Consider the following 54,928-nt stretch of genomic DNA (forward strand, 5'->3'; position numbering starts at 1 on the left):
ACATGGGCGCGGCCCAGACCCGGTTGGGGAACGTGACGCCACGCAGGGTCAGCGGCGCGAAGAGTCGGCTCATGCCGCCAGCAACATCCGCGACCGCGATTCCCGTTCCAGCTATGACGTACGCAACATCGTCAGGCCGGCACGGCGCGATCGACCACGACCTCGTAGACCAGGTCGGTGGTGATGGAGCCGACCAGCGCGAGGTCCGAGGTGATGCGGGCCAGGTCCGGCATGTCGGCGGCGAGGACCTCCACGACGTAGCACGCCTCGCCGGTCACCCGCACGCACCGCACGATCTGCGGCTCGCGGGCCAGGACCGCGGCCACCTTGTCATACAGCGCGCCGTGGACCTTCATCCGCACGACCGCCCGCAGCGGCAGCCCGCACGCGACCGGGTCGACGCGGGCGGCGTAGCCGGTGATGACGCCGCGCTCCTCGAGGCTGCGCAGCCGGGCCCGCGTGGCGGACACGCCGAGATGGATCGCGGCGGCGAGGGTGGTCAGCGACGCGCGCGCGTCCTGCTGCACCGCCGCGAGCAGCTGCCGGTCCACCTCGTCCAGCGTGGGTGCGGTCATCGCGGCAGGCTACCGCAGTTTTTGCGGCCGCCTGCCCGCGATACCGCACGAACGGACTACACCGCGGCGGCCGCCGGTCGTAGCGTCGTGGTTGTGGATAAAACCGAGATCCAGTTCGTCTACGTCGACGTCTTCGCCTCCACGCCGCTCACCGGGGCGCCGCTGACCCTCGTCACCGACGCGGACGGCGTCACCGACGAGCAGATGCGCGCCGTGGCCCGCGAGTTCAACCAGTCCGAGACGACGTTCGTGCAGCGGGCAACGGTGACGCCCGCGACCCGGCGGCTGCGCTCGTTCACCCCGACGGGGCAGGAGGTGTACGGCGCCGGCCACAACGCGCTCGGTGCCTGGCTGTGGCTCGCCTCCTCCGGCGAACTCGAGCTGGACGGCGACGAGACCACGTTCACTTCTCACATCGGCAACGAGGTCCTGCCGGTCCACGTGCGCCGCACGGACGGCCGCGACATCGTCGTCACGATGGACCAGACACCGCCCGTCTTCGGCGACGTGGTCACCGACCGGGCCGAGCTCGCCGCCGCGCTCGGCCTGCGTGAGGACGACCTGGTCGCCGACCGCCCGGCCCAGGTGGTGGACACCGGCGCCGGGCACCTGCTCGTGCCGGTCCGCGACCGCGCCGCCGTCGACCGGGCCGCACCGGACGCGGCACGGCTCACCGCCGCGCTGAAGGCCGTCGGCGGCGAGGGCTGCTACCTGTACACCGGCGACACCGTGGACGACAGCGCGACGGCCTACGCACGGTTCTTCAACCCGGCGATGGGCATCGCGGAGGACCCGGCGACGGGCACGGCGGCCGGTCCCCTCGGCGCGCTGCTGGTCGCCGGCGGCGTCGTCGAGCCGGCGGCGACGGGTGAGGCGACCGTGATCGTCGAGCAGGGGCAGTCGATGGGCCGGCCGAGCCGGATCACCGTGACGGTGGCCGGATCGCGGGTACAGGTGAGCGGCTCGGGCCTGGTCGTGGCCCGCGGCACCATGACCCTGCCACAGACCCTGCCGGAGGTGTCCCGATGACCGCGGATGAGGAGCGGCTGCTGCGCCGCGCGATCGAGCTCGCCGCCAACGCCCGCGCCGCCGGCGAGGCGCCGTTCGGGTCGCTGCTCGCCGACGCCGGCGGCCGGATCCTCGCCGAGGAGCACAACACGGTGCTGTCCGACGGCGACATCAGCGCCCACCCGGAGCTCAAGCTCGCCCGCTGGGCGGCCCGGCACCTGCCCGCCGACGTGGCGGCCGGGGTGACGATGTACACCAGCTGCCAGCCGTGCGGGATGTGCACCGGCGCCATCGAGCGCTCCGGTCTCGGCCGGGTCGTCTACGCGCTGTCCGGGGAGCAGCTCGGCGCGCTCAAGCCCGGCGGCGGGTTCACGCCCGTGCCGCAGGAAGGGCCGCTGCTGTACGCCGAGGCCCGCGCCGCCGTGGACGGCTACTACACCTGACGGCGGCTGCCGGGACGCCGCCGTGGACGGGTGCTACACCTGACGGCGGCGGCCGGGGCGCCACCAGTTGGCCGGGCCGAGCAGGGACATGACGGCGGGCAGCAGAAGGCCGCGCACGACGGTGACGTCCAGCAGCACGGCCACGGTCATGCCGACGCCGATCTCCTTCACGGCGATCAGGTCGCCCAGGGCGAAGCCGAGGAAGACGATGCCGATCGCGAGGGCGGCGGTGGTGATGACGGGGCCGGTGGCGGTGATCCCCGCGAGGACGGCGCGGTCGTTGGCGGCGCGGTCGCCAGCGATGCCACCGCTGGTGCGCTGGTCCCATTCCTCCTTGATCCGGGCGAGCAGGAACACCTCGTAGTCCATCGACAACCCGAAGATGAACACGAACAGCAGCAGCGGCGTGGTGAGGTCCACGGCCCCCCACGGCTGGAAACCCAGCAGTGCCGAGCCCCAGCCCCACTGGAAGACCGCGACGAGGACCCCGAGCGTGGCCAGCAGCGTCAGGACGTTCATGCACAGGGCCTTCACCGGCACGACGATCGAGCCGGTCAACGCGAACAGCAGGATCGCGGTCGCGACGACGATGACGGCGATCGCGATCGGCAGCCGGGACGCCGTGGACTCCCTCGCGTCGATCAGCTCCGCGGCGGGCCCGGCGACCAGGACCTGCACCGGCGTGTCCAGCGACCGCAGCTGCCGCACCAGGCGCTGGGCCGGTTCGCCGCCGGCCGGTCCGGCCGGGCGCAGGTCCACGACGGTGACGTCGGCCGGCAGGCCGGAGCGCAGGTCGAGCTCGGCCTCGCCGGTGAGTGCGCGGAGCCGGTCGAGCAGGGGCAGCACCGACGGGTCGCCGGCGTTCGCCGCGATCAGCACGGTGACCGGCTGCGTCGTCCACTTGGCGAAGTCGCGTTCGACGGCCTCGTACGCCAGCCGCTCCTCGCTGCCGGTGGGCAGCGACCGGGCGTCGGAGTTGGCGAGGGTGACCTGCAGCAGCGGCAGGCTCAGCACGATCAGGCCGGCGGTCACCGCCAGGGCCACCAGCGCCGGGCGGCGCTGCGCGAACCCGGCCAGCCGAGCCAGCAGGCCCGGCGGGCGCGGCGCGGACCGGGTCTGTGGTGTCCGGGCCTGCTTCGCCCGTGCTCGCGGCGCCGGGATCCGCTGGTGTGCGACCGCGATCAGCGCCGGTACCAGCGTCAGACCGGCGACCGTGGCGAGACAGACGACCAGTGCGCCGCCCAGCGCCATCGCCGCGAGGAGCGGTTCGGCGAACGCGAACAGCCCCGCGAGCGCCGCGCCGACGGCGAGCCCGGAGACCAGCACGGCCCGCCCGGCCGTCGCGACGGTGCGGGCGAGGAGGTCCGGCACCGCCGCCTTGCGGTCCGCGGCGCGTTCCTCGCGGAAGCGGGTGAGGATCAGCAGGCTGTAGTCGACCGCGAGACCGAGGCCGAGCAGGGTGACAATGTTGACCGCGTACTCGCTGACCGGCACCGCCGCCGCGAGCCCGGTCAGCGCCAGCAGCGTGGCGGCGACCGTCGCGAGCGCGGTGAGCAGGGGCAGGCTGCCGGCGATCAGCCCGCCGAGGATGACGGCCAGGGCGCCGCAGAGGATCACCAGCGCGACGGTCTCGCCGACGGCGGCGTCCTTGACGGCCTGCTCGGCGAAGGTGCGCTCGGCGAGGAGCTCCCCGCCGACGAGGACCTTCGGCGCGTCGATGCGGTGCAGCGCGGCGGCGACCCGGTCGGCGACCGCGAGGGCCTCGTCGTCGCTGAGCTCGGGTCGCAGCTCGACGGTGACGAGCGAGCTGCGGTTGTCCGCCGAGACCTGCCCGGATCCCGCGGTGTAGGCGTCGGTGACCTTGGCGACGCCGGGGATCGCGCGGATCTCGAACATGATCCGGGTGGCGTTGTCGACCAGTGCGGTCGCGTTGAAGTCCTGCCCGGAGATGACGGCCACCACCCGCTCGCCTTCCGGGGCGAGCCGGTCGATGCGCGCCTGCGCGACCGCGGACTCCGCGTCGGGGCGCAGGCTGTCCACCGACTGGGTCCGGTCGTAGACGGAGCCTCCGAACACCGCGCCGGCGAGGGCGATCACGACCCAGCCGGCGAGGACCAGCATCCGGTGGTTGGCGGTCCACCGGCCGAGCAGTGCAAGCACCGCATCCTCCTCGGGCCGCCGCCGAGCTGGCCGCTGCCGACGCCATCCAACATCCACATCGACGATCCCGCAACGCTCTACACTGTATGGCGTGACTGATGCCTTTCCTGCCATGAACGAGACCACGGTGCCGTTGCTGCCGTGCACCGCGCCGGAGGAGACCCTGGCTTTCTGGCGGACCCTCGGATTCACCGTCACGTATGAGCAGAAGAAGCCGTACCTGTACCTGGCGCTGCGGTGGAGCGGCTTCGAGCTGCACTACTCCCACACCTCCGTCGGCGTCGACCCGGCGCAGGAGGCCACCGGCGCCTGCCTGGTCCTGGTCGACGCGGTCGCGCCCTACCACGCGGCGTTCGTCGCGGCGATGCGCGCCGCGCACGGCAAGGTCCTGGTCAAGGGGCTGCCGCGGATCTCCCGGTTCCGGCCCGGCGCCTCCCGGTTCACCGTCATGGACCCCTCCGGCAACTCCATCATCTTCATCCAGCGCGACGAGCCGGCCGAGGTGGAGTACGGCGGCTCCAAGCAGCTGCAGGGGCTCGCCAAGGTCCTGGACAACGCGCGGATCCTGCGCGAGTTCAAGAACGACGACAAGGCCGCCTTCCGGGCGCTGAACTCCGGCCTGCGCCGCCACGGCGACGGCGCGCCGCCGGTGGAGCAGGCGACCGCCCTTGCCGCGCTGATCGAGCTGTCGACGGCCCTCGACGAGCCGGACCTGGTTGCGCAGTGGGGGGAGCGGCTGCGACAGCTCACCCTCACCGAGGAGGAGCGCCGCCGGGTCGAGGCGGCCGTCGCCGACCCGACCATGATCGCGCCGTGGCTCCCCGCTACGCCAGGCGGTCGATGACCAGCTCGTGGATCGCGTCGAGCAGCTCGACCTCGCGGTCGGAGTGCGCGGTCACGGTGACGGCGGCACGCAGCTGGGGGCAGATGACGGCGTACTGCCCGTAGCGGCCGTCCATTCGGTACATGGGGGACCGGTCGAGCCAGACGCCGAGGCCATAGCCGTAGGTGAACCGCTCGCCCTCGGTGATGGCGCTGGTGTCCGCCGGGTCCACGGTCAGCCGTTGCAGGTATGCCACCGGGAGGAGCTGGCGGCCGTCCCACTCGCCGTCCTGCAGCAGCAGCTGTGCGAAGCGGGCGAGCTCGTGGGTACGCAGGAAAAGGTCGCTGCCCGCGAGCGGGAACCCGAGCGGGCAGGTGTGCCACGCCGGGTTGTGCAGGTCCAGCGGCGCGAACAGCCGGGGCAGCAGGTAGGCGCGCAGGTCCGCGCCGGTGGTCCGGGCGATGGCCCGGCCGATCGCATACGGGCCGGAGTCGGTGTAGGCGAAGTGGGTCGCGGGTGCGGCGGCCAGCGGCGCGGCGACGATCTCGTGGAGCAGGTCGGCGGCGTCGATGCGCTGGTCGGTGTACCACTCGTGGCTGGTGCCGCTGGTCATCGTCACCAGCTGGCGCAGCGTCACCGCCTCGAACCCGTCGGCCGCCACGGACCGCAGCTCGGGGAAGTGGTCGAGGAACCGGTCCTCCAGGGTGAGCCGGCCCTCCGCCTCCGCGAGCCCGAGCGCGACCGACGTGAACGTCTTGGAGACCGAATACAGGTTGACCCGGTCGTCGGAGCGGACCCGCCGCTCGAGCGGCGGGCTGTCCTCGCGGTGCAGGTGGATCCCGTAAACGCCCAGGCCGCGCTCGCGATCCGCGCGGATGAAGTCGTCAAGCAGCTCGTCGCCCACCGTCGGATACTACAAAGTTCCCGTAACTCATTGTAAGTCGATGGGTTTAGTAGACAATTTCGCCGCGGGGATCTACCGTTCCTGACATCGCGGAGGTGAGCGGATGAGCTTCTACGAGGTCGGCATCGTCGGTGCCGGGGTGCACGGCGCCAGCGCCGCCTACCACCTGGCCCGCCGGGGCGTGCCGACCGTCGTGTTCGAGCGGGGCGAGCGGGCCGGCGGCCCGACCGGGCAGGCCAGCGGGGTGGTCCGGTCCTACTACACCAACCGGTTCCTGGTCGGGGTCGCCCGCGACAGCACCGCGATCCTCGCCGACTTCGACGCCCGCGTCGGCGGCCGCAGCGGCTACGTGCGGACCGGCGGCCTGTACCTGCACGGCGCCGGCGACGTCGCGGACGTGCACGCCACCGCCGCCGGACTCGCCGCCGCCGGGATCGGCCACACCGTCCTGAGCCCGGACGACCTGGCGGCCCGGTTCACCTACCTGAACCTCGACGGGACCGCCGTCGGCGTGTGGGAGGACCAGGCCGGATACGCCGACCCGCACGGCACGGCGCTCGGGTATGCGACCCGTGCGGTCGAGCACGGCGCCGTGGTGCTGGAACACACCCCGGTCCGGGAGATCACCGAGGGCGCCCACGCGGTGCGGGTCGTCACCGGCGACGGCACCCGGCACGAGGTGGGCCGGCTGCTGGTCGCCGCGGGACCGTGGACCGGCCCGCTGCTGGCGCAGGTCGGCGTCACCCTGCCGCTGACCGCCGAACGGCACGTCGTGGCCGGGCTCGTGCACGCGCCGGCCGACGTGCCGCGGGCCGTGCCGTACGTCCTCATCGACATCCAGCACGGCTACTACTCCCGGCCTGCCGGCGCCGAACGCTTCCTGCTCGGCCCCCTGGCCCCAACCGCGGCGACCGACCCGGACGACTACGCCACCGGCATCACCGCCGACGAGGTCGACTGGCTCGCCGCCCGTGCCGCGCACCGGGCCCCGATCCGCGGCCACGCAACAGCGGCGCGCAGCTGGGCGTCGCTGTACGACGTCAGCCCCGACTGGCAGCCCGTCACCGGGCAGGTCGGTCCGCGGGTGTACGTCGACGCCGGGACGAGCGGCCACGGCTTCAAGCTCGCCCCCGTCTGGGGCGACCACGTGGCCCGGCTGCTCATCGGCGACCCCGACCCGGGGCTCGCCCAGTTCTCTCCCGCCCGGTTCGCCGCCGGTTCGGTGTTGACCGGCGGCTACGGCGCCGCCCGAATCCTGGGCTGAGACGATGACACAGGTCGACGTGGTGGTGATCGGCGGCGGGGCGATGGGCTCCGCCGCGGCCTGGCAGCTCGCCCGCCGCGGCGCGCAGGTCGTGCTGCTGGAGCAGTACGAGGCCGGCCACACCAACGGCGCGTCGCACGGCGCGTCCCGCATCTTCCGGCTGTCCTACCCCGACACCGTCCACGTCGGACTCGCCCGGGAGGCGCGGCGACTGTGGCGGGAACTCGAGGACGAGACCGGCACGCAGCTGCTGACCGTCACCGGCGGGGTCGACCACGGCGACCACCCGGACCTGCAGATCCTCGCCGACGGGCTGGCCGCCGCCGGGGTGCCGCACAGCTGGCTCAGCCCGGCGGAAGCGGCCGAACGGTGGCCCGGCATCCGGTTCGACACCCGCGCGCTGTTCCACCCCGACAGCGGCCGCCTGCACGCCGACCGGTCCGTGGAGGCCCTGCAGGCGGCGGCCGCGAAGTCGGGTGCGGTCGTGCGGCACTCGACGCCGGTGACGTCGATCGAGGTCCTCGGCGAGGACGCGGTGCTCGTGCACACCGGCGACGGCAGCTACCGGGCCCGCCGGGTCGTGGCCGCCGTCAACGCCTGGGCGGCCAAGCTGGTCGGCGGCCTCGCGCCGCTGCCGCCGCTGCGGGTCACCCAGGAGCAGCCCGCGCACTTCGGCGCCCGCGCGGCTGAGGACGGCTGGCCGAGCTTCGGGCACCGGTTCGCCGACGGGACGGCGGCGGCCGGCGCGTTCTACGGCGGCATCTACGGCCTGGCCACGCCGGGGGAAGGCATCAAGGTCGGCTTCCACGGCGTCGGACCCGAGGTCGACCCCGACCACCGCGACTTCACGCCCGAACCCGCACAGCTGGCCGCGCTGCGCGAATACGCCCGCCGCTGGCTGCCCGGCGTCGACGCCGACGTGTTCACGCCGATCAGCTGCACCTACACCACCACACCGGACGCCACGTTCGTCCTGGACCGGCACGGCCCGGTCGTCGTGGCCACCGGCTTCTCCGGCCACGGCTTCAAGTTCGTGCCCGCGATCGGCCGCGTCCTGGCCGACCTCGCCACCGACGGCCCCCGCCCGGATCCGCGCTTCGCCTTCGCCCGGCGAGCCTTCTGAGAGGAAACCCATGAGTGCAACGCCCTTGGCCGTCCTGGACCTCGTTCCACGCAGCAGCGGCACCGGTACCGGCGACGCCGTCCGCAACGCCATCGACCTGGCGCGGCAGGCCGAGCGGTTCGGCTACCAGCGGTACTGGTTCGCCGAGCACCATCTGAACCCCGGCGTGCTCGGCGTCTCCCCGGCCGTGTCCATCGCCCTGGTCGCGGGCGCCACCAGCACCATCCGGCTCGGCTCCGCCGGCGTCCAGCTCGGGCACCGCCAGGCCCTCGCCACGGTCGAGGAGTTCGGCCTGCTCGACGCCGTGTACCCGGGCCGCCTGGACCTCGGCCTGGGCCGGTCGATCGGGCGGCAGAAACCCGCCGTGGACGCCGCCAACCAGCCGACGGCCGCGGCGTTCTCGGCGTACGTGGCCAACCGCGGCGGCGGCGAGCACACCGTCGAGCAGCGCGCCGGCAACGGGCTGCTGCTGCCCAAGCAGTACGACTTCAGCCGGCTCCTGGCCACCTCGGCCACGAAGGTCGCCACGCTGCTCTCCCTGCTGCAGCAGCCCGGCGCGTACACCCCCGACTACGACACCCAGGTCAGCGACATCCTCGCCTTCCTCGCCGGCACGTACGTGTCACCCGACGGCGTCGAGGTCCACACGTACCCGGGTGAGGGCGCCGCCGTGCAGGTCTGGATCCTCGGCGCGTCCGGCGGCTCCAGCGCGACCGTCGCCGGGGAGAAGGGACTCAGGTTCGCCGCCAGTTACCACCACAGCCCGAGCACCGTCATCGACGCGGTCGACGCGTACCGGGCCGCGTTCAAGCCGTCCGAGGACCTGGCCGCGCCGTACATCTCGGTGTCCGCGGACGTGGTCGTCGGCGACACCGACGAGCAGGCGGCCGAGCTCGCCGCCGGCTACGGCCTGTGGGTGCGCAGCATCCGCGCGGGCTCCGGCGCGATCCCGTTCCCCACCCCGCAGGAGGCGGCCGCGCACGAGTGGACCGCCGAGGACCGCGACCTCGTCCGGGACCGCATCGACACGCAGCTGGTCGGGTCGCCGCAGACGGTCGCGGACAAGCTCGAACAGCTGCGGGACGCGACCGGCGCACATGAGCTGGCCGTCACCACCATCACCCACGACCACGCCGACCGGGTGCGCTCCTACCAGCTGCTGGCACAGGAATGGACCCGCCGCGGCCACTGGACCCCGGGTCGTGCGGAAAATCAGCAGGTCTGATCGTGGCCGGCGCGTAGCCTGGGCGCGTCGAGATGGTGCGGGTTGAGGTGGTGAGCAGGTGTCACGGAGAGATCCAGCTGAGAAGAAGATGCTGAGCTACACCCGCGATCGACGTAACGACTACGGCGAGAACGACAAGAGCTCCCGCAAGAACATCCGGCGCAACAAGCGCACACCCAACCGCTCCGACCGGCACCGCGAGCGTCAGGTACTTGCCGCGGCCACCGGTCCTGTCGTGGCCGTCGAGGTCGCTGAGCGGGCGGAGCTCAGGTTGCTCGCCAAGAAGTCCATGTGGATGACGAAGCGGTGGAGAAAGTGGCGGGACGCTCCGCTGGCTGAGACCGTGGAGTACAAGCTGCGCCGCCGGGCCCGCACCGGCATGGTGGACCCGGCTGTGGTCGAGGCCCGCATCGAGCGCATCCACCGGCGCCTCCCGTAGGGGGCGCGTGCACGCGAGGTCAACGCACCCAGAAGTCGTCCGGGAGCGCCTCGATGTCCGAGGCGGACTGTTCGATGTAGCCCGCGACCGGCAGCAGCGCGATCGCGGCCCCGTCCCCGGCCTCAGCCATCGCACGCATGACGGCGACCTGCCGCCGGGCGCGCTGCACGACCGCGGCGCCGAAGCTGTGGCGGTCGCCGTCGTAGCCGTACGCGTCGAGCAGGAGATGCAGGCGGCGGGACCGGTCCGTGCTGTCGTGGAAGCCCAGCCCTGCCGCCACGCCCGGCGAGCACAGCGGCACCCACCACAGCGCCGCGAGCGCCAGATCGAACTCCCGTGTCGACGGGCCGGCGGTGTCCCAGTCGAAGAAACCGACCAGCCGGTCGCCGTCCAGGACAGCCGCGTTGTACGGCGCGGCGTCCTGGTGACCGATGACCAGACCGGGCTCCATCATCCGCCCTGTCCCAGCGAACCACCGCTCATCCGCCGGTGGCACGAAGTCGGCCGTCACGTCGTGGACGCGTCGCAGCCACTGGCCGACCTGGCTGAGCATGACGTCGGTGAACGCCCACGCCGGCCACGGGAACCGGCCGCCGGCCGTCTCCCCGGGCAGGTACGTGAGCATCTCGCGACCCTGGTCGTCGAAGCCGAGCGCCCTGGGCGCGCCGTCGAAGCCGGCATGCTCCAGGTGCCGCAGCAGCGCGTGCACCGTCGGCGTCCACGGCGAGGCCTGCTTGTGCACGACATCGCCGATCCGCACGGCACCGACGGTGTTGCCGCCCGACAGGGTCTCCTCGCTCATGAGTGGTGTATAGCCGCCGCCGAGTGATGACGACACTCGATTTCCGTAGTCGCTGGCGCCAATCCGACACACGAGCGCCGCTCAGCCGACCGGCGGGCCGGGACGCTTGACAGGAGTCCGCGTGGTGCCGTGATGATGGCGGCGTGAAAGCCGTGATCATCACCGTTGTGCTCGTCGTCATCGCCGTGGTCGTCGCCGTGGTCGTCGCCGTGGTCGTCGGCCGGCTGTTGCGGCGGCGGCGCGCGAAGGCCGGTGGGGCCACCGGAGCCGTCGGAGCCATTCGGGGCGAGCTGGTGGTTACGGGCGTGCGGGAGCAGTGGCGTACCGGCGACGCCAACGACGACAAACGCAACCGGGAGTACGACGTGCGGCTGACGGTCGACGCCACCATCGCCGGGCCGGGGCTCGACGGCGACCGGCGCCGTTACGACGTCACGCTCGTCAACCGGGACGCGCCCAAGGTGGTGCCGGGTGCCCGCTTCGCGTGTGACGTGCTGCCGGCCGATCCGCCAGTGGTCCGGGTGTACGTGCGGCCCGGCGCCCCAGCCGAACGCTTCGAGAACGCCCGCCCGGTCACCGCCTGAGCGCCGTGATTCGCTGCCCCTTCGGCGGGGTGGCGCCGTCACGCGGGGCGGGTCGCCTTGCCGTCCAGCCACAGCATGTCGCTGTCGTCGCGGTGGGTGCCGCCGGTGCCGACGTGCTTGCCCGGGATCGTCGGGCCGTGCTTGATGACGTGCACGAGGGCCATGGCGTGGCCGCGGCCGAGGTCGAAGTCCGCCTTCAACCAGTCGACGATCGCGCCGGCCTTGACCGCCGGACCGTCGAGGCCGCGCTCGGTGGCGAGGGCGAGCAACTCCCGCGGGGTCTTGCCGGTCTTGGTCTCGATGTTGTCGAGGTACGCCTGGAACGACATGTCCGATCCTCCCGTCTCCGGCACGCTCACCGTGCCGCTCACTGACGCGTCGAACGGCTGAGCCGCGCTTCGACAGCAGGGCCGAAGATTTTTTCAGGGAAGCGGGTCGCCCTGCCGGACCAGGCCGCTCTGGTACGCCAACACCACCAGCTGTGCACGGTCACGCACGTTGAGTTTCGTCATCGCGCGGTTGACATGGGTCTTCGCCGTGAGGGGCGACACATACAGCCGCTCGGCGATGTCGTCGTTGGACAAGCCGTGCGCGACGAGGACGAGGATCTCGCGTTCCCGCTCGGTCAGCAGGTCCAACGCCGGCAGAACCCCCTCGGCGCCGGGCCGCAGGCTGGTCAGGAAGCGGCTGACGAGCCCGCGGGTGGCCCGCGGCGAGAGCAGCGACTCGCCGCCCGCCACGACCCGGATCGCGTGCAGCAGGTCGGCGGGGGCGACGCCCTTGCCGAGGAAGCCGCTGGCACCCGCCTGCAGCGCCAGGACCACGTTGTCGTCGGTCTCGAACGTGGTGAGCACGAGAATCCGCACGCCGGCGAGGTTGTCGTCGGCGCCGATGCGGCGGGTCGCCTCGAGGCCGTCCATGCGGGGCATGCGGATGTCCATGAGGACGACGTCAGCGCGGGCGGTGCGGGCCAGGTCGACCGCCTCGCGCCCGTCGCCGGCCTCCGCGACCACCTCGAAGTCCGGCTCCGAGTCGATGATCATCTTGAAGCCGGCGCGGATCAACGCCTGGTCGTCGGCAAGCAGCACGCGGATCGTCATACCGGCCTCGCGGGAAGCCGGTGTACCAGTGCCTGCTGGTCGGCGTCCGGCACGCGGATCGTCATGCCGGCCTCGCTGGGGGCCGGTGGTTCAGTGCTTGGTGGTCGGCGTGCGGCATGCGGTTGGTCATGCTTGCCCTGCGGGGACGTCATGCCGGCCTCGCCGGGAATCGGTGGTTCAGTGCCTGGCGGTCGGTGAGCGGCGCGCGGTTGGTCATGCTTGCCCTGTGGAGGCGCCATGCCAGCCTCGCCGGGAGTCGGTGATTCAGCGCCTGGCGGTCGGTGAGCGGCACGCCGATGGTCATGCCGGCCCCGCGGGGAGCCGCACGAGTGGGTCGGCCGGCAGCACCGCGTGCACCCGGAACACGTGCGGGTCGACCGGGCACGCGGTCACGCTGCCGCCGGCGGCGGTGGCCCGCTCCCGCATGCCGAGCAGCCCATAGCCGGAACCGGAGCCGGTCGCCGCGGCCGGCCGCATCCGGTTGCAGATCTCGAGTTCGATGTCGCCGGACGTGTACGAGATGTCCAGCCGCGCGGAGCCGTCGCCATAACGGTGGGCGTTGGTCAGGGCTTCCTGCACGATGCGGTATGCCGCGAGGTCCACCATCGCCGGCAGGTCCCGCGGCTCGCCCACCTGCCGGTGCTGCACCGGGAACCCGGTGGTCTCCAGCGTGGCGAGGAGCTCCGGCAGCCGGGCCAGGCCCGGGGTCGGCTCGGTGCTCTCGTGCTCGTCGGTGCTGCGCAGCACCCCGACCACCGACTGGATCTCCTTGAGCACGGTGTCGGACGCCTCGCGGATGTGCTCCAGGACCGGGCCGACCTGATCGGGGCGGCGCTGCAGGACGTGCGCGGCGGCGCCCGCCTGCACGCTGATGACCGCGATGTGGTGCGCGACCACGTCGTGTAGCTCCCTGGCGATGCGCAGCCGCTCGTCCATGACGCGGCGCCGCGCCTCGTCCTCCCTGGTCCGCTCGGCCCGGTGGGCGCGCTCCTCGACCTCGGCGACATAGGCGCGGTGAGTGCGGGCGGCGTCGCCGACCGCCGCCGCCATGAAGATCCACGCGAAGACGCCGAGGGTCTCGCCGCGCCACCAGTCCCCGGCGGCGACGATCAGGCCCGTCAGATACACGGCTGAGGACGCGCTGAGCGCGCAGATCCAGCTCTTGCGCCGGTCGGTGTGTGCGGCGATCGAAAACGTGGTGACCCCCAGCGCCACGATCAGCCCGGGGTTGCTGACGCCCTGCAGGACCGCGCCGACGGTGGCGGCGGTGGCGATACCGAGCGCGGCGAAGGGACGGATCCGGCGGATCAGCACAGCGACGAACGCGACGCTCGCCACGAGCACGTCGCCGGTGGTGGCCCGGGCGTCGGCGGCGGCGCGCAGCACGGCGAGCGCCAGCACGAGCGCGAGCAGCATGTCCAGCAGCAACGGCTTGGCCGCCGCTCGTCTCCACACTCGCAGGAGTGCGGTGTCGCTGCTGTCCATCATCTTTGCACCGTACGCGGGCGGCGGGGCTTGGGGCGTCGTCTGCCGGTAGTATCCGGCGCCGCCGCGGATACCACGGACATGGTACGGCGGTGTCTACGCCTGGACGACGCTTTCCAGCGCGTGCACCGGGACCGTGGGGGCATGGCAACCTACCTGTATCGGCTCGGGAAGCTGAGCTTCCGTCGGCGGAAGCTGGTCCTCGCGCTGTGGCTGGCGCTGATCGCGGTGCTCGGCGTCGGCGCGGCCACGCTGTCGGGGCCGACCGCCGGCAGTTTCTCCATTCCGGGCACCCAGGCGCAGGAGGCCCAGGACCTGCTCACCGAGCGCTTCCCGCAGGCCGGCGCCGGCGGCGCCCAGGCCAGGGTCGTCTTCGCCGCGCCATCGGGGCAGCAGCTCACCGACCCGGGCAACGCCGCCGCCATCGAGCGGACGGTCACCGCGCTGCGCGCCGGCGGGCAGGTCGCCAACGTCACCGACCCGCTGCGGGGCACCGTCAATGAGGCCGGCACCGTCGCCTACGCGCAGGTGACCTACAGAGTGGATCCGATCGCCCTGACCGACGCCGACCGCGATGCGCTGCTCGCCGCGGCAACCGCCGGCCGAGACGCGGGCCTGACCGTCGAGATCGGCGGCGACGCCCTGCAGGCACCGGCGGAGCAGGGCATCGGCGAGGTCATCGGCCTGCTCATCGCCGCGCTGGTGCTGATCGTCACTCTCGGGTCGCTGGTGTCGGCGGGCCTGCCGCTGCTGACCGCGCTGCTCGGCGTCGGCGCCGCCATGGCCGGCATCCAGATCGTGACCGGCTTCGTGGACCTCAGCAGCACCACGCCGACCCTGGCGCTGATGCTCGGCATCGCCGTCGCCATCGACTACGCGCTGTTCATCGTGTCGCGCTACCGGCACGAGATCGCGGCCGGCCGCTCCGACGTGGAGGCGGCCGGGCGGGCCGTGGGGACCGCCGGGTCCGCGGTCACGTTCGCGGGGCTGACGGTGATCATCGCCCTCGCCGCGCTCACGGTCGTCAACATCCCGATGCTGACCCAGATGGGGCTCGCCGCCGCCGGTGCCGTCGTCGTCGCGGTCCTGATCGCCCTCACCCTCCTGCCGGCGCTGCTCGGGTTCGCGGGGCGCCGCGTCACCGGCGGACGCGCGGTCAAGCACGGCGCCGAGGGCACGGCGGTCAAGCACGGCGCCGAGGGCGCGGCGGTCAAGCACGGCGCCAAGAGCACGATGGGGCGCCGCTGGGCGCTGCTGGTCACCCGCCGCCCGGTGCTGACCCTGGTCATCACGATCCTCGGCCTGGGGCTCGTCGCGATACCTACCCTCGACATGCGCCTCGGCCTGCCCGGCGACAACATGGCCGGGCCGCAGACGACCCAGCGCAAGGCGTATGACCTGCTCACCGAGGGCTTCGGTCCCGGCTTCAACGGGCCGCTGCTGGTCGTCGTCGACGCCGCCGGCAGTTCCGACCCGCAGGGTGCCGCGGCCGGGGCGGCCGGGCGCATCACGGCGCTGCCCGGGGTCGTCGCCGTCAGCCCGCCGGCGTTCAACCCCGCCGGTGACACCGCGATCCTGCAGGTGGTCCCGGCCACCGCGCCGGACAGCGGGCAGACCACCGACCTCGTGCACGCCATCCGGGCGCTGCCGGCCGCGGACGGTGCGGCGCTGTCGGTCACCGGCACCACCGCCGTCAACATCGACGTGTCGGCGAAGATGGGTTCGGCGCTCGGGCCGTATCTCGCGGTGATCGTGGTCCTCGCGTTCCTGCTGCTGATGCTGCTGTTCCGCTCGGTCCTGGTGCCGTTGAAGGCGATCGGCGGGTTCCTGCTCAGCGTCGCGGCCACGTTCGGCGCCGTCGTCGCGGTGTTCCAGTGGGGCTGGCTCGCCGACCTCCTCGGCGTCGAGCAGACCGGGCCGATCGTCAGCCTGCTGCCGGTCATACTCATCGGCATCGTGTTCGGCCTCGCGATGGACTATGAAGTGTTCCTGGTCAGCCGGATGCGGGAGGAGCACGTGCACGGCGCCGCACCGGAGCAGGCGGTGGTGAACGGATTCAGCCACGGGGCCAGGGTCGTCACCGCCGCCGCGATCATCATGATCAGCGTGTTCTCCGGGTTCATCCTGTCGCCGGAGGCGATCATCAAGTCGATCGGGTTCGCGCTCGCCGCGGCGATTCTCTTCGACGCGTTCGTGGTGCGGATGACGCTGGTGCCGGCCGTGATGATGCTGCTCGGCCGGCGCGCGTGGGCGTTGCCGCGCTGGCTCGACCGGCTGCTGCCCGACATCGACGTCGAGGGTGAGCAGTTGCGGGCCGAGGAGCCCGAAGCGCCCGCCGGTGAGCTGGTCAGTGCTGGAACTGGCGCTCGATGAGCTCGATGAGCGCCGCGTGGGTCTGCTGATCCGCGGCGGCGACGAGGCCGCCGGCCCCGGTGTGCAGCGGCTGCCCGCGCAGCCCGGTCACCACGCATCCGGCGGCCTCGCACAGCGCGATCCCGGGCGTGAAGTGCACGCTGCCGTGCAGGTCGCCGTCGGTCACGTAGGCCGCCCGGCGGCCCGCCGCGACCCACGCGACGGCAAGGGTGGTGGACACGACCCGCGGCCGGAACCGCTCGCCGAAGCCCGGATCGGCGAGCAGCCGCGCCGGGTGGAACGCCGGACCGTTGGGGAACGGCGGGTCGAGGTTCACGTCGACGAGCGTCGACTGGGCGGTCGGTGTGAGCACCGTGTCCGTCCCGCGGCTGCGCACGTGGGCGGGGCCGTCGGCGGTCCAGAACACCTCCCGGGCGAACGGGTCGGCCGACACGGCCACGGCGGTGCCCGCGGGCGTGCGCAGCGCCACGTTCACGGCGACGAGCATGGCTCCGGCGGCGTAGTTGAGGGTGCCGCACAGCGGGTCGACGAGCCACGTGCGGTCCCCGCCGCCGCTGCGGCCGCTCTCCTCCCCGTGGACGGCATCATCCGGACGGGCGGCCCGCAGCACGTCGAGGATCGCCCGTTCCGCCTCGATGTCGGCGACGGTCGCGAAGTCGCCGCCGCCCTTCGCGTAGCGGTCCAGCTGGGTGCCGAAATGGGAACGGACCACCGCCGCGCCCGCTTCGGCGGCGGCGATGGCCAGTTCGAGGTCGTCGATCGTCACCGTCAGACGATAGCCGGGGCCGGCGCGGGCTCCGCGACGATCGGCGTCCGGTCCCGCAGCCGCACGGCGACGCCGGCCGCGCACAGCACGGTCACCGCGAGAATCCCCGCCGCCAGCAGCGTCCGGGAGTCCGGCTCGGCGACGGGCTGCCCGCGCAGCGCCTGCCAGGTCAGCAGGGCGATCAGGCCGGCGTACCCGAGAGCCGCGGCCCGCACCAGGCCGCGCCGGGCGCGCTGCGAGCCGAGCACCCCGGTCGGCCAGCGGCGGGCGGCACCGGCCAGCAGCAGCGCGAGCAGCGGCAGCGCCTGCAGGGCGTGGATGCCGACGAAGTGCGGGACGCGCAGGTCGCCGCCGGTCGTCGACCAGCCGGTGACCGGCATCGCCGGGCCGCCGTCGGCGACGCCGACGCTGTGCGCGCCGATCATGCCGACCGTCTCGCCCCTGTCCAGGGCGGCGTCCTGCGCCTTGGTCGGCGTGGTCATGAGGAACGCGACCAGCATCCCGGCCAGCGACAGCGCGAACCCCAGCCGGGCGGCGGACTTGAGCACCGGGTCACCGCCGCGCTGGACGGCGACGACGACCGCGACGACGAGGCTCGCCGTCCACAGCACCACGACCATGTTGCCCATCAGCGACCACACGGCCTCGTCGAACGGGGTGCTGTTGTTGAAGTGGCTGGGTTCGCCGCGGACCGCCTGCAGCACGATCAGGCACATCTCGGCGGTCGAGGCCACCGCGACCACGGTGCCCGCCCACCACCCGGTCCGCCGGGCCCGCCGGGCCGCGCGCAGCAGCCAGGCGAGGGTCACGGCGTACACCCCCATCGAAACAGCGAACTTGAACGGTTTGAGCCATGCGGGGCTGCCGACCACGAGCCGGTCATCGACGGCGATGCCGGCCACGGCGACGATGGTGAGCAGGCCCATTGCCGCCGCGAACCACAGCAGCGGGCGGTGCCAACGGAGGGGCTGCGGACCGGTCATGGTGGACTCCACGGTCGAGGGCTGATGATGCGCCCAGAGTCCCAATCTGGGGGTGCCCGGCACATTGCCGCCGCCCCCCGAATCCGGCGTCCCGTCATCCCCCGGCGCGGGGGTGTGGCTGTCCCTACCCTCCGATCAGGTGAGCGTGCTCGCGACGAACGCGAACGCGGCCGGGACGACGGTGCTCCAGTAGCCGAAGTTGTGCCGTCCGCCGGTGTACCCGCCCGCGGCCGGCGCTTCGGGCAGGCCGCGGTGCAGGGCGCGGACGTCGCGGTACAGCGGGTCGTCGCGGCCGCACCACAGGCCGACCGGGGTGCCGCGGAGCCGGTCCGCGCCGGTGAAGACGGCGTCACCGGGCGCGACAGCGGGGGAGAAGGCGGCGACCCCGCGGGCGAAGCCGGGGAACGTCTCGGCGAGCAGCAGCGCGCCGGCACCGCCCATCGACCAGCCCCACACAGCGATCCGTGCGGTGTCGAAGCCCCGCTCGGCGCACCACCGCGGGAGTTCCTCGTGGACCATGCGTTGTGGGTCGTCGGCGCCGGCGGGCCGCCAGGCGAGGCGGTCGCCGGTCGCGCCCGCGAGGACGAACGGCGCCGCGCCGGCGTCGACGGCCGCGGTCAGGTGCCGGCCGAGGCCGAGGGCGGGGAAGTCGCGGGCGGTCTTGGAGCCGCCGTGCAGGATCAGGCAGACGGGCAGCCCCCGGCCGTCGCCGTGACCGGCGGGCACGCACGTGTACACCTCGACGGTCCGGCCCCGGGCATCGGACCGGCGTTGTTCGAGGCGTTCGTCGCCGAGCGCCGCGTCCGGCACCACCAGGTCCGGGTCGCCTGTCTGCGTGCCGCCGATCACTGCCGCCGTGGCGATGCCGGCGGCACCGGTGAGCACAAGCCGTCGCCGCATCCAGCCACCCCGTGGTTGTCGTGGCGCCCGCTGCGGCCGCCCCCACTGGCTAACGACGCTCAGGTCTCCAGGCGGTGGCGCAGGACCGCGCCGAGCACGTCCAGGGCCTCGTGGACCGCCGGGCCGTACCCGCGCCGCCACGCCTCTGGTCCGGTCTCGCTCGCCGCGCGCCGGCGGGCGTCGGCGAGCCGTTCGGCGTCGACCGGGCCGAGTCGCATGGCGGGGCGGGTCAGCGCGTCCAGGACCGACGCACTGACGATGTCGTGGACGTGCGTGGTCCGGTCCCGGTTGGCGAACACGATCCGGCCGCCGTCCTGCGACACCCAGACGCACCACGCCGGCTGGTCGAACAGCGCCGGCAGTTCACCGGCCGGGTCGAGCGTCTCCGCGTCGAACAGCCGCATCCGGCTGCCGTACCCGCGTGGCCCGACCGCGAGGACCTGCCCCCGGTCCGGCAGCGCCGTCACGTGGGTGAGCCAGCCGATGCTCGGGCCGGTCGCCTCCGGGATCAGTCGGCGCCCGTCGACCTGCCAGCGGGTGAGCCGATCGTCGTCGCTGGTGACGAGCCGGTCCGGGCCGAGGAACACGGCCTCCTGGACCGGTCTGGTGTCGTCGGTCCACGCCACCGCCTGCAGGTTCGGGGCGAGCACCGCGATGCTGCGGGACCCGTGCACGGCGAGCCGGCCGCTGCCCGGATCGACGGCAAGAGGCCGGCAGCTCGACCAGCGTGGTGGCGGCAGGTGCAGCGCCGGGATCCGCCGGACCGTCAGGGGGCGGCCGGCGCCGACGAGCAGTTCGCTGCCGTCGACGGTGGTGACGAACCCGTCGCCGGCGGGGACCAGCGGCCGGAGGTTCATCCCGTTGCCGACCCGTTCGCAGCGCTGCTCGGCGGTCAACGTCCGGTGGCCGTCGGCGGTCAGCTCGTACAGGTGGTAGCGGTAGTGATCCTCGGCCACGACGACGTCGCCGAGGTCCAGCAGCGCGCCTTCCCGCAGCTGGACGGGCCACTGGGTGAGCGGCTCGCCGCCCGGGAGCGAGAAGCGCCGCACCGCGTCCAGCCGCCACATGCCGTCGCTGGCGGCCAGGACGATGCTGCGGCCGTCGGGGGCGAACGCCGCGGCGTTCAGGTCGGGCAGGGTGGTGATGGGCGTCGCCGTCGCCGTCAGCTCCCGCTCGGCCTGTTCGATCGCGTCCGGGTCGGTGCGGGCGAACCGCGCGAACAGTGCCCGCCCCGCCGCGTCGCCGGGGCGCCAGTCGTCGATCCGGCGCACGGTCGTGACCGCGGAGCGCACCGGCAGGTCTGTGGTGAGCCGCCACAGGCGCTCCCAGTCGCCGGTCGCGGCGAAGTGGCCGGCCAGGACCTCGACCTCGTCGTCGGCGAGGCCGGTCGCCTCGTTCTTGCGGACCAGGATCCCGGGGAGGTCCAGGTCCCCGTCCGCGGTGAGCGCCTCGCGCAGCATCACGCGGACCGCCGGGGTGGCGGCCTGGTACCCCTCGGCGATGAGCGCGCCGCCGGGGTCGCTGTGGTGGACCTGCTCGAACTGGCCGGTCAGCAGGTGGAACACGACCCGCTCGACGGGGTCGTCGGGCGCCATCCCGTGCTCGATGCACAGCTGCGCCATGCGGGCCCGGGTGGACGCCGGCGACGTCGGTGAGACGGCCCACTCGCAGATGATGCGGTCGAAGCCGGGCCGCCACCGGCGCAGCGCCTCGAACGCCTCCGGGCGCGGCTCCCGCAACCACTGCATCCACACCGCGTGGATCGCCTCGCGGTCCCCGGCGTCACCGGCGGCGAGCAGCAGTCGCCACGCCCGCCGGGCGAGCGATCCACTGTCCGGGCCGGCCGCCGCCTTGCGCGCGAGCCGGGCCGCGCGCCAGGCACTCATCACATTGGCCACTGTAGATCAGTGGTAGAAGCCGACGATGCCCTTGCGCTCGGCGGCGGCGTCCGCGGTCCAGGCGGCGATGGCGCGGACCTCGTCGGTCGTGCCGGCCCGCAGCGGTTCGGCGGCGGCGGCGACCTCGTCCGCCGTCCAGTACCCGATGGCGGGGAAGTCGTCCGGCGACGGGAAGTCGACCGGTGCGCCGCGGAAGATGAGGTCCGACATGGTGATCCCGGCGCCGGTGGCCTTCAGCGCCGGGTCGACGGTGCTGTCCAGGTAGGACGACGGGCACGGGTAGAAGTGCTCGTTGTTCAGGAACCGGCCGGAGAACTCGACCATGTACTTGAAGCCGTAGCCGTACAGGTGGCCGGGCAGCGTCTTGTCGCCGCCCATGACGAGGTGCTCGATCGCGGTGAAGACGGACGGTGCGCCGCGGTCGTTGGAGCAGTCGAGGTCGTCGTTGAGCCGGGCGATGTCGGTGCGGAACCTGCCGCAGATCACCCGTCGCATCTGGTTGTCGCCGCTGCCGCACAGCGCGCTGAGTTTGTCGATGTCGACCCGATAGGCCATCACCCCGTACCCCATGGACGTATCCCTTTCGTCGCCGTCGATGTGATGCCGCGGTCGACCGTATACCCCGCCGGGCAGGGGGCTTCGCGCGGCAACGCGGCGACGACCGAGGACGCCTGCACCGCCCGTACCAGCCTTGACACATTCAACTGGGAAGCTATTGTGCTAGTAATCTAGTTGAAGTGAGGTGGCGGTGATCGAGTTCCATCTGGACACCCGCTCGGGGGTCTCGCCGTACATGCAGCTGATCCAGCAGGTGCGCCAGGCGATGCGCCTCGGCGTGCTCGTCGAGGGCGACCGCCTGCCGACCGTGAAGGAGGTCGTGGCCGGCGTCGCGATCAACCCGAACACGGTGCTCAAGGCCTACCGCGAGCTGGAATACGAGGGCCTCGTGCAGGCCCGCCCCGGGATCGGCACGTTCGTGACCCGGACCCTGAGCGCCGACACCCTCGCCGCGCACGAGCCGCTGCGCCGGGACCTGCGCCGCTGGCTCACCGACGCCCGGACCGCGGGGCTGGACGAGGAGAGCATCGAGGCGCTGTTCGTCAGCACCTTCCGCGAGCCGGTCGGCGACCGGGCATGACGAACGTGCTGGAGGCCAAGGGCCTCACCAAGTACTACGGGCGCCGCAAGGCGCTCACCGACTGCACCATCACCATCCCGACCGGTCGCGTCGTCGGCCTCGTGGGACCCAACGGCGCCGGCAAGTCGACCCTGCTCCAGCTCGCCTGCGGCCTGCTGAGCCCCACGTCCGGCACGATCGAGGTCCTCGGCGGCCGGCCGAACTCCGGGCCCGCGCAGGTCGCCAAGGTCGGGTTCGTCGCGCAGGACACGCCGACGTACGCCGGGCTGACCGTCGCCGAACACCTCACGTTCGGCGCCCGCCTCAACCCCGGCTGGGACGCCGGCACCGCCGAACGCCGCATCGCCACGCTCGGCCTCGACCCCGAGCAGCGCGCCGGGAAGCTCTCCGGCGGCCAGCGCGCCCAGCTGGCCCTGACCCTTGCCGTGGCGAAGCGCCCCGAGCTGCTCATCCTCGACGAGCCGGTGGCCAGCCTCGACCCCTTGGCCAGGCGCGAGTTCCTGCAGAGCCTGATGGAGTTCACCGTCGAGCACGAGGCGAGCGTCATCCTCTCCTCGCACCTCGTCGCCGACCTCGAACGGGTCTGCGACTACCTGATCGTGCTCGCCGCCGGCCGGGTCCAGGTCGCCGGCGAGGTCGACGAGCTCGTCGACACCCACCACCGGCTCACCGGCGCCCGCTGCGACCCCGCCACGCTGCCCGTCGGGCAGCAGCTCGTCTACGCGGGGCACACCACGAAGCAGTCGACCCTCGTCGTGCGCAGCACCGCCCCCATCGACGACCCGGCGTGGATCGTCGAGCCGCTCAGCCTCGAGGACGTCGTCCTCGCGTACATGACCGACGCCGCCGGCCGCACCCGAGTCCTGGAGCCGCAACGATGACCTGGATGGCATGGCGACAGTTCCGCGGCCAGTTCCGGCCCCTCGCGGGCGTGGTCGCGGCGGTGGTGGTGCTGCTCGCGGCGACCGCCGCGCACATCGTGAACGTCCGCGACGCCAGCGGCACCCCGGACCTGTTCCTCTCCGACCTCAAACAGGGTTACGAGGGGAAGGTGTACCAGCTGGGCAGCGCCGTGCTGTTCGCGCTGCCGGTCATCGTCGGCGTGTTCTGGGGCGCGCCGATGGTCGCCCGCGAGCTGGAGACCGGCACGCACCGCCTGGCGTGGAACCAGAGCATCACCCGCACCCGCTGGCTCGCCGTCAGGTACGGCACCGTCGCGCTCGCCACCGCCGTCATCGCGACCGTGGCCAGCGTCGCCTACGGCTGGTGGGCCTCGCCGATCGACGCCGCTGCGCTGGACCGGCTGGCGCCGTACAACTTCGGTGCCCGCGGGCTCGTGCCGGTCGGTTACGCGCTGTTCGCGCTCGCCGTCGGCACCGCCGCGGGCATGCTGCTGCGCCGCACCGTCCCGGCGATGGCGGTCACCGTGGCGGTGCTCGCCGCGGTCCAGCTCGTGCTGCCGTTCGGGCTGCGGCAGCACCTCGTCCCGCCGGTGCACACGACCGTCGCCCTCGACATGGACAACCTTTCCGAGCTCGGGATCAGACCGGACGCCTCGATCTCCATCACCGGCGACGTCACCATCCCCGGCGCCTGGGTCCTGTCGAACGACACCGTCAAGCCCGACGGCACGGCCTTCACCCGCCTGGACGACCCGACCCCCTGCCTGCGGGAGAACGACAGCATGCGGGCCTGCGAGGCCGCCATCGAGGCGCAGCACCTGCAACAGGCGGTGGTGTACCAGCCACTGAGCCACTTCTGGCCGCTGCAACTGGTGGAGACGGGCCTGTTGCTCGCCGCCGCCTTCCTGCTGACCCTGCTGTCGTTCTGGTGGATCCGGCACCGGGTCACCTGAGAGCACCGGGTCATCTGAAGGCACCGGGTCACCTGAAGACGCAGCACGGGGGACGCGCGGCGCCGCCGGGGACGGGCATGACCCCGGCGACTCCGCTCGTCATAGCTTGACACCAACCATGGAATGCTGGGGGGCATGACGGCCTTCCTGGACGCGGTCCGGCGCGAGTCCGAGGAGCTGGCAGCGTGGGTCGACGGCCTGCCGGTCGAAGGCCCCGACGTGCCGTTCCCGGACGCCGACGACCTGCCCGACGCGCTGCTGGACCTCTCGGTGCCGCACGACGACGTCAACGACATCGTCGCCGCCCACCGCTCGGCGCCGGAGCTGGCGGGGCTGCGGGACCGGTGCGCGTGGGAGGTCCTGTCCGGCCTCGGCCCCGTGTACGACGGCAACGCCCGCCTGCGACCGCTGCCGCCGTCGTTCGGCGCCGCGGGCCGGCTCCTGGCCGTGTTCGTCGCGGTGGCGGTGGCGCCGCACACCGTGCGTCACAACTCCGCCCTCGGCATCGCACCGGCGGTCACCTACCGGTCGCTGGCCGACGTCGGCCGGCAGGTCGCGAAGCACCGCCGCCGCTACGGCGTGGCCGGTGTCCTGACGCCGTACTGGCTCGGCAACGCGCTGCGCGGCCAGCTGTTCGAGCTCGGCCGGCTGCAGTTCCAGCGGGCCGTCCTCGACACCCGCACCGGCGCCGCCGCGGGACACCCCGGCAGGCTGTGCCTGGACCTGCACATCCCGGACTTCCGTGGGCCCCTCACCCCGTCGGCGTGCGACCGGTCGATCGACGCCGCGCACGCGTTCTTCGCCACACATTTCCCCGCCGAGAAGCCCGCCGTGGCGACCTGCCACTCGTGGCTGCTCGACCGGCACCTGGCCGCGCGGCTCCCACCGGGCTCGAACATCACGGCCTTCCAGCGTCGCTTCACCTCCGCGTACGACGCGGAAACCCCAACGGACGCGGACCTTCTCGACTTCGTCTTCGACGACCCGACCCTGCCACTGGACCAGCTCCCGCGCGACACGACCCTGCGCCGGGTCGTCCTGGACCATCTGAGCGCCGGCGGTCACTGGTACGAGGGCAATGGCTGGTTCGCCTGGTAGCGGCGTATACGGTTGACGCGTGATGGCAGAGCAACCGGCGCGGCGGGCACCGCAGGCACACACCGGGCGGGTGGTGCGCACCGAGCGCCTCACCCCGAACATGCACCGGGTGGTGCTCGGCGGCGAGGGCCTCGCCAGGTTCGACGCCGGACAGTACACCGACCACTACGTGAAGTTGATGTTCCCGCCGCCCGGGGTCGTCTACCCGCGGCCGTTCGACCTCGCCGCGATCCGGGACGCCCTGCCGCGCGAGCAGTGGCCGGTGACCCGCACGTACACGGTGCGCGCGTGGGATCCGGTCGACCGCGAGGTCACCCTGGACTTCGTCATCCACGGCGACACCGGCCTCGCCGCGCAGTGGGCGATCGCGGCCCAGCCCGGCGACGAGGTCTCCTTCGGCGGGCCCGGCGGCAAGTACGCACCCGACCCGGCCGCCGGCTGGCACCTCCTCGCCGGCGACGAGAGCGCCCTGCCGGCGATCGCGGCGGCCATGGAGCGCCTCCCCGAGGGCGCGACGGCCGAGGCGTTCGTCGAGGTCGCCGACGCCCGCGAGGAGCAGAAGATCCCGGGCGTCACCTGGCTGCGCCGCGGCGACCGGCCCTACGGCGCGGCCCTCGTCGAGGCGGTCACCGCCGTCACGTGGCACGGCGACAACGTGCAGGCCTTCGTCCACGGCGAGGCCGGGTTCGTCAAGGAGCTGCGCCGGCACCTGCGCCTGGACCGCGGCGTCCCCCTCGACCGGCTGTCCATCTCCGGCTACTGGCGCCTCGGCCACGACGAGGACGGCTGGCAGGCCTCCAAGCGGGACTGGAACACGCAGGTCGAGGCGGAGCAGGAAACGCTGTCCTGAGCTTGCGCGGCGTCACCGGCGGGGCTGACGCCGTGTACATCCTCGACGATCCCGGCCTGTCCGCCCGTGCCCGCCGATTCGTGCCGCGTCATCGACCGCTCCGTGGACCAGCGCACCTGGGAACACGCCGACGAAGGCAACCGGACCGTCTACGCCGCCCTGGGCCACGAAACGGTACCTGCCGACTGGTGCTACCTCTGCACCACCACGATCGCGGCCGGCTACCGCTGCCTACCCCCGATGTGACGACCGGTGCGGCGTCGTTCACCACGGGTGATGGCGCTGGACGTGGCGGCGTGCGGCCTCGAGAATGGTGGGGTAGCGCCTACCGGGGGGAGGCGGCACGTGCCACGACCGTATTTCTCTTTGGACGCACCGGATTCCGGGTCTTCTGCATCGCCTGGTTCGATCGATTGGGATGCGCGGTTCGCGGCGTCGCAGGCTGCGTGGTCGCGTCGGCGTGAGGAGCGTTCGCGGGTGCGGGCGGAGTTCGGTGCGGCTCGCGCGCACGGGCTGGCGGCCCGTCATGCGACGAAGCTGACCCGGCTGCGAAATGCCCGGCTGCTGGCAGAGCTGGACGCCGAGCGCGAGCCGGCAGTCGCGGCCCGTCCCGCGGCGCGGGGTTCAGCCGCAGTCGCTGTGGGCCCTCAGGGTGGTGCAGCGCTGGCAGCGGAAGACGTAGACGCGCAGGTCGGGCTCGCCGCCGTGCGGGGTCAGGCCGTGCTCCCAGGCGTCGGCGGCCGAGGCCGGGTCGATGTCGCGGACGATCTCGTCGAAGAGGGCGTCCCCGGCACCGGGGCGAGCGGCGTCGAAGTCCCGGCGGGTCCACTCACCCAGGTAACACATCGGCAGGTCGTGGCAGCACAGCCAGCGCTCGCCCTGGAAGGTCGCGTAGCGGGGAGTGCGGGTCAGCTCGGCGCCGGCGTCGTCCTCCCAGCGGATCGCCCCGGCCTCGGTGACGTGGGTCTGCGCCCACCGGCCGGCCCGCAGGCAGGACACACACCCGCGCAGTGCGAGCGGCACGCCGAGCGTGAGGGATTCCGCGGCCGGCGGGGTCAGGGCGGCGTGCAGGGTGACCGGCGCGTCGCACCGGTGGCAGGTGTCCCGCCGGTTGGCGGCCCGCCCCTTGGTCCTGATCCGGGTCTGCCCACCGCAGGACCCGCAGGCGACCACGACGTCGTCGAGCGGCAGGCACACGCCGGCCCGGGCGCAGAGCACGCAGCGGTGGCCGTCGGTGACGCCCTCGGCGTGGCGGTGCTCGCCCAGGAACAACGGCACCGGCACGCCGAGGTCAGCGAACGTGGTCACGGCCACCGAGCATGCCAGCAGGGCATGCGGGATCGGTGCGCGGGCTCAGCGCACGGTGCGGAAGAACGTGCGGACGTCCTCGACGAACAGGTCCGGCACCTCAAGGGCGGCGAAGTGGCCGCCGCGGTCGTATTCGGCCCAGTGCGTGATGGTGTTCAGCGGCTCGGCAAACTGGCGGATCGCGACGTCCTCGGCGAAGTTGGCCACCCCGGTCGGCACCGTGGACGGCGTGGGCCAGTGCCGGGTGTGCATGGACTCGTAGTACAGCTGCGCCGAGGACGTGCCGGTGTTGGTCAGCCAGTAGAGGGTCGCGTGGGTGAGCACGTGATCGGCGTCGATCGAGCCGGCCGGGTGGGCCCAGTCGTGAAACTTCTCGCCGATCCACGCCAGCTGCCCCACGGGGGAGTCGGCCAGCCCGAAGCCGAGCGTGTGCGGGCGGCTCGCCTGAATCTGGAAGTAGCCGTTGCCATCGGCGAGGAACCGGTGCATCCGGTCGAGCCGGACCTGCTCGGCGTCGGTGAGGACGGTGCCCTCGGGCAGCTCGCCGAACGGGATGAAGCCGACCGTCGCCGCGTTGACGTGCACGCCGACCACGTGCCCAGGGTCGACCCGCCCGAGATCAGGGGCGATGAAGGCCCCGAAGTCGCCGCCCTGCGCGCCGTAGCGGTCGTAGCCGAGGCGAGCCATCAGCTCCGCATACGCGCCCGCGATGCGCCACGAGTCCCAACCAGCGCCGGCCGGCCCGGTGAAACCGAAGTTCGGATGCGACGGAATCACCAGATGAAACGCGTCGGCCGGGTCGGCGGGGTTGGTCAGCGGCTCGATGACCTGGAGAAACTCGGCAAACGAGCCAGGCCAGCCATGCGCAAGCACCAGTGGCAGCGCCCCTTCATGCGGCGACCGGACATGCACGAAGTGGATGTCCTGCCCGTCAATGCGGGTGGTGTACTGCGGATGCCGGTTGATCCGGTCTTCGACCTCGCGCCAGTCAAACTTCGTGGCCCACCGCTCGACAAGATCCTGGAGGTGCTCGACCGGCACGCCACGACTCCAGCCGGCGCCAGGCACCTGAGCGGGCCAGCGCACACCACCGAGCCGCCGGCGCAGGTCATCCAGCTCGGCCTGATCGACGTGCACTCGAAACGGCGTGATGTCGTTACCCATGACTCGGACTCCTCAGCGTCGGCTGCGGGCGTTCGCCCCTGCAACCGACGATGCCAGCAGATCCGGCCACCTTCCGTCCTCTTCAGCACCCCGCCGACAACCACTCACGAGGGGTGCGGCGCCGGTCCTCGTTGGGGTGCATGACGGCGATCGCGCCCGCGTCCGCCAGAGCCGTTTCACCGACGTCGACCTTGTCGCGGGCCACGTTTCGGCGGGGGCGGATCTTCTCGGGCGCCCTCCAGTTCCGGACGGTTCGACATCTCCAGATCGGCGGTGATCCTCGCGTTCAGCGCCTCTTGAGTCTCGGCCAACGTCCATGCCTTCTCCAGCTCCGCGATGGTTTTGCGCCGCTCCGCGTCGTCGCACTGCGCAGCGTGCTCGAGAACACGGTTCCGGCGCGCGGCCTTCTCGCGGTTCGTCACAAACCTGTCGATGCCGTCCATGAGCCGGCCGAACCGACCGATGGGCGACCTCGGCCCGTCAGCCGAAGGCATGCCAGCTTCGTGATCGATGCGGCGTGCTTTCCTGAGCCGCGCACGGAAGAACAGGCTCAAACCGCCAACGGTTCCCGTCCCGACGAGGCCGGTCGCCGCCGGATTGTCCCGTGCAAGATCAATAAGAATGCTGAGATCGAACATGACTACGCTCCCTGACGAGGTGGGAGCGCAGCCGCTAGATCGGCGCCAACTCCCGGAAAAGGACCATGAAAGGCAAGGTCTTCCGGGCAGGGTTGGGACCGCGGGTGCGGTGCTGATCGACGGTGTGCCTGTGCGTCACAGCTTCGAAGGTCTCGGCGTGGCGGACCCTCTGGATGCCAAGCAGCCGGCGCAGCAAGACGACGGCCATGCGCAGCACGCGACGGACCAGCGCTGTAGCGGAGCGGGCGCGGCGTGACCGGAACGGGCGCGAGTCCTTCGCGTGAAGCCAGGAAACGATTGAGGCAAGCGTCTTGGCCCGTGCGTCGACCTCGATCGGCTTCTGCCGACCCGACACGCCTAGATCAATTTCGGAAGCGGTCAACGGTATAAGGGGGGACCCATCCTGGCTCGGACAATGCAGAAGATCGCAACGAAGCTCGTGCGCGGCATCAAACTTCGGCGTGCGAACCCGAGGGGTGGCGTCGATGACCGCGATGGGTCCGAGTGTCGGGGCGGCGAGAGGCCCGACTTTGTGCTCCACGGCCAGTGATGCGAACTTGTGGGCCAGCCAGAACGCCAACGCCGACTTGCCCATCCGGGCGTCACCGATGATCGACTGCACCGGTCCTGAGGGCGCAATCTGGAGCTGTTGCGGCACCCAGGCCGGTGACTTGACGCGCGTCAGGGCGTCCAGTTGAGCCGCAACGGAAGCCGGGTGCCAAGACGACTCGGCCAGCTGAATGTCGGACAGAGCCTTCAGAGCCAAGTAGGTGCTCGACGACGTCGTGATCACGCGGGTGATGGCGGTGCAGGTCGACGGTGAGACGCCCGCAACGGCAGCGACATCCGACGTGCGGAAGCCACCACCCTCGGAGCGAGTCTCATCCATGCCGCTCATGGTAGCGACGCGGTACGACATTTCCGTGGCGCGCCAGTCACGGCCAGCAGGGCGACAGCTTGAGCAGCGCCTCGATGGCGGGTGTGAAAGATGCTTTTACATCTGCGGTTTTGTGTGGCAGTCTGAAAGAGACTTTTAGAGTTGGCGGAAGGCGTGGGTATGGGGCGGGAAGCACGACGGACGATCACTGAGCCGGAGGCGTTGCGGGCGCTTGCGCATCCGGTGCGGTACGAGTTGCTGAACCACCTCATCTCGACCGGCCCCGCGACCGCCTCGCAGTGCGCGCGGGCCGTCGGTGACACGCCGTCCAACTGCAGCTATCACCTGCGTGCCCTGGCCAAGGCGGGTCTCGTGGCGCCGGATGACTCGGCGGACGGGCGGGAGCGGCCCTGGCGGGCGCTGGTGACCGGGTTCTCGGTGCCGCCCGACGCCGATCCCGGCTCGCCGGACAGCGAACAGGTGGCCGTGATCGCGGCCCTCGCCATCCAGCGGGACCAGCGGCTGGTCCGCGGGTGGATGGCGCGCCGCGGTCAGGCCGCCGCGCAGTGGCGCGACGCCGACCACTACGGGCTGTACACGCTGCGGGTCACGCCCGACGAGCTGCGCGTGCTCGGCGACCAGATCGACGCGCTGGTCCGGCCGTACATCGCGGCGACCCGAGACGACGCGCCCGCAGGTGCGGAGCCTGTCCACCTCGGCTTCCACGGGTTCCCACTCACAGACGCAGGCAGCGACACGGAAGGGACGGCTCATGAAGAAGGGTCCGCTGGCGCATCGTGACTTCCGGCGGCTGTGGCTGGCCGGGCTCATCTCCGACAGTGGTGACTGGCTGCTGCTGGTCAGCCTGCCGATCCTGGTGTACCAGCTGACCGGCTCGCCGCTGCAGACGTCGTTCGCGTTCCTGGTCGAACTGGCGCCGGCGGTCCTGCTCGGTCCGGTCGCGGGGCACCTCGCTGACCGGTGGGACCGGCGCCGGATGCTGGTCGGCATCACGGTGATACAGGCGGTCGCCCTGCTGCCGCTGCTGCTCGTGCGGGACCGCGCCGACCTGCCGATCCTGTACGCCGTGATCGCCGTCGAGGCGGCCATGCTGACGCTGTTCGGCCCGGCGAAGAACGCGCTGCTGCCGACGCTGGTGCCGGCGGAGCAGCTGGTGTCGGCCAACTCGCTGGTCGGGCTGAACCAGAACCTGGGCCGGCTCGCCGGTGGCGCGGTCGGCGGGTTGCTGCTCGTGGTGAGCGGGCTGCCGCTGATCGTGGCGGTGGACCTGGTCACGTTCGTCGTCGCGGCGCTGCTGATCGCGGGCATCGCCACCGGAACCGGCGAGCGGGACCCGGACGGCGAAGCGCAGGGGCCGGGCGAGCGCAAGGGCGCCTTCGGCACCTGGCGGATCCGGGTCGGGCTGACGATCGCGGTCCTGGGCGGCTGCGCCCAGGGCATCTTCGTCGTGCTGTTCGTGGTGTGGGTGGCCCGTGAGCTCGGCGGCGGCGCCGCGGAGACCGGTCTGCTGCGGGGCGTCCAGGCGGTTGGTTCGATCGCGCTCGGCCTGCTGCTGGCCACCGCGCGGCGCACCCCGGGGCCGGCCACGCTCATCGCCGCGGGGTCCGGCGCGTTCGGGCTGATCCTGGTGGTGCTGTGGAACGGGCCGCTGCTGACCACGGCGCTGCCGGTCTACATCGGACTGTTCATCCTCGTCGGCGCGCCCGGGATCGCCATGCTCACCGGCCTGGTCAGCCTGCTGCAGCAGGAGACCACCGACCAGGTGCGGGGGAGGGTCTTCGGCGTCTTCGGCGCGATCTACGAAGGCAGCAGCGGCGTGGGCATGCTGGCGGCGGGTCTGCTCGCCGACCGGATCGGCATCATGCCCATGCTCGACCTCCAGGCGGCGCTGTACCTCGCCGCCGGCGCGATGGCGTTCCTGCTGCTCCGACAACCCAAGCCGGCGGCCGCTCCGTCCCGGGCCACGGCTCAGACCGCAACGCCCTCGGCCTGAGCGGCCGGCACGGCGTCCAGGGAGATGCCGAACGCGTCGCGATACACCGCAAGGATCTCCGCGTCGTCCAGGATGCGTTCGGTACGCCCAGCGCCGGTCGTCGTGATGAGCGTCCGGCCGCTGAGCGTGACCCGGCCGGTGCCGGTGAGGATCGAGCAGGTCAGCTTCCGGGTGAAGTTCGACTCCGGCGACGTGCGGTGCCACCAGCACAGCGGGGTGAAGTCGAGCAGCTCATACGGGCGTTGGTCCAGCAGATACTCCCAGGTGCCGTCGCCACGGACCGCAAGATCGGGCCCCTGCGGCAGCACCTCGTAGGCGCCGCCGGGGTCGGGCTGCGGGTCGGTGACGTCCAGCCGGAGCGGCAGGTGCGCGAACTTGCCGAACCCGACGTCGAGCAGATACGGCGCGTCGAGCTGCACCCGGACCGCCATGTGGTCCATCGGCACGCCGAACCGCCGGCCCGTCCACACCCGGCACGAGTGCAGGGTCACCTCGTAGCCCAGCGCGGTGAGCAGTGTCGCGAAGGCGCCGTTGAGCTCGTAGCAGAAGCCGCCGCGCCGCCGGTCGACGACCTTCGCGACGAGCGCGGCAGGCTTCAGCTCGATCTTCTCGCCCAGGTGGACGCTGAGGTTCTCGAACGGCACGGCGGTCAGGTGCGCGCGCTGCAGCACGCGCAGCGTCGCGAGGTCCGCGGCGGCGGGCCGGGGCACGCCGATCCGGTCGAGATAGGCGTCCACCCGCGCGTCGTCCATCCGCTCAGCCTATGTCGCCGCCGAGACCCTCAGGCGACCCTGATCCGCCACAGCGCCACGCCGGCCAGCGCGAACGCCGAGGCGAGGAACAGCAGCGACTCCAGCCACTGGAACCGCCAGTAGCTCCCGCCCGGGTGATAGGCCACGTCGACGTGCAGGTCCAGGGCCGCCACGCACTGCGCCATCACGTCGAACTGCCCGGACAGGCAGCCGTGGTACCGGTCCAGGTCCACCGTCCGGCCGTCGGCGGTCAGGAGCTTGCTGTTGGACACCACCCAGGCGTTCGGCGCGCTGAGGCCCTCGACGTCCGCCTGCGCGCCGAGGAAACTCAGGTTCCGGATGACGTCGGCGGTCATGGGCTGCGAGGCGTGCACCGGCGTGCCGAGGTGCGGCCGGACCACGGTCGGCACGGCGACCTGGACGGCGGCGAACAGCAGCGCGGTCAACGCCATCGCCGGCACCGTGCGCCGCAGCAGCAGCCCGATCAGGGCGCCGAGCACGACGGCGCAGCAGGTGTACGCGACCGGCGCGAGATTGCGCGTGCCGAACAGCAGTGCGGTGAAGCGGTCGGCGGCGACCGCGTCGTACGGGCTGGCGGCCCACGTCAGCAGCAGGCTGAACAGCCCGGTGACGGCAGCGGCGGCCGCGCACCCGACGGCGAGACGCACGACCAGCCAGCGGTGCCGGGACACGCTCTGGTTCCAGACCAGGCGGTGCGTGCCGGTCTCCAGTTCCCGGGCGACGAGCGGCGCGCCCCAGAACATGCCGAACAGCGCCGGCGTCACGAGCAGCAGCGCGTCGAGCAGGTACACCCGCCCCTGGAACCGGGACTGGAACTCGCGCAGCGCGGAGCCGGACGCGACCGCGTCGTGGTGCCCGGCGCGGATCTGCGTGCCGAGCAGCAGTAGATAGCCGGCGAGCACGGCGAGGGCCACGCCGGTCACCAGGAGCTGGGTGCGGACCTGCCGCCAGGCGAGCCACGTCATCGCGCACCGCCCGCGACGGCGCCACGGTGCAGGTACGCCAGGACCAGCTCCTCCAGCTGGACGGGCGTGGCGCCGGACCCGGCCGGCAGCGGGCCCCGCACGACCGCGCCGTGCACGACGTCGGCGCCCGGCGGTGGGGCCGGCGCGCGGTGGTGGGCGTCCAGCAGCGCGGTGACGTCCCCGGCGAGCTGGACCCGCCCGCCGGCGAGCACGACCAGGTGGTCGCAGACCCGCTCGACGTCCGACAGCAGGTGCGAGGACAGCACCGCGGTCGCGCCGAGCTCGGTCACCGACTCGATCAGCGTGCGCAGGAACCCCTCGCGGGCCAAGGGATCCAGGGCCGCCACCGGTTCGTCGAGGATGAGCAGCTCGGGGCGTTTCGCGGCGGCGACGGTCAGCGCCAGCTGGGCGCGCTGCCCGCCGGAGAGCCGGCCCGCGCGCTGCCGCGGGTCCAGGCCCAGCGCCGTGACCCGGCGCGCGGCGAACGCGGCGTCCCAGCCGGGGTTGAGGCGGGCGCCGAGCCGCAGGTGGTCCGCGACGTTCAGCGCGGCGTACACGGGCGTGTCCTGGGCGACGAACCCGACCCGGGCCAGCCGCGTCCCGGGCCGGGCGCCGAGCACCGACACGGTGCCCGACGTCGGCGCGATCAGGCCGCAGGCGAGCTGCAGCAGCGTCGACTTGCCGGCGCCGTTGGGCCCGACGAGCCCGACGACCCGTCCGGGTGGGATCCGCAGGGTGCAGTCGGCGAGCGCGACCCGCCGCCCGTAGCGTCTGGTGAGGCCCTCGGTGGCGAGGGCCGGTGTGGTGCCGGAGGTGAGCATGCGCCCATCGTCGGCAGCCCGCCCGTCGCGCACATCGGTCCGGAGACGGGCCGCCGCGACCGTACTTTTGACCGGTCCGGGCCGATCATGGCGCTCGTACCCTGGTGAGGTGAGACTCGTCGGGAACATCGGGCTCGCCGTCGCGCTCGCCGCGGTGGTGGCCGGCACCGCGGTCGCGATCGCGGCCAGCTGGGGCGGCGCCTACTTCCTGCCGGGCGCGGCGGCCGGGATCCTCACCGGCGCGGCCGCCCTGCTGCGGCACCGGGGTGGCCGGCTGCGGGCGGCGGTGGCGGGGCTCGCCGTCGCCGCGGCCGCGGTGGTGGCCGCGCACGTGGCGGGGCTGCCCGCCGAGCCGGGACCGGCGACCGCGCTCGCCCTCGCCGTCCTCGTCGGGTCCGTGACGCGGGTCGCGCCGGTGCGCACGGTCGCCGCGGTCGCCGCGGCCGGCCTGGCGGTGGTCGCCGTGGGCGCGTTCACCCACCCCGGCTGGTCCGGCGCGTTCGCCGTCACCGTGTTCGGCGCGCTCGCGTGGGCCGGTGGCGTGCTCACCGGCGGGGCGCTGCGGCTGCTCGACGCGCGCCGGCTGGCGGCGGTGGCGGCGGTCCGCCGCGACGAGCGGCTCACCATCGCCCGGGAGCTGCACGACGTCGTCGCCCACCACGTCACCGGCATCGTCGTGCAGGCGCAGGCGGCGCAGCTGGTCGCCCGCAAGGACCCGGCGAAGGCGGGGGAGTCGTTCGCCGGGATCGAGGCCGCCGGCGCCGAGGCCCTCGCCGCGGTCCGCCGGGTCGTCGGGCTGCTGCGCGACGAGGAGAGTGCGGACCCCGGTGCCTGGGGGGTCGCGGCCGGACCGGAGCGGATCGCCGACCTCGTCAGCCGGTTCGAGCGGGTGGGCCCGGCCGTACACCTGCAGCTGCCGCCGCACGAGGACCAGTGGCCTGCCGAGGTGACCGGCGCGGTCCACCGTGTTGTGCAGGAGTCGCTGACCAACGTGGCCCGCCATGCCACGCACGCCAGCAACGTCACCGTCGCACTGTCCGAAGTGGACCGGACGGTGACGTTCCGAGTCGCCGACGACGGCGCCGGCGGCCCGCCCGGCGTCCACAGTGGATATGGGATCGTCGGCATGCGCGAGCGGGTCGAGGCGCTCGGCGGCACGCTGTCCGCGGGGCCGCGCCCCGGCGGTGGCTGGCAGGTCGATGGCACGCTGCCGCTGCCCGGACCGGGCCCGGTGGCGGGATGACGATCCGGGTGCTCATCGCCGACGACCAGGCGATGGTCCGCGGCGGGCTGCGGCTCATCCTCGAGGACCAGCCGGACATCACCGTGGTCGCCGAGGCCGCCGACGGGGTCACCGCCCTCGACCTGGCCCGCCGGCTGCGGCCCGACGTGTCCCTTGTGGACATCCGGATGCCCGGCGCCGACGGCCTGGAGGTGACCCGGGCGCTCGCCGGCCCCGGCGTCGCGGACCCGTTGCGCGTCATCGTGGTCACCACGTTCGACCTCGACGAGTACGTCTACGGTGCGCTGCGCGGCGGCGCCGTCGGGTTCCTGCTCAAGGACGCCGGGCCGGCGCTGCTCGTCGAGGCGGTCCGCGCCGCGCACGCCGGCGACGCGCTCATCTCCCCATCGGTGACGGTGCGGCTGCTGCGCCGCATGGCGGTGCCGGCGTCGTCGCCGGGAAACGCGGGCAGGGCCGCGAAGCCGCTGACGGACCGGGAGACGGAGGTGGTCCGCGAGATCGCCCGCGGGCGCACCAACCTGGAGGTCGCCGCCGAGCTGTTCATCTCGCTGAGCACCGTCAAGAGCCACGTGTCGGGCATCCAGACCAAGCTCGGCCTGCGCAACCGCGTCGAGATCGCCGCCTGGGCCTGGGAACACGGCGTCGTCACCGGCCCCACCTGAGCGGGGCCAGTGCAGACGAGGGATCAGGCGACCGTCACCGGATGCGCGACGACCGCGTCGAAGAGGTAGCCGAGGGTGTTGAACGGGGTCATGTCCGGCTGGCTCGCGCCCGTCACGTCGACCGCCCGGGCCCGCAGCGTGTAGGCACCGGGGCCGGCCGGCCGCCACCGGTAGCTCCACTGCTGCCATGCGCCGCCGCGCCGGCCGGTCGCCGTCGCCGGGTGCCAGGACGTGCCGCCGTCGGTGCTGACCTCGACCCGCCGGATCGGGCCGTTGCCGGACCACGACCGGCCGTGCAGCACGTGGGTCCGGCCGCCGGTGACGGTCGCCTGCCACGGCAGCTCGAACGCGCTCTTCACCACCTGCCGGCTGAGCAGCTCCCCGTCGGCCGGGTAGCCGGGGCCGAAGTACCGGTAGAACTGGGTGTTCCACGGCGAGAACAGCGGACCGGTGGACACCTCGATGCGGCCCAGCCACTTGATGGCCGAGATGCCGATCCAGCCGGGGACCACGACCCGCACCGGGTAGCCGTGGTCGGGCGGGAGCGGCTCGCCGTTCATCTCGTACGCCAGGAGCACGTCGCGCATCGCCTTGGCGACCGGCAGCGGGCGGCGCACCCGGCCGAGGTTGACGCCGCCGGTGACCCACTCGTCGTCGAGGCCCTCGGGGAGCACGTCGACGGCGTCGGGGCGGATCCCGGCGCGGTGCAACACCGTGGACAGCCGTACCCCGCGCCAGCGGGCGACGCCGACCGCGCCGAGCTTCCACGCGGTGCCGCTGACGGTCTGGCCCTGCTGGGTGGTGAAGAAGCTGCGGCCGTTGCCGGTGCACTCGATCGCGGCGTCGTAGCTGACGCTCGGCAGCCGGCGCAGGTCCCGCAGCGACAGCTCGACCGGCCCGTGCCGCAGCCCGCTGCCGAACAGCTGCAGGCGCCACGCCTGCGCGTCGATGGTGGGGGTGCTGGTGTGGTTGCGCACGAAGAACCGGTCGGCGGGCGTGTAGTACCCCTGCCCCGCCATCGCCTCCCACCGCGTCTCGGCGTTGGTGCCGAACGTGTAGAACAGCTCCGGCGGCAGCGGCTTGCGGATCGGCCCGGCAGGCTCGGCCGGCTCGGCGTGCGCCGGCGCCGAGCCGACGAACGGCGCGGCCGCGGCCACACCGGCGGCGGCACCGAGGCGCAGCAGGTGCCGTCGGGACAGGCCGCGCGCGTCGGCCTCGCCCGCCAGCCACTGCCGCGTCCGCAGCGCGTCGTATTCGTGCTCTGTCTGGTCGGTCGACATGCCTATAAAGTCTATCGATTTACCAGGGAATAGCAAGCACCGGCAGGGAAGCCCGACGGTAGGATCTGCGGGCGTGTCGACGGTGCGGCGGGCTGAGGCGTTCATCGTGCTGGCCGCCGTCCGCGACGTCGAAGGGTTCGAGCTCGACCTGGCCGCGCGCACCCTGGCGGCCGGCTGGGGCGGCGACGTCCCGCAGCTGCTCGAGGCGACCGCCGGCATCATGGCGCTGCGCGCCGCCGCGGACGGGACCGACCCGGCACTGCTCGCCGGCCGCTACCCGCAGCTGGGCTACCTGCTGGCCGTCGAGCGCGCGCTGGCCGGCCACGGCGTCGCCGTCCTGTGCCGGGAGCTGGACCGGCCGGAGCTCGACCTGCGCGGCCGGCTCGTGCTCGACCTGCCCCGCGCGGTCGGCGCGCATCCGGCGACGTGGTGCTTCGCCATCGAGTGGGGCAGCGACCGCGGCTGGTCGACGGTGATCGAGCCGGCCGGCAACGCGCTCCCGCCGGGCGGCCAGCGGAGCTGGCACTGGTTCGACGGGCTGCTGCCCGCGCCGGACGCGGTCGCCGACCGGGTCGTCCGGCACCTCGACGGTGACCTGACCCTGCCCGGCCGGCGGCCCTGGCGGTGTCACGGGACGCAGCTGCTCGCCGCGCTCGGCGAATACCCGGCGCCCGCGGCGGTCCCGGACGTGCCGACCGTGTGCCGCTCGGATCCGGGGTGGCGGCCGGAGGCGTTCCGGCGGCGGCTGCTGTGCTACGAGCCGCCGCCGGTGCCTTCGGTCGGTGCTGAGGTGCACCTGCCCGGCCTGCCAGGTGACCGGCGGCGGGTCGTCGCGGTGGTGCCGGGGCGCCCCGGCGACGTGGACCTGTTCCTGGTGCGGCTCGCCGGGCAGGACTTCCTGGTCAGCTGGGACGACGTCTGGCCGCACCTGTCGACCGGGTAGCTACAGCCGCTGCCAGAGGGCGGGCACGTTCGGCGGCTCCCAGCCGGGCTGCGCGGTGTGGCCCTGCAGGCAGCGGTATGCCACACCCCCGTAGGTGACCTGCGCACCCGCGGCGTAGGTCTGCCCCGCGGCCCAGGTCCCACCCGGCGTGCTCGGTGGCGTCGTCGGCGGTGTGGTCGGCGGCGTCGTCGGCGGTACCCCCGGCACGTCGAGCACGACGTCGAACGTTGCCTCCCGCCCTCCGCCGGCGGAGCGGACCGTCATCAGCAGGCGTGGGTCGTAGAGGCTGTCGGTGGCGTTGCGCGGCTCGCCCGGGAAGTACAGCTGCGTGGTGAGGATCGGCCGGCCGGGTGCCTGGACCTTCACGTGCAGGTGCCGGGTCCGCCCCGGGTAGAGGCCCGGCACGATCGTGGTGAGGGTGTACGCCCCCTGGCTGGTGGTGTACTGGTGCCCGCGCAGCCGGAACCCCGCATTGTCATACGCGCCGGCGTTGTCCGCCTGCCAGAAGTCGAGCAGGGCACCGGCGATCGGCTGGCACGACGTACCGAAGACATAGCCGGAAACGGTGAGCCTGGTGCCGGGCAGGCCGGTCGCGATCGCGGTCCGCTGCGGCGAGTTCGGCTTGAAGTAGGGGCCTTCGATCTGTGGCGGGGTCTCGTCGTCGCCGTCGTCGCACATCGGCGTCGGCTCGAGGTCGGTGCTGGCGGTGTCCCGGGCGAGCGCCGGGACCCCCGCGAGCAGGATCGGCAGCGGCGCCGCGACGAGCGCGGCGCGTAGCAGCTGCTTGCGGGTCAGGGCGGGTCCACCGGTGCGGGTCTCGTCCGTGGTGTCGTGCGGATCGTTGCGCTGGCCTGTCATTGCCGGCTCCTCGGTCGCTGGTCGGCCCGGTCGTGCCGGGCCCGACCGACAGTAGGCAATCCGATCGGCAGCGGTCGATGGACGCAACGCCGGAGTCGTGGTGCATTCGCCGACGGCGGTCGGTGAGGATTGGCCGCTCTGACAACGTTGACATCCCTCGATTGTTGGACTTCTATGGTTGTTGTCGAAAATTGTTCGATCTGGCCTTCTCGCGATCGTTCCGCCAGACATCGAGGGAGAACGCTCTCATGCACCATGCCCCGCGCGGACGAAGACTCCGCAGCATCGCCGTCCTGGCCGCGGCCTCGCTCGCCGCGACCTTGACCTACATCGCGGTGGCAGTGCCCGCCAGCGCCGCGACCACGACTGTCAACATCAACGGCGGGATCGTCGGGCGCACGTTCGACGGTGTCGGCGCGATCAGTGGCGGCGGCGGCAACTCGCGGCTGCTGATCGACTATCCGGAGCCGCAGCGCTCGCAGATCCTGGACTACCTGTTCAAGCCGAACTACGGCGCCGCGGTGCAGCTGTTGAAGCTGGAGATCGGCGGCGACGCGAACTCCACCGATGGTTCCGAGCCGTCGCACCAGCACGTGCGCGGCGACGTGAACTGCAACGTCGGCTACGAGTTCTGGCTCGGTGAGCAGGCCGTCGCCCGCAACCCCAACATCAAGCTGGTGGCGTTGCCGTGGGCGGCGCCGGGTTGGATCGGTGGCGGCAACTTCTGGTCCCAGGACATGATCGACTACGACATCTCGTGGTTGAACTGTGCCAAGGGCCACGGCCTGACCATCAACTACCTCGGTGGCTGGAACGAGCGCGGCCATGACAGCGGCTGGTACAAGAACCTGCGCACCGCGCTCAACAACGCCGGGTATCAAGGCGTGCAGATCGTCGGTGACGACAGCGGCTGGGGCATGGCCGACGAGTTCGGCGACACCACGTTGAAGAACGCCGTCGGGGTGCTGGGCAACCACTACGTGTGCGGCTACCTGTCCCAGGCCGACTCGTGCAGTACCACGACCAACGCCCGTAACAGCGGTAAGCCGTTGTGGGCCAGTGAGTTTGGGTCGCAGGACGACAACGCCGGTGTGGTGCCCTACATCCGCACCGTCAACCGCGGCTACCTCGACGCGGAGCTCAGCGGCTTCATGAACTGGCCGTTGATCGCCGCGATCACCCCGAACCTGCCCTACTCGACGGTCGGTCTCATGGATGCGGGCTCGCCGTGGTCGGGGTCCTACCGGGTGGGCAGGAACCTGTGGGCGAACGCGCACTACGGCCAGTTCACCGCACCCGGCTGGAAGTACCTGAACAGCTCCGCGAGCGGCTACCTGGGCGGGAACCGCGCGAACGGCAGCTACGTGTCGCTGAAGTCGACGAACAACAGCGACTACTCCACCATCTACGAGACCAGCGGCACCACGTCGACGCAGACGGTCAACGTCACGGTGTCCGGCGGGCTGAGCACCGGCACGGTCCGCGTGTGGTCGACGGACATGGGCTCGTCGAACCCGGCCGACTACTTCGTCCGGCAGGCCGACATCAACCCGGTCAACGGCTCCTACAGCCTCACCATGCAGCCGAACCGGATCTACACCCTGACCACCACGAACGGCCAGGCCAAGGGCACCGCCGCCAGCCCCGCGAGCAATGGGCTGAACCTGCCGTACACCGACAACTTCGAGTCCTACGCGACCCGCAAGTCGCCGAAGTACTTCCAGGACATGCAGGGCTCCTACGAGACCCGCGCCTGCGCCGCCGGCCGCACCGGCATCTGCCTGCAACAGGTCGCACCGGTCCGGCCGATCAACTGGCAGGACGACAGCGACGCGTTCACCCTCGTCGGCGACCCGAACTGGAGCAACTACACCGTCAGCCTGGACGTCAACCTGCAGCAGGCCGGCACGGTCACGCTGCTCGGCCGGGCCAACATCCAGAAGCGGCCGCAGCGCAACCAGGCCGCCTACCAGCTACGGATCAGCAACACCGGCGCGTGGTCGATCTCGAAGAACACCAGCGGCGGCATCCTGTCGACGCTCGCGTCCGGCACCCGCTCGTCGCTGGGTCTCAACACCTGGCACAACATCAAGCTCGGCTTCTCCGGCAACCAGATCACCGCCACCGCCGACGGGGTCACCCTCGGCACCGCCAACGACCGTTCGTTCGTCACCGGCCAGGTCGGGGTCGGCGTGGTGGGGTACCAGACCAACCAGTTCGACAACCTGAGCGTCACCGCGAACCCGGCCGGTGACCTCGGCGGCATCCTCAAGGGCGCTGAGTCAGGCCTCTGCGTCGACGTCCCCGGCTACAGCACCACCAACGGCACCGCCGTCACCCTGTGGAACTGCAACGGCGGCAGCAACCAGAGCTGGACGCTGACCCCGGCGAAGCAGCTGAAGTACGGCGGCAAGTGCCTCGACGTGAACGCGGGCGGCACCGCCGACGGGACGGTCGTGCAGATCTACGACTGCAACGGCTCCGCCGCGCAGCAGTGGAACGTCAGCGCGGACGGCGCGGTCGTCAACGTGGGCTCCGGCAAGTGCCTCGACGCGACCGGCCACGGCACCGTCAACGGCACCGGCGTCGTCATCTGGGGCTGCAACGGCGGCTCGAACCAGAAGTGGGCCCGCGCCGGCATCGACGGCATCCTCAAGGGCACCGAGTCCGGCAAGTGCGTGGACGTGCCGGGCAACAACACCGGCAACGGCAGCCGGCCCGCCCTGTGGGACTGCAACAACGGCAACAACCAGGCATGGACGTCCACCGACAACAACGCCTTGAAGGTCTTCGACTCGAAGTGCCTCGAGGCCGCCGGCGGGGCCACCGCCGACAACACCCCGATCCAGATCTACGACTGCAACGGCTCCGCCGCGCAGCAGTGGCAGGTCCGCGGCGACGGCGCCGTCATCAACGTCGGCTCCGGCAAGTGCCTCGACGTCATCGGGCACGGCACCGCGAACAACACCCAGTTCGTCATCTGGCCCTGCAACGGCGCCGCCAACCAGAAGTTCACCCGCAGCTAGCTTCGTCCGTTCCCTGAACTGAGAACGATGGCCCGCCCCGAGTGCGGGGGCGGGCCATCGTGGTGTCAGTTGCCGAGGGTGACGTGGAAGAGCTTTTCGTTGCTGTTGTTGGGGATGCTGTCCTTGTCGCCGGTGGTGCTGGTGGTGAGCCACAGCCCGCCGTCCGGCGCCGGTTCGACGGTGCGGAGCCGGCCGTAGGTGCCGTTGAAGTACGCCTGCACGTTCGTCAGCGACGTGCCGGTGATGACGGCGCGGTAGAGGCGGGTGCCGCGTTCGCAGGCGATGTAGAGCACGTCGCGGACGATGGCGATGCCGGAGCAGGAGCCGTCGGCGGTGGGATAGGTGTGTTTGGGGGCGATGTAGCCGGCGGTGCCGCAGGTGCCGCTGGTGCCTTCGCAGGCGGGCCAGCCGTAGTTGCCGCCCTTGGTGATGAGGTTCGTCTCGTCCATGACGGAGTTGCCGAACTCCTGTTCCCAGAGCCGGCCCTGGGAGTCGAAGGCGAGGCCTTGCGGATTGCGGTGCCCGTAGCTCCACACATAGTTGCCGTACGGGTTGTCGGAGGGGACGGTGCCGTCGGTGTTGAGGCGCAGGATCTTGCCGTTGAGGCTGTTGAGGTTCTGGGCGTTGTCACCGTTCTGCGCGTCGCCGGTGCTCGCGTAGAGCTTTCCGTCGGGGCCGAACCGCAGCCGTCCACCGTCGTGGAACTTGTTCCGCAGGATCCCGCTGAGCAGGATCTGTTCGCTGCCGGTGTTCAGCACGCCGTTCTCGTACTTGATCCGCACGATCCGGTTGTCCGACGGTGACGTGTGCATGATGTACAGCCAGTGGTCGCTGGCGTAGTTCGCGGAGATGGCCAGGCCGAGCAGGCCGCCCTCACCGTCGGTGTTCTGCACGTTCGGGACCGTGCCGATCGTGGTCTTCGCGCCGCTGGTGGGGTTGAGCAGCACGATGTCGTGGGCGTCGCGGCGGGTGTACAGGATGTTCCCGTCCGGCAGCGTGGCCAGGCCCCACGGGATGTCGGTGTCGGTGCCGATCTGCGTCACGGTGCACACGGAGCTGCCGCAGGCGGCGCCGGTGGTGACGGTGGCCGTGTTGCTGCGTGCGGAGACGTTGCCTTGGGCGTCGCGGGCGACGACCTGGTAGGCGTAGGCCCGGTTCGCAGCCAGCGCACTGTCGATGAACGTCGTGGCGGGGGTGGTGGTCGCGGTCCCGGTGATCGTGCCGACCTTCACGTTGTCGCGGTAGATGTCATACGCCCGGACCTGAATGTTGTCCGTCGCCGCGGTCCACCGCAGCGTGACCGTCGTGCCCGACGCCGACCCGGTCAGCCCCGTGGGGGTGGTCGGGGGTGTGGTGTCGGCCTGGCACTGCGGTGGGGTGATCGGCACCGTCGTGCTGGCCTGGGACACGTTGCCGGCGGCGTCGCGGGCGTTGACGTACAGGCCCCAGGTGACGCCGGCGACCACGGTCAGGTCGGTGGACAGGCCGGTGACGGACTTCATCAGCTGCCCGTCGTGGAACACGTCGTAGAACGCCACCCCCACGTTGTCGGTGGACGCGTTCCACGAGAACGTCACCGCGTCACAGGTGAGGTTGCTGACGCGCGGGTTGCCGGGGACCGTCGGCGGCTGGGTGTCACCGGCGGTGGTGGTCCACCGCTGGTTGCTCTGCCCGTTGCACGTCCACAACCCGACCAGGGTGCTGTTCGCGGTGCCCGCGCCGGTCACGTCCAGGCACAACCCGGACTGGACACCGGTGATCGTGCCGTCGGCGTTGATCCGCCACTTCTGGTTCTGACCGCCGTGGCACGTGTAGATCTGCACCACCGCCGGGGCGGTCGTGTCGTTGCCCGCGACGTCCAGGCACTTCGGGGAGTCGTACACCCGCAGCTCACCCGCGGCCGTGAACGTCCACGCCTGATTCGCCTGACCGTTGCAGTCGTAGATGTTCACCCCGGTCTTGTCTGTCTGTGACTGGCCGATCACATCCAGGCAGCGGCCCGACGCCACGCTTTTGATCGGTGAGCCGGTCGCGGCGCCCGCCGGGGCGAGCACCGCCACCGTGACGGCGGCGACCATGCCCGCCGCGGCGACGCCGCCGACCAGCAGGCGGGGCCATCTGGGCAGTCTCGACACTCGCATCGTTGCCTCCAGGACCATTGCTTTGCGCGCAAAGTGCGACAAGTCCGATCGAAGAGGAAAGATAGGCGAGCGTCAACGCGGGGGACGCCCGCGAGAAACATTTAAGGCACACTTCAGGCGCGCCTCAGGCGGCACTCGCCACACCGTGCGTGGGGCTTACGTGGACCCAGGTGGGCGCCAGCCGATACGGTCACACATATGACCACCTACTCGGGACCTGCAACGCTGATCCTCGCCAACGGGGCACGGGTCACCGGCATGGCTTCGCTCGGCACCAACAACCGCGGCAACCTCAACGGCTGGAGCGGCACGTTTCGCCCCAACGAGGTCAACGCGGAGGTCCGCAACGCGACCGACGGGCTGCAGCTGGAACTGCCGTATGAGCAGATCGGCACGGTTGCCGTCACCAACGTGCGGCGCCTGCTCGCGACCCAGGTGCTGATGTCCCTGGCCGGCAGCGGCCCAGCGCCCTTCTGACCGACCCAGGCGGCGTGGAGCCCGGCGGCGACGCCGGGCGGGCTCCACGGTCGCCGATCATTTTCCGACAGGTCGGTTCGCCAGGGCGCTGTCCGCAACGGACCTGCATGACCGTTTCCGGTCAGACCGCGGGCGCCGGGATCCCGCGCATCAGGTCGTTGAACCGCCTGGTCACGCCGATCTCGTCCGGACGTTGCGTGTCACGGCGCGCGACCGCCCGCTGCACCAGGACCTCGACCTCGTCGGTGGCCAGCACCGCCATGGTCTCCTCCAGGTACTCCTGCAGCGGCATCGCCCTGGGGTCGGTCAGGTTCACCGCCATGAGGTGCGTCTGCGTGTAGGGCGGCGCGACCTCCAGCACCGCCACCGAGGTGTCCTGCAGCCGGTACCGCAGCGCCAGGGTGTAGGAGTGCAGGGCGGCCTTCGTCGCGGAGTACAACGTCGAGGAGGCCAGCGGCGCGTAGCCGAGCATCGAGCTGACGTTGATGATCGTCGCCGCCGGCAGCGCCCGCAGGTGGGTGATGAACGCCGAGTTCAGCCGGATCGGGCCGAGCAGGTTGGTGGCGACGATCGCGGTCAGCTGCTCGTCGTCGATCGGCTCGCCCGGGTCGTCGTCGAACATGATGCCGGCGTTGTTGACCACGACGTTGAGATCCGGGTGCTCGGCGATCAGCCGGGGGACGACGGTCGCGATCTCGGCCGGGTCGGACACGTCGAGCCGCACGCACCGCAGGCCCGGGTTGGCCGCGACGACCTCCTCCAGGGCCTCGAGGCGGCGCCCGGCGATGATCACCGTGTTGCCACGGCGGTGCAGCTCCTCGGCCAGGCCGCGACCGATGCCGCTGCCACCGCCGGTGATCAGGACGGTGTTGCCGGTGAGCTTGATGCGTCTCCGTTCGCTCGGGCCGTCGCGTACTGGCGGCGCACGTAGGCCTCGAAGGTGGTGGGCGGGCGGCGCAGCAGCCAGGTCAGGACGTTCGAGTTGCCCACGAAGTCGTGGCTGCTGTACCGGGCGGTGATGGAGCGCAGCACGCGCAGCTGATGGGTGAACCGGCGCGGGTCGCCGTCGCCGACCCACGCCTTGAGGTAGGTGTCGGCGTCGATCTGCCGGACCTCGACGGGCTTGTCGAGGACCCGCGAGAGGATCGCGCCGAGCTCGTGCGCGGTGTACCGGCCGGGCCCGACGAGCTCATACGTGGCGCCGTGGTGCCGCGCACCCTCGGCGAGGACGGTGTGGGCCACGTCGGTGACGTCGTCGAGATCCACCATGGACTGCCGCCGCTCCAGCGACCAGGACAGCTCGAACACCCCCCGCGCGAAGACCGGCCGGAGCTTCAGCGGCAGCATGTAGTTGGCCGGCTGCAGGATGGTGAACTCCAGGCCGGAGGACAGCAGGTGCTCCTCGACGTCGCGTTTGATCTCGTGCTGGACGAGGTCGGTGGTGATGGCGTGCAGCACCGAGCTGAACACGAAGTGCTGGACGCCCTCGGCGCGGGCCGCGTCGATGACCGCGAGGCCCATCTCCCGTTCCCGCGGGTGCAGGGTCGGCCCGATGTGGTAGACCTGCTGCGCGCCGCGCATGGCCCTGGCCGCGACCGCGGGGTCGCTGACGTCGCCCACGAGCACGTCCGGCACGCCGAGGGCGCGCAGCCGCTCGGCCGAGGCCGCCGATCGCACGCACGCACGGACCGGCAGTTTCGCCGCGATCAGCTTGGGGATCAGCAGCCGCCCCTGGTTGCCGTTGGCGGCGGTGACCACGATCATGTGGTTCCCTTCGGGGTGCGTCTAGCGGGTGCGGGTGCCACCGATCCACACGCCGCGGATGTCGCGGGTCGCGGCGATGTCGCGGGTCGGGTCGCCACCGACCAGGAGCAGGTCGGCCCGGCGGCCGGGGGCGATGACGCCGCGGTCGGGCAGGCGGAACGTGTCGGCGGCGGCGGAGGTGGCGCCGCGCAGCGCCTCGGCCGGGGTGAGGCCGGCATCCACCAGGCGCCGCAGCTCCTCGTGGATCGACTCGCCGTGCGGGACCTGGAACGGTGCCTTGGGGTTGTCGTTGCAGTCGGTGCCGGCGAGCACGACCATGCCCGCCTTCCGGAAGGTCGCCACGGTCGCGGTGGCATGGTCGTACCGCATCCGCATCCCGGGGATCACGGTGCCCAGCACCCGCATGATCAGCTTGCCGCCGATGGTGTGCACGACACCGTCCATCATGGTCAACGTCGGCACGATGACGGTGGGATGCTGCGCCAGGAGCGCCTCGAACGCGGCGTCCAGCTCGCTGGTCAGCGCCGCGTGGGTGACGACGTCGACGCCGGCCCGGACCGCGGTGGTGAGCGTGTCGGCGCTGACCACGTGCGCGATGCTCAGCAGGCCGGCGGCCCGGGCCGCCTCGACCACGGCGGCGACGGTTTCCGGGCTCAGCGCCTTGGTACCCGGAATCTTCGGATCCTCGACCGCGATCTTGATGTAGTCGGAGCCCTGTGCGACCCGGTCGGCCACGAACCGGGTCGCGTCCTGCGGCCCGGACACGGTGCTGGACGGCCCGAAGCCCATGTGCTTGACGAAGTGCGAGCCGGGCGCGTTGGCGAGGTTGCCGGCGATGCGGACCGTCGGCAGCCCCGGCAGGCCCTTGAGCTTGCCGGGGATGCCGGCATCCCAGCAGCCCATGTCGAGCATCGTGGTGACGCCCCAGGTGGCGGCCGCCTCCAGGTGGGCGACCTCGGTGACGTGCACGTGCGTGTCGATGAGGCCGGGCAGCAGCGCCGCGCCTTCTCCGTCGACCGGGTCTTCTGCGGACCCGGCGGCCGAGATCGTGTCGCCGTCGATGACGACCGTCGTCGGTTCGCCGAGCCGGTCGCCGTCGAACACCCGCACGTTCGTGAGCGCGGTTGCGCTCACGCCGCGTCCTGCTTGGCCACGCTGCACTCCAAGGCGAACGCGAGCTGGCTGAGCTGCAGGGCGGCGCCGGCGTGGTGGAAGTCGACGCAGTGCCCGGCGTTGCGCACGAGGCGCCCGTCGACGACCGGCGCCGCGGTGAACGACGCGGCGTAGTCGGCGGCCTGGCCCGCGTCGGTGATCCACAGCGCGTCGAACTCGCCCTGCCGGGCGTGCACGGGCACCTTCACCTGCGCGTTCACGGAACGGACCCGGCCGATCCAGCCGTTGTTGATGTCGATCAGCTCGGCCCGGGGCACCGACGTGCCCGAGCTGTGGCTCAGCTCCGGCATCGCCGTGTCGTGCGTCCAGGCGGGGCCGAACATGACGCTGTCCTTCATCGGGCCCGGCAGGTCGATCATCAGGATGTCGGGCAGCGCGTCGAACGCCAGCCGCGGCCCGTCCGGGACCTGCAGCAGGCACCCGGAGACGGCGATGCCCAGCAGCGGCCAGGCCGTCTCCCGGGCGGCGACGGCGGTCACCACGGCGCCGCCGATGGAGTGGCCGATGAGGAACACTCCGGCGTGACCGTCGCCGTGCTGCTGCCACAGCTCGCCGATGACCCGGTCGAGGGCCTCGGCGTTGGCGAGGATGATCGACTCGCCGGGCTCGACGTGGGTGCTGCCCAGGTAGCCGGGGCGGTCCACGGCGATGACCGGGACGCCGAGGGAGGCGGCCCGTTCCAGCAGCGAATAGCCGGGGATGTCGAAGTATTCCGAGGTGTACGTGCCGCCGTGCACCGCGATGACGAGCGGGACCTGCGCGGCGGCGGCCGGCGTGTACGGGGTGTTGCGCCGGCCGGTGATCGTCAGGCCGTTGGCGCTGGTGTGGGTGAAGGGCGTGGCGGTGGGTGTCATGACTGCTGTCTCCATTCTCCTCGGATGGCGTGTTCGAGGATCCGGGCGGCCTCGGCGTCCGGGACCGGACCGCCGATCCATGCGATGTGCTGGTCGGGGCGCACCAGCACGAGTCGTTCGCTGAAGAACGCGTCGAGTCCGAGCGTGGGATCGTCGAGCACGGCCAGGGGGAGGTCGTGCTGAGCTGCGTGGCGGACGAATCCGGCGACGTGCCAGGCCGGGCCGATGATCGTGAGCTCGGGCCCGAGCACGTCGAACAGCGACTGCCCGGTGGGCAGCCAGGTGTGCGGGAGCCGGTTGCCGGCGGCGGCGACCGGGGTGTAGTCCGACCCGTTGGTCGTCTGGACCTCCGCGTACGCGGCGTAGCCCAGGCCGAACACCAGGCCGTCGCTGTGGAACTCGATCCGTTTGGACGCCTGGATGCCCGCGGCGACCTCGGCCCTGAGGTTCTCGAAGTCGTCGCCCATCAGCCCGGCCACCGCCAGCATCGCCGGCCCGGTCCGGCCGTTCTCCGCCGCGGCGGCGACGAACTTCGCCGCGATCGGGCGGCGTTCGGCCTCGTAGCTGTCCAGCAGCTCGGGTGGCGCCCAGCCGTTGATGACGGCGGCGAGCTTCCAGCCGAGGTTGATCGCGTCGCCGACGCCGGTGTTGTACCCGTGACCGCCCCACGGCGGGTTCATGTGCGCCGCGTCGCCGGCGAGGAACAGCCGCCCCTGGCGGAACCGGTCGGCGATCAGCGTCCGGGCCCGCCACGGGTCGGTGGCGATCACCTTGATCGGCACCTCCCGGCCGAGCAGCTTGTGCACGAGCGCGGCCGCGTCGACCTCGGCGCCGTCCTCGTCCTGCTCATCCGGGCGGTACGTGGCGATCGCCCACCAGGTGCCGTTGAGGTCGAGGCGGCCGACGATCCCGGGTGCGGCGGGGTTGAGCACCCAGTACTGGACGGCGTTGCCGTGCGGGATCAGCTCGCCGAGCTCGGCGGACTCGAACGTGATGCTGATGTTCGGCCGGGGCAGGCTCGAGCCCTCGTACGTGGCGCCCATCGCGGTCCGCACGGCGCTGCGCGGGCCGTCGGCACCCACGACGTAGTCGGCCTCGATCGTCGACGTGGCGCCGGTCGCGTCCTGCACCGTCACGATCACCGTGTCGGCCAGCTCCTGGAACGCGACCGCCCGCCGGCCCAGCAGCAGGGTGGCGTCGGGGGAGCGGTGCAGGCAGTCACGCATCGCCTGCTCGACGATCGGCTGCGCGACCTGCTGCCCGGGCTCGGGGGTGACGTCGCTGCCGGCGAGGGCGAGCCCGAGCGTGCCGGTCAGCCGGGTCACCTCGCGGCCGGTGACCGTCGTGCAGAACACGATGTCCTTCGACCAGTCGATGTGCAGTGGGGCGCGCTGCCGGATCATGCCGGCCAGCCCCCACCGCCGGAACAGCTCCATCGTGCGGGCAGAGGTGGTCTTCGCGCGGGGACGCAGGTAGGAGACGTGTTCGCGCGGCTCGACCACCACCGACGCGACACCGTGGTGGTCCAGCTCCATCGCGGTGGCCAGGCCGACGGGCCCGCCGCCGACCACCACCACGCTGGTCCTCAGTGCTTCGCGCATGTCTTCACGGTCGCGACAAGATCGTGGAGGTAGTCCTCCACGGTGCGCTGGGGCCGGCCCAGCTGCAGGTCGGTCATGTCGTGGTCGTGCTCGGTGAGCAGGACGGCCATCAGTCGAACACCGTGACTTTGGCGTCGGCGGGGATGTCGTCGTTGACGCGGTCCGTGTCGTCGGCGCGGCGCCAGATCTCGTAGCCGTTCTCGCGGCAGATCTTGCCGTCGCGCATCTGGAACGCGTGGGTGAGCCGCATGCTGCACCTGGTCCCGGGCGGGAACGGGCAGTTGCGGAACCCGTCGGTCAGGATCGTGATCTCGAAGATGCTGTCGTCGAACACCCACTCCTCGGTGGCGAACCGGTGCAGGTTGGTGATCTTGTGTACGTGCATCGCCTCGAAGATCTTCAGGTATTCGGCCTTGACCGCGGCCTTGTCCCGCAGCAGCAGGCCACGCGCGGGCACCTCCCACACGATGTCGTCGGTGTAGACCGCGATCGCGAGGTCGATGCCGTCGGCGTTCTCGTTGTGGAAGTGCTGGTCGACGGTCGCGTTGTTCCTGGCGATGATCGCCTCGCGCGACCCGGCGTCGATCTCAACAGACATGGGGCAACTCCATCCTGTGGCGGCGCTAGGATATACGTTTGACTCCAGACGTTCGCACACGTTGCGGCCGAGCACAACCAGCCTAGGTCGGACTTCCGGAAGTCTCTGGCAAGTGCGAAAAGACTCGTCGATCGAGTGCGCGCCGGCCGGGTCCGGAGGGGTTGTGCGGCCGCCACGATCGTGTCAGTCTCTGAGAGAATATATCGTAGCGTCCCGCCGGTTTCCTCCGTCGGCACGAATGGAGTTGCCCCATGTCCGTCGAGACCAGCGCGGCGTCGCGCGCGGCGACCGTCGACCACCACTTCCACAGCAGTTGCCCGTTCCCCGCCGGGCGCCGCGCGGACGACACCGCCCGCGTCAACGACGGCATCCCGGCCGGCGCGGTCGTCATGGTGTTCGACTGATGCGCCTCGCCAACGTCGCCGGCCGGCTCGTCAGCCAGGAGGGCGCGGACCTCGTCGACGTCGCGACCGCCAGCGACGGCCGCTTCGGCCCGGACCCGCACGACGTCCTCGAGCACTGGTCCGCCTTCCGCGCCTGGGCCGCGCTGCGCCCACCGGCCGGCGCTGCGCCGCCCACCCCGGCCGGCGCCGGCCCGCCGGTGCCCCGGCCCGTGCAGGTGTTCGGCATCGGGCTCAACTACGCCGACCACGCCGGCGAGTCCGGTATGGCGCTGCCCTCGCGACCGATGGTGTTCCCGAAGTTCGCGTCGTGCGTCACCGGCCCCGAGCTTCTCGTCCTGCCGTCGCAGACGGTCGACTGGGAGGTCGAACTGGTCGTCGTGATCGGCCGGACCGCCCGGCACGTGGCCGCCACCGACGCATGGTCGTACGTGGCCGGCCTGACCATCGGCCAGGACATCAGCGACCGCGAGGTGCAGTTCGCCGGTGGTGCCTCGTCGCAGTTCGGCCTGGGCAAGTCACTGCCGGGCTTCGGCCCGACCGGCCCGTGGCTGGTGACCCCCGACGAGCTCAGCGACCCCGACGACCTGGAGATCGGCTGCAGCCTCAACGGTTCGCAGGTGCAGCATTCCCGCACCAGGCACCTCATCTTCACCGTACCGGCGCTGATCGCCCACCTGTCACAGCACCTGCCGCTGCGCCCCGGCGACCTGATCTTCACAGGAACGCCTGCCGGCGTCGGCTTCGGCCGCGACCCGGCCGTCTACCTGCGCCCCGGCGACGAGCTCGTCAGCACGATCGAGGGCCTCGGCTCGCTGGTCACCCGGGTCGCCCCCGACCTCAGGAGTGGTTCATGAGCGCCGGCTGCGTGCCCTGCGGGATGGAGGACGCCGAGGACGCGGCGGTCGTCTTCCGCGACGACCTCTGGGCCTGCGAGGTGATCCCCGGCTTCGACGTCCCAGGCTGGTACGTGTTACGCGTCCGCCGCCACGCCGAACGCCTCGGCGGCCTGAACGAGCAGGAACTGGCGACCTACGGCCGGCGCGCCCGCGACGTCGTCGACGCGGTCAGCGAGGTGACCGGCGCGCCCGCCACCTACCTGCTGACCTTCGGCGAGGCCAACCCGCACTTCCACACGCTCATCGCCGCCCGCGGCGACGACGTGCCGCCGGAACGCCGGCTCGGCGCCATCCTGCAGCAACGGACCGACAAGCTCGACCGGGCCGCCGCGCTCGCCATGGTGCCCGCGATGGCGCAGGCATACGCACGGCTCGCCGCCGGCCCAGCACCGCTGCCGGCCGGTTCGTGACCATGGGAGCATGGTCATGAACGTCGCCCAGCTGCGGTTTTAGCGCAGCGGAGTCGGCGCCGACGGTAGGAACTCGCCCAAGGTCGGCTCTGTCAGGTGGTTGGGGGGAGGGCCGCCATCCACTCCAGGCAGGCCAGCTCGTGCTCGGCGAGGTGTTCGTTGACCGCGAGCTTCAGGTCCGCGGGGGAGCCGGTGCGGGCGGCGTCGATCAGCAGCCGGTGCGCGATCTCGCGGCGGCGCCGCTCCTCCCGGTCGATCTGGTAGGTCTCGTAGACGACCCGGGTGTAGCGGTCGCAGGCGTGCCACAACTGCTCGAGCAGCCGCAGGTCCCATTCGGTCAGCGCGGGGCGCAGCAGGGTCAGGTGGAACTGCTTGTGGATCTCCCAGGACTCGTCGGCGTCGAGGTCGGCCTGGGTGAACTCCTTGAGCAGTCGCTCGGCCTCGTCGAGGTCGGCGGGGGTCAGGTCGATGCAGGCCCGTGCGGCGAGGTCGCACTCGATGAGCTTGCGCAGCCGGTAGATCGAGCGGAGCTCGTCGCGGTCCAAGGGGTTGACGAACGCGCTGCGGCCCGGGCGCAAGGTGATGAGGCCCTGGGTCTCCAGCCGGCGCAGTGCCTCGCGGACCGGGATGTGGCTCACGCCGAGCTGCGTGCTCAGGTCGGCGATCGAGAAGTTGGAGCCGGCCTTGAGGGTGCCGTTGAGCACGCCGCGCCTGATCTCCGCGGTCACCCGGTCCACGGCAGAGTTGGGCCCGGCGACGGACCGCAGTCCGCCTCGGCCGGCTGCTGACTTCTCGAGCGACGCCTCAGACACCACGAATATACGGTAGCGCACGCGCACCTTTTTCGGGGTGTGGCTCGCATCGCCCTGTCGTGCCAGGTATTCAGCACGAACCAAGGGGCGGGCGAGGACGGCTTTTCATCTATCATATATTCGCCTAGTGTGGCTGCACGGACCAGGGAAGGTACCAGGCCTGCAGATCGCCGCTGCGCGGGCGACCATGGACGCAAGGCACTGCTCGGCCGCGACAACCCATCGCGCCGCTCATCTGTGAGACCCACCAGTCCCCATGGAGCCGACATGACCAGCACGATCGTTCCCACGACCACGACGGCGGGCGCCGCCCAGGTCGTCGAGCCCTTGCAGCAGGTCCAGGACCGGGTGCTGTGGCTGTCGACGGCCATGGTGCACCACGCCAACCGGGTCCGGTCCGACCCGAGCGGGCTCAAGGTCGGCGGTCACCAGGCGTCCTGCGCCTCGATGGTGTCGATCATGACGTCGTTGTGGTTCGAGCAGCTGCGGGCCGGCGACCGGGTCTCGGTCAAGCCGCACGCCTCGCCGGTCCTGCACTCGATCAACTACCTGCTCGGCGAGCTCGACGAGTCCTACCTGCCACGGCTGCGGGAGTTCGGCGGGCTGCAGTCGTATCCGAGCCGGTCCAAGGACCCCGACCCGGTCGACTACTCCACCGGGTCGGTCGGCATCGGCGCGACCGCACCGATCTGGGGCGCGATCGCCCGCCGGTTCGTCGAGGCGAAGATCGGCGGCGCGGGAAGCGGCCGGCAGTATTCGCTTGTCGGCGACGCCGAGCTGGACGAGGGCGCGGTCTGGGAGGCGGTGCTCGACACGTCCGTCGCAGAGCTCGGCGAGGTCGTCTGGATCGTCGACCTCAACCGGCAGTCGCTGGACCGGGTGGTGCCGCATATCGCCGCCGGCCGGATCGAGCAGATGTTCGCCGCCGCCGGCTGGCAGGTCATCACGGTCAAGTTCGGCCGGCTCCTGGAGGCGCTGTTCGCCCGGCCCGGCGGGGAGCACCTGCGGGCCCGGATCCTGGCCATGCCCAACCCCGAATACCAGCGGCTGCTGCGCTGCCGCCCCGACGAGCTGCGCACCCGGCTGCCCGGCGACGGCGAGGGATCCGCCGAGGTGGCCGCGCTCGTCGCCGACCTCGACGACGCCACCCTCACGAGCGCCATCCGCAACCTCGGCGGCCACGACCTCGACGCGCTCCGCGAGGCGTACGCGCAGATCGACGACACCCGGCCGACGGTCATCATCGCGTACACCATCAAGGGCTACGGCCTGCCGACCCAGGGCCACCCGCAGAACCACTCCTCGCTGCTGACCGTCGAGCAGTTCGCGGAGTTCGCCGCCGGGCACGGCATGGACGTCGACAAGCCCTGGGCGGCGTTCGCCCCGGACACCGCCGCCGGGCGCCTGTGCCGCACCGCCGCCGCCCGCCT

57 protein-coding genes (2 of these 57 cut by a window edge) are annotated in these 54,928 nt (G+C 72.0%); 26 read left to right on the forward strand and 31 right to left on the reverse strand.

Annotated features, from left to right (window positions below; all coding sequences use genetic code 11):
- Together AB0K00_RS30120 and AB0K00_RS30125 are read right to left on the reverse strand one after the other, a co-directional pair.
- On the reverse strand, window positions 1-73 hold the 5' portion of the coding sequence (locus AB0K00_RS30120) for an NADH:flavin oxidoreductase/NADH oxidase (protein ID WP_363526848.1). It extends 1,004 nt beyond the left edge of the window; the window shows 73 of its 1,077 coding nt (coding positions 1-73); its start codon is at window positions 71-73; its stop codon lies off the left edge, out of view.
- Between the two features lie 58 nt (window positions 74-131).
- Window positions 132-575 carry an Lrp/AsnC family transcriptional regulator gene (locus AB0K00_RS30125; protein ID WP_363526851.1) on the reverse strand — a complete coding sequence of 148 codons (444 nt, stop codon included), beginning with the start codon at window positions 573-575 and terminating at the stop codon, window positions 132-134.
- 93 nt (window positions 576-668) lie between these two features.
- Here AB0K00_RS30125 and AB0K00_RS30130 point away from each other — a divergent pair, with 93 nt between their 5' ends.
- Together AB0K00_RS30130 and AB0K00_RS30135 are read left to right on the forward strand one after the other, a co-directional pair.
- Window positions 669-1,604 (forward strand): PhzF family phenazine biosynthesis protein, encoded by a 936-nt coding sequence (locus tag AB0K00_RS30130; protein WP_363526854.1) that lies wholly within the window; start codon window positions 669-671, stop codon window positions 1,602-1,604.
- A complete protein-coding gene (locus AB0K00_RS30135) occupies window positions 1,601-2,026 on the forward strand; it encodes a nucleoside deaminase (protein WP_363526857.1) in 426 nt (141 codons plus the stop codon). Before AB0K00_RS30130 ends, AB0K00_RS30135 begins: the two co-directional genes overlap by 4 nt.
- 33 nt (window positions 2,027-2,059) lie before the next feature.
- On the opposite strand, the gene AB0K00_RS30140 is transcribed toward AB0K00_RS30135, so the two are convergent.
- Window positions 2,060-4,186 (reverse strand): MMPL family transporter, encoded by a 2,127-nt coding sequence (locus AB0K00_RS30140; protein WP_363526860.1) that lies wholly within the window; start codon window positions 4,184-4,186, stop codon window positions 2,060-2,062.
- Between the two features lie 91 nt (window positions 4,187-4,277).
- On the opposite strand from AB0K00_RS30140, the gene AB0K00_RS30145 reads away from it, so the two are divergent.
- Window positions 4,278-5,030 (forward strand): glyoxalase, encoded by a 753-nt coding sequence (locus AB0K00_RS30145; RefSeq protein WP_363526863.1) that lies wholly within the window; start codon window positions 4,278-4,280, stop codon window positions 5,028-5,030.
- Here the strand turns inward: AB0K00_RS30145 and AB0K00_RS30150 are convergent.
- Window positions 5,011-5,913 (reverse strand): serine hydrolase, encoded by a 903-nt coding sequence (locus AB0K00_RS30150; RefSeq protein WP_363526865.1) that lies wholly within the window; start codon window positions 5,911-5,913, stop codon window positions 5,011-5,013. The genes AB0K00_RS30145 and AB0K00_RS30150 overlap by 20 nt on opposite strands.
- A 103-nt stretch (window positions 5,914-6,016) precedes the next feature.
- Here AB0K00_RS30150 and AB0K00_RS30155 point away from each other — a divergent pair, with 103 nt between their 5' ends.
- The 4 genes from AB0K00_RS30155 to AB0K00_RS30170 are packed head-to-tail and all read left to right on the forward strand — an operon-like array spanning window position 6,017 to window position 9,964.
- The gene (locus tag AB0K00_RS30155) at window positions 6,017-7,177 is read left to right on the forward strand and encodes an FAD-dependent oxidoreductase (RefSeq protein ID WP_363526868.1); all 1,161 of its coding nucleotides are present in this window, start codon (window positions 6,017-6,019) and stop codon (window positions 7,175-7,177) included.
- A gap of 4 nt (window positions 7,178-7,181) precedes the next feature.
- Entirely contained in the window at window positions 7,182-8,300 is a 1,119-nt protein-coding gene (locus AB0K00_RS30160; protein ID WP_363526871.1) for an FAD-dependent oxidoreductase, read from the forward strand.
- Window positions 8,301-8,310: 10 nt separating this feature from the next.
- Window positions 8,311-9,525 (forward strand): LLM class flavin-dependent oxidoreductase, encoded by a 1,215-nt coding sequence (locus AB0K00_RS30165; protein ID WP_363526874.1) that lies wholly within the window; start codon window positions 8,311-8,313, stop codon window positions 9,523-9,525.
- Between the two features lie 58 nt (window positions 9,526-9,583).
- Window positions 9,584-9,964 (forward strand): hypothetical protein, encoded by a 381-nt coding sequence (locus tag AB0K00_RS30170; RefSeq protein WP_363526877.1) that lies wholly within the window; start codon window positions 9,584-9,586, stop codon window positions 9,962-9,964.
- Between the two features lie 19 nt (window positions 9,965-9,983).
- On the opposite strand, the gene AB0K00_RS30175 is transcribed toward AB0K00_RS30170, so the two are convergent.
- Window positions 9,984-10,766 (reverse strand): phosphotransferase, encoded by a 783-nt coding sequence (locus AB0K00_RS30175; protein ID WP_363526880.1) that lies wholly within the window; start codon window positions 10,764-10,766, stop codon window positions 9,984-9,986.
- A gap of 143 nt (window positions 10,767-10,909) precedes the next feature.
- Here AB0K00_RS30175 and AB0K00_RS30180 point away from each other — a divergent pair, with 143 nt between their 5' ends.
- Entirely contained in the window at window positions 10,910-11,350 is a 441-nt protein-coding gene (locus AB0K00_RS30180) for a hypothetical protein (RefSeq protein WP_363526883.1), read from the forward strand.
- A 38-nt stretch (window positions 11,351-11,388) separates the two neighbouring features.
- Here AB0K00_RS30180 and AB0K00_RS30185 read toward each other — a convergent pair whose 3' ends face one another.
- The 3 genes from AB0K00_RS30185 to AB0K00_RS30195 form a co-directional block, all read right to left on the reverse strand.
- Window positions 11,389-11,679: a DUF4287 domain-containing protein gene (locus AB0K00_RS30185; RefSeq protein WP_363526886.1), complete on the reverse strand. Its 291-nt coding sequence runs from the start codon at window positions 11,677-11,679 to the stop codon at window positions 11,389-11,391.
- A 93-nt stretch (window positions 11,680-11,772) separates the two neighbouring features.
- Entirely contained in the window at window positions 11,773-12,450 is a 678-nt protein-coding gene (locus AB0K00_RS30190) for a response regulator transcription factor (RefSeq protein WP_363526889.1), read from the reverse strand.
- A gap of 300 nt (window positions 12,451-12,750) precedes the next feature.
- Window positions 12,751-13,938 carry a histidine kinase gene (locus tag AB0K00_RS30195; RefSeq protein ID WP_363526892.1) on the reverse strand — a complete coding sequence of 396 codons (1,188 nt, stop codon included), beginning with the start codon at window positions 13,936-13,938 and terminating at the stop codon, window positions 12,751-12,753.
- 141 nt (window positions 13,939-14,079) lie between these two features.
- Between AB0K00_RS30195 and AB0K00_RS30200 the strand changes: the two genes are divergently transcribed.
- The gene (locus tag AB0K00_RS30200; RefSeq protein ID WP_363526895.1) at window positions 14,080-16,308 is read left to right on the forward strand and encodes an MMPL family transporter; all 2,229 of its coding nucleotides are present in this window, start codon (window positions 14,080-14,082) and stop codon (window positions 16,306-16,308) included.
- On the opposite strand, the gene AB0K00_RS30205 is transcribed toward AB0K00_RS30200, so the two are convergent.
- From AB0K00_RS30205 to AB0K00_RS30225, 5 genes are all read right to left on the reverse strand, one after another.
- A complete protein-coding gene (locus AB0K00_RS30205; RefSeq protein ID WP_363526898.1) occupies window positions 16,283-17,074 on the reverse strand; it encodes an inositol monophosphatase family protein in 792 nt (263 codons plus the stop codon). The two genes, AB0K00_RS30200 and AB0K00_RS30205, sit on opposite strands and share 26 nt — an antisense overlap.
- 2 nt (window positions 17,075-17,076) lie before the next feature.
- On the reverse strand, window positions 17,077-18,057 hold the full coding sequence (locus AB0K00_RS30210; RefSeq protein WP_363526901.1) for a hypothetical protein: 981 nt from the start codon (window positions 18,055-18,057) through the stop codon (window positions 17,077-17,079).
- 135 nt (window positions 18,058-18,192) lie between these two features.
- A complete protein-coding gene (locus AB0K00_RS30215; protein ID WP_363526904.1) occupies window positions 18,193-18,957 on the reverse strand; it encodes an alpha/beta hydrolase-fold protein in 765 nt (254 codons plus the stop codon).
- Between the two features lie 59 nt (window positions 18,958-19,016).
- Window positions 19,017-20,843, reverse strand: coding sequence for a hypothetical protein (locus tag AB0K00_RS30220; RefSeq protein WP_363526907.1), 1,827 nt, complete (start codon window positions 20,841-20,843; stop codon window positions 19,017-19,019).
- An 18-nt stretch (window positions 20,844-20,861) separates the two neighbouring features.
- The gene (locus tag AB0K00_RS30225; RefSeq protein WP_363526909.1) at window positions 20,862-21,425 is read right to left on the reverse strand and encodes a hypothetical protein; all 564 of its coding nucleotides are present in this window, start codon (window positions 21,423-21,425) and stop codon (window positions 20,862-20,864) included.
- A gap of 178 nt (window positions 21,426-21,603) precedes the next feature.
- On the opposite strand from AB0K00_RS30225, the gene AB0K00_RS30230 reads away from it, so the two are divergent.
- The 6 genes from AB0K00_RS30230 (at window position 21,604) to AB0K00_RS30255 (ending at window position 26,042) form a co-directional block, all read left to right on the forward strand.
- On the forward strand, window positions 21,604-21,993 hold the full coding sequence (locus AB0K00_RS30230) for a GntR family transcriptional regulator (RefSeq protein ID WP_363526912.1): 390 nt from the start codon (window positions 21,604-21,606) through the stop codon (window positions 21,991-21,993).
- Window positions 21,990-22,874, forward strand: coding sequence for an ABC transporter ATP-binding protein (locus AB0K00_RS30235; RefSeq protein ID WP_363526915.1), 885 nt, complete (start codon window positions 21,990-21,992; stop codon window positions 22,872-22,874). The genes AB0K00_RS30230 and AB0K00_RS30235 overlap by 4 nt, the downstream gene beginning before the upstream one ends.
- A 5-nt stretch (window positions 22,875-22,879) precedes the next feature.
- Window positions 22,880-23,848, forward strand: coding sequence for a hypothetical protein (locus tag AB0K00_RS30240; RefSeq protein WP_363526918.1), 969 nt, complete (start codon window positions 22,880-22,882; stop codon window positions 23,846-23,848).
- 135 nt (window positions 23,849-23,983) lie between these two features.
- Window positions 23,984-24,946: an acyltransferase domain-containing protein gene (locus AB0K00_RS30245; protein WP_363526921.1), complete on the forward strand. Its 963-nt coding sequence runs from the start codon at window positions 23,984-23,986 to the stop codon at window positions 24,944-24,946.
- A gap of 22 nt (window positions 24,947-24,968) precedes the next feature.
- Window positions 24,969-25,796 carry a siderophore-interacting protein gene (locus AB0K00_RS30250; protein ID WP_363527106.1) on the forward strand — a complete coding sequence of 276 codons (828 nt, stop codon included), beginning with the start codon at window positions 24,969-24,971 and terminating at the stop codon, window positions 25,794-25,796.
- A 102-nt stretch (window positions 25,797-25,898) separates the two neighbouring features.
- Window positions 25,899-26,042: a hypothetical protein gene (locus tag AB0K00_RS30255; protein ID WP_363526924.1), complete on the forward strand. Its 144-nt coding sequence runs from the start codon at window positions 25,899-25,901 to the stop codon at window positions 26,040-26,042.
- Between the two features lie 378 nt (window positions 26,043-26,420).
- On the opposite strand, the gene AB0K00_RS30260 is transcribed toward AB0K00_RS30255, so the two are convergent.
- The 4 genes from AB0K00_RS30260 to AB0K00_RS30275 form a co-directional block, all read right to left on the reverse strand.
- Complete coding sequence (locus AB0K00_RS30260) at window positions 26,421-27,104, reverse strand: CbrC family protein (protein ID WP_363526926.1); 684 nt, start codon at window positions 27,102-27,104, stop codon at window positions 26,421-26,423.
- Window positions 27,105-27,149: 45 nt separating this feature from the next.
- Window positions 27,150-28,268 (reverse strand): epoxide hydrolase family protein, encoded by a 1,119-nt coding sequence (locus AB0K00_RS30265; protein WP_363526929.1) that lies wholly within the window; start codon window positions 28,266-28,268, stop codon window positions 27,150-27,152.
- A 176-nt stretch (window positions 28,269-28,444) separates the two neighbouring features.
- Window positions 28,445-28,906: a hypothetical protein gene (locus AB0K00_RS30270; RefSeq protein ID WP_363526932.1), complete on the reverse strand. Its 462-nt coding sequence runs from the start codon at window positions 28,904-28,906 to the stop codon at window positions 28,445-28,447.
- A 34-nt stretch (window positions 28,907-28,940) separates the two neighbouring features.
- Window positions 28,941-29,795, reverse strand: coding sequence for a hypothetical protein (locus AB0K00_RS30275; RefSeq protein ID WP_363526935.1), 855 nt, complete (start codon window positions 29,793-29,795; stop codon window positions 28,941-28,943).
- Window positions 29,796-29,963: 168 nt separating this feature from the next.
- On the opposite strand from AB0K00_RS30275, the gene AB0K00_RS30280 reads away from it, so the two are divergent.
- Both AB0K00_RS30280 and AB0K00_RS30285 read left to right on the forward strand, forming a co-directional pair.
- Window positions 29,964-30,584, forward strand: a complete 621-nt coding sequence (locus AB0K00_RS30280) for a helix-turn-helix domain-containing protein (protein ID WP_363526937.1) — start codon at window positions 29,964-29,966, stop codon at window positions 30,582-30,584.
- Window positions 30,556-31,797, forward strand: coding sequence for an MFS transporter (locus AB0K00_RS30285; protein ID WP_363526940.1), 1,242 nt, complete (start codon window positions 30,556-30,558; stop codon window positions 31,795-31,797). Before AB0K00_RS30280 ends, AB0K00_RS30285 begins: the two co-directional genes overlap by 29 nt.
- Here the strand turns inward: AB0K00_RS30285 and AB0K00_RS30290 are convergent.
- Genes AB0K00_RS30290 through AB0K00_RS30300 form a run of 3 tightly spaced genes read right to left on the reverse strand, consistent with a single transcriptional unit; the run spans window position 31,773 to window position 34,356 of the window.
- The gene (locus AB0K00_RS30290; RefSeq protein ID WP_363526943.1) at window positions 31,773-32,549 is read right to left on the reverse strand and encodes an arylamine N-acetyltransferase; all 777 of its coding nucleotides are present in this window, start codon (window positions 32,547-32,549) and stop codon (window positions 31,773-31,775) included. The two genes, AB0K00_RS30285 and AB0K00_RS30290, sit on opposite strands and share 25 nt — an antisense overlap.
- Window positions 32,550-32,578: 29 nt before the next feature.
- Window positions 32,579-33,535, reverse strand: coding sequence for a transmembrane transport protein (locus AB0K00_RS30295; RefSeq protein WP_363526945.1), 957 nt, complete (start codon window positions 33,533-33,535; stop codon window positions 32,579-32,581).
- A complete protein-coding gene (locus tag AB0K00_RS30300; protein ID WP_363526948.1) occupies window positions 33,532-34,356 on the reverse strand; it encodes an ABC transporter ATP-binding protein in 825 nt (274 codons plus the stop codon). The genes AB0K00_RS30295 and AB0K00_RS30300 overlap by 4 nt, the downstream gene beginning before the upstream one ends.
- Before the next feature lie 109 nt (window positions 34,357-34,465).
- On the opposite strand from AB0K00_RS30300, the gene AB0K00_RS30305 reads away from it, so the two are divergent.
- Both AB0K00_RS30305 and AB0K00_RS30310 read left to right on the forward strand, forming a co-directional pair.
- On the forward strand, window positions 34,466-35,599 hold the full coding sequence (locus tag AB0K00_RS30305; protein WP_363526951.1) for a histidine kinase: 1,134 nt from the start codon (window positions 34,466-34,468) through the stop codon (window positions 35,597-35,599).
- Window positions 35,596-36,261, forward strand: coding sequence for a response regulator transcription factor (locus AB0K00_RS30310; protein ID WP_363526954.1), 666 nt, complete (start codon window positions 35,596-35,598; stop codon window positions 36,259-36,261). Before AB0K00_RS30305 ends, AB0K00_RS30310 begins: the two co-directional genes overlap by 4 nt.
- 23 nt (window positions 36,262-36,284) lie before the next feature.
- Here the strand turns inward: AB0K00_RS30310 and AB0K00_RS30315 are convergent, their stop codons facing one another.
- Window positions 36,285-37,541, reverse strand: coding sequence for a sulfite oxidase (locus AB0K00_RS30315; RefSeq protein ID WP_363526957.1), 1,257 nt, complete (start codon window positions 37,539-37,541; stop codon window positions 36,285-36,287).
- 73 nt (window positions 37,542-37,614) lie between these two features.
- Here AB0K00_RS30315 and AB0K00_RS30320 point away from each other — a divergent pair, with 73 nt between their 5' ends.
- A complete protein-coding gene (locus tag AB0K00_RS30320) occupies window positions 37,615-38,484 on the forward strand; it encodes a hypothetical protein (RefSeq protein ID WP_363526960.1) in 870 nt (289 codons plus the stop codon).
- On the opposite strand, the gene AB0K00_RS30325 is transcribed toward AB0K00_RS30320, so the two are convergent.
- Window positions 38,485-39,342, reverse strand: a complete 858-nt coding sequence (locus AB0K00_RS30325; RefSeq protein WP_363526963.1) for a carbohydrate-binding protein — start codon at window positions 39,340-39,342, stop codon at window positions 38,485-38,487.
- Between the two features lie 248 nt (window positions 39,343-39,590).
- Here AB0K00_RS30325 and AB0K00_RS30330 point away from each other — a divergent pair, with 248 nt between their 5' ends.
- The gene (locus tag AB0K00_RS30330) at window positions 39,591-42,368 is read left to right on the forward strand and encodes a ricin-type beta-trefoil lectin domain protein (RefSeq protein ID WP_363526966.1); all 2,778 of its coding nucleotides are present in this window, start codon (window positions 39,591-39,593) and stop codon (window positions 42,366-42,368) included.
- A 65-nt stretch (window positions 42,369-42,433) separates the two neighbouring features.
- Here AB0K00_RS30330 and AB0K00_RS30335 read toward each other — a convergent pair whose 3' ends face one another.
- Entirely contained in the window at window positions 42,434-44,509 is a 2,076-nt protein-coding gene (locus AB0K00_RS30335) for a PQQ-dependent sugar dehydrogenase (RefSeq protein WP_363526968.1), read from the reverse strand.
- 198 nt (window positions 44,510-44,707) lie between these two features.
- On the opposite strand from AB0K00_RS30335, the gene AB0K00_RS30340 reads away from it, so the two are divergent.
- Window positions 44,708-44,986: a hypothetical protein gene (locus AB0K00_RS30340; protein ID WP_203850947.1), complete on the forward strand. Its 279-nt coding sequence runs from the start codon at window positions 44,708-44,710 to the stop codon at window positions 44,984-44,986.
- A 121-nt stretch (window positions 44,987-45,107) separates the two neighbouring features.
- Here the strand turns inward: AB0K00_RS30340 and AB0K00_RS30345 are convergent, their stop codons facing one another.
- The 7 genes from AB0K00_RS30345 to AB0K00_RS30375 are packed head-to-tail and all read right to left on the reverse strand — an operon-like array spanning window position 45,108 to window position 50,976.
- The gene (locus AB0K00_RS30345; protein WP_363527109.1) at window positions 45,108-45,953 is read right to left on the reverse strand and encodes an SDR family NAD(P)-dependent oxidoreductase; all 846 of its coding nucleotides are present in this window, start codon (window positions 45,951-45,953) and stop codon (window positions 45,108-45,110) included.
- Window positions 45,845-46,750, reverse strand: a complete 906-nt coding sequence (locus AB0K00_RS30350; RefSeq protein ID WP_363526971.1) for an NmrA family NAD(P)-binding protein — start codon at window positions 46,748-46,750, stop codon at window positions 45,845-45,847. The genes AB0K00_RS30345 and AB0K00_RS30350 overlap by 109 nt, the downstream gene beginning before the upstream one ends.
- Window positions 46,751-46,771: 21 nt before the next feature.
- Window positions 46,772-47,884 (reverse strand): amidohydrolase family protein, encoded by a 1,113-nt coding sequence (locus tag AB0K00_RS30355; RefSeq protein ID WP_363526974.1) that lies wholly within the window; start codon window positions 47,882-47,884, stop codon window positions 46,772-46,774.
- Entirely contained in the window at window positions 47,881-48,777 is an 897-nt protein-coding gene (locus AB0K00_RS30360; protein WP_363526977.1) for an alpha/beta hydrolase, read from the reverse strand. Before AB0K00_RS30360 ends, AB0K00_RS30355 begins: the two co-directional genes overlap by 4 nt.
- Window positions 48,774-50,378 (reverse strand): FAD-dependent monooxygenase, encoded by a 1,605-nt coding sequence (locus AB0K00_RS30365; RefSeq protein ID WP_363526980.1) that lies wholly within the window; start codon window positions 50,376-50,378, stop codon window positions 48,774-48,776. Before AB0K00_RS30365 ends, AB0K00_RS30360 begins: the two co-directional genes overlap by 4 nt.
- Window positions 50,363-50,488 (reverse strand): hypothetical protein, encoded by a 126-nt coding sequence (locus AB0K00_RS30370; protein WP_363526983.1) that lies wholly within the window; start codon window positions 50,486-50,488, stop codon window positions 50,363-50,365. The genes AB0K00_RS30365 and AB0K00_RS30370 overlap by 16 nt, the downstream gene beginning before the upstream one ends.
- Window positions 50,488-50,976 (reverse strand): nuclear transport factor 2 family protein, encoded by a 489-nt coding sequence (locus tag AB0K00_RS30375; protein WP_363526985.1) that lies wholly within the window; start codon window positions 50,974-50,976, stop codon window positions 50,488-50,490. Before AB0K00_RS30375 ends, AB0K00_RS30370 begins: the two co-directional genes overlap by 1 nt.
- Before the next feature lie 251 nt (window positions 50,977-51,227).
- On the opposite strand from AB0K00_RS30375, the gene AB0K00_RS30380 reads away from it, so the two are divergent.
- Genes AB0K00_RS30380 through AB0K00_RS30390 form a run of 3 tightly spaced genes read left to right on the forward strand, consistent with a single transcriptional unit; the run spans window position 51,228 to window position 52,686 of the window.
- Complete coding sequence (locus AB0K00_RS30380; RefSeq protein WP_363526988.1) at window positions 51,228-51,380, forward strand: hypothetical protein; 153 nt, start codon at window positions 51,228-51,230, stop codon at window positions 51,378-51,380.
- Window positions 51,380-52,234: a fumarylacetoacetate hydrolase family protein gene (locus AB0K00_RS30385; RefSeq protein ID WP_363526991.1), complete on the forward strand. Its 855-nt coding sequence runs from the start codon at window positions 51,380-51,382 to the stop codon at window positions 52,232-52,234. The genes AB0K00_RS30380 and AB0K00_RS30385 overlap by 1 nt, the downstream gene beginning before the upstream one ends.
- A complete protein-coding gene (locus AB0K00_RS30390; protein ID WP_363526994.1) occupies window positions 52,231-52,686 on the forward strand; it encodes a hypothetical protein in 456 nt (151 codons plus the stop codon). Before AB0K00_RS30385 ends, AB0K00_RS30390 begins: the two co-directional genes overlap by 4 nt.
- 92 nt (window positions 52,687-52,778) lie before the next feature.
- Here the strand turns inward: AB0K00_RS30390 and AB0K00_RS30395 are convergent, their stop codons facing one another.
- On the reverse strand, window positions 52,779-53,501 hold the full coding sequence (locus AB0K00_RS30395) for a GntR family transcriptional regulator (protein WP_363526996.1): 723 nt from the start codon (window positions 53,499-53,501) through the stop codon (window positions 52,779-52,781).
- 264 nt (window positions 53,502-53,765) lie between these two features.
- On the opposite strand from AB0K00_RS30395, the gene AB0K00_RS30400 reads away from it, so the two are divergent.
- Window positions 53,766-54,928: the 5' portion of a pyruvate dehydrogenase gene (locus tag AB0K00_RS30400; protein ID WP_363526999.1), read on the forward strand. It continues 1,177 nt past the right edge of the window; the window shows 1,163 of its 2,340 coding nt (coding positions 1-1,163); its start codon is at window positions 53,766-53,768; the stop codon falls past the right edge of the window.

The sequence above is a fragment of the Dactylosporangium sp. NPDC049525 genome, from assembly GCF_040676755.1.
Lineage (GTDB): Bacteria > Actinomycetota > Actinomycetes > Mycobacteriales > Micromonosporaceae > Dactylosporangium.

Coding starts and splice junctions, on each gene's coding strand:
- AB0K00_RS30125 (WP_363526851.1), bottom strand. CDS start 575: ATGACCGCACCCACGCTGGACGAGGTGGACCGGCAGCTGCTCGCGGCG.
- AB0K00_RS30135 (WP_363526857.1), top strand. CDS start 1,601: ATGACCGCGGATGAGGAGCGGCTGCTGCGCCGCGCGATCGAGCTCGCC.
- AB0K00_RS30155 (WP_363526868.1), top strand. CDS start 6,017: ATGAGCTTCTACGAGGTCGGCATCGTCGGTGCCGGGGTGCACGGCGCC.
- AB0K00_RS30160 (WP_363526871.1), top strand. CDS start 7,182: ATGACACAGGTCGACGTGGTGGTGATCGGCGGCGGGGCGATGGGCTCC.
- AB0K00_RS30165 (WP_363526874.1), top strand. CDS start 8,311: ATGAGTGCAACGCCCTTGGCCGTCCTGGACCTCGTTCCACGCAGCAGC.
- AB0K00_RS30175 (WP_363526880.1), bottom strand. CDS start 10,766: ATGAGCGAGGAGACCCTGTCGGGCGGCAACACCGTCGGTGCCGTGCGG.
- AB0K00_RS30185 (WP_363526886.1), bottom strand. CDS start 11,679: ATGTCGTTCCAGGCGTACCTCGACAACATCGAGACCAAGACCGGCAAG.
- AB0K00_RS30190 (WP_363526889.1), bottom strand. CDS start 12,450: ATGACGATCCGCGTGCTGCTTGCCGACGACCAGGCGTTGATCCGCGCC.
- AB0K00_RS30195 (WP_363526892.1), bottom strand. CDS start 13,938: ATGATGGACAGCAGCGACACCGCACTCCTGCGAGTGTGGAGACGAGCG.
- AB0K00_RS30200 (WP_363526895.1), top strand. CDS start 14,080: ATGGCAACCTACCTGTATCGGCTCGGGAAGCTGAGCTTCCGTCGGCGG.
- AB0K00_RS30210 (WP_363526901.1), bottom strand. CDS start 18,057: ATGACCGGTCCGCAGCCCCTCCGTTGGCACCGCCCGCTGCTGTGGTTC.
- AB0K00_RS30215 (WP_363526904.1), bottom strand. CDS start 18,957: ATGCGGCGACGGCTTGTGCTCACCGGTGCCGCCGGCATCGCCACGGCG.
- AB0K00_RS30220 (WP_363526907.1), bottom strand. CDS start 20,843: ATGAGTGCCTGGCGCGCGGCCCGGCTCGCGCGCAAGGCGGCGGCCGGC.
- AB0K00_RS30225 (WP_363526909.1), bottom strand. CDS start 21,425: ATGGGGTACGGGGTGATGGCCTATCGGGTCGACATCGACAAACTCAGC.
- AB0K00_RS30235 (WP_363526915.1), top strand. CDS start 21,990: ATGACGAACGTGCTGGAGGCCAAGGGCCTCACCAAGTACTACGGGCGC.
- AB0K00_RS30240 (WP_363526918.1), top strand. CDS start 22,880: ATGGCATGGCGACAGTTCCGCGGCCAGTTCCGGCCCCTCGCGGGCGTG.
- AB0K00_RS30245 (WP_363526921.1), top strand. CDS start 23,984: ATGACGGCCTTCCTGGACGCGGTCCGGCGCGAGTCCGAGGAGCTGGCA.
- AB0K00_RS30250 (WP_363527106.1), top strand. CDS start 24,969: ATGGCAGAGCAACCGGCGCGGCGGGCACCGCAGGCACACACCGGGCGG.
- AB0K00_RS30265 (WP_363526929.1), bottom strand. CDS start 28,268: ATGGGTAACGACATCACGCCGTTTCGAGTGCACGTCGATCAGGCCGAG.
- AB0K00_RS30270 (WP_363526932.1), bottom strand. CDS start 28,906: ATGTTCGATCTCAGCATTCTTATTGATCTTGCACGGGACAATCCGGCG.
- AB0K00_RS30275 (WP_363526935.1), bottom strand. CDS start 29,795: ATGGATGAGACTCGCTCCGAGGGTGGTGGCTTCCGCACGTCGGATGTC.
- AB0K00_RS30280 (WP_363526937.1), top strand. CDS start 29,964: ATGGGGCGGGAAGCACGACGGACGATCACTGAGCCGGAGGCGTTGCGG.
- AB0K00_RS30285 (WP_363526940.1), top strand. CDS start 30,556: ATGAAGAAGGGTCCGCTGGCGCATCGTGACTTCCGGCGGCTGTGGCTG.
- AB0K00_RS30290 (WP_363526943.1), bottom strand. CDS start 32,549: ATGGACGACGCGCGGGTGGACGCCTATCTCGACCGGATCGGCGTGCCC.
- AB0K00_RS30295 (WP_363526945.1), bottom strand. CDS start 33,535: ATGACGTGGCTCGCCTGGCGGCAGGTCCGCACCCAGCTCCTGGTGACC.
- AB0K00_RS30300 (WP_363526948.1), bottom strand. CDS start 34,356: ATGCTCACCTCCGGCACCACACCGGCCCTCGCCACCGAGGGCCTCACC.
- AB0K00_RS30310 (WP_363526954.1), top strand. CDS start 35,596: ATGACGATCCGGGTGCTCATCGCCGACGACCAGGCGATGGTCCGCGGC.
- AB0K00_RS30315 (WP_363526957.1), bottom strand. CDS start 37,541: ATGTCGACCGACCAGACAGAGCACGAATACGACGCGCTGCGGACGCGG.
- AB0K00_RS30325 (WP_363526963.1), bottom strand. CDS start 39,342: ATGACAGGCCAGCGCAACGATCCGCACGACACCACGGACGAGACCCGC.
- AB0K00_RS30330 (WP_363526966.1), top strand. CDS start 39,591: ATGCACCATGCCCCGCGCGGACGAAGACTCCGCAGCATCGCCGTCCTG.
- AB0K00_RS30335 (WP_363526968.1), bottom strand. CDS start 44,509: ATGCGAGTGTCGAGACTGCCCAGATGGCCCCGCCTGCTGGTCGGCGGC.
- AB0K00_RS30340 (WP_203850947.1), top strand. CDS start 44,708: ATGACCACCTACTCGGGACCTGCAACGCTGATCCTCGCCAACGGGGCA.
- AB0K00_RS30350 (WP_363526971.1), bottom strand. CDS start 46,750: ATGATCGTGGTCACCGCCGCCAACGGCAACCAGGGGCGGCTGCTGATC.
- AB0K00_RS30360 (WP_363526977.1), bottom strand. CDS start 48,777: ATGACACCCACCGCCACGCCCTTCACCCACACCAGCGCCAACGGCCTG.
- AB0K00_RS30365 (WP_363526980.1), bottom strand. CDS start 50,378: ATGCGCGAAGCACTGAGGACCAGCGTGGTGGTGGTCGGCGGCGGGCCC.
- AB0K00_RS30370 (WP_363526983.1), bottom strand. CDS start 50,488: ATGGCCGTCCTGCTCACCGAGCACGACCACGACATGACCGACCTGCAG.
- AB0K00_RS30375 (WP_363526985.1), bottom strand. CDS start 50,976: ATGTCTGTTGAGATCGACGCCGGGTCGCGCGAGGCGATCATCGCCAGG.
- AB0K00_RS30380 (WP_363526988.1), top strand. CDS start 51,228: ATGTCCGTCGAGACCAGCGCGGCGTCGCGCGCGGCGACCGTCGACCAC.
- AB0K00_RS30385 (WP_363526991.1), top strand. CDS start 51,380: ATGCGCCTCGCCAACGTCGCCGGCCGGCTCGTCAGCCAGGAGGGCGCG.
- AB0K00_RS30390 (WP_363526994.1), top strand. CDS start 52,231: ATGAGCGCCGGCTGCGTGCCCTGCGGGATGGAGGACGCCGAGGACGCG.